General features: G+C 74.0%; 52 protein-coding genes (2 of these 52 cut by a window edge). 37 read left to right on the forward strand and 15 right to left on the reverse strand.

Annotated elements, in window-relative coordinates; translation table 11 throughout:
* Positions 1-332, reverse strand: partial view of a helix-turn-helix transcriptional regulator gene (locus ACFYPS_RS10230; RefSeq protein WP_354965027.1) — the 5' portion only. Its footprint begins 67 nt before the window's first position; only the first 332 of its 399 coding nucleotides appear in the window; it begins with the start codon at positions 330-332; the stop codon falls past the left edge of the window.
* Positions 333-610: 278 nt separating this feature from the next.
* On the opposite strand from ACFYPS_RS10230, the gene metF reads away from it, so the two are divergent.
* Positions 611-1528 (forward strand): methylenetetrahydrofolate reductase [NAD(P)H], encoded by a 918-nt coding sequence (gene metF / locus ACFYPS_RS10235; RefSeq protein WP_354965026.1) that lies wholly within the window; start codon positions 611-613, stop codon positions 1526-1528.
* 44 nt (positions 1529-1572) lie between these two features.
* Entirely contained in the window at positions 1573-2262 is a 690-nt protein-coding gene (locus tag ACFYPS_RS10240; protein WP_354965025.1) for a CDP-alcohol phosphatidyltransferase family protein, read from the forward strand.
* Positions 2263-2271: 9 nt separating this feature from the next.
* Here ACFYPS_RS10240 and ACFYPS_RS10245 read toward each other — a convergent pair whose 3' ends face one another.
* The 6 genes from ACFYPS_RS10245 to ACFYPS_RS10270 all read right to left on the reverse strand — a co-directional run bounded on the left by ACFYPS_RS10245 (position 2272) and on the right by ACFYPS_RS10270 (position 7576).
* The gene (locus tag ACFYPS_RS10245; protein WP_354965024.1) at positions 2272-3759 is read right to left on the reverse strand and encodes a phytoene desaturase family protein; all 1488 of its coding nucleotides are present in this window, start codon (positions 3757-3759) and stop codon (positions 2272-2274) included.
* Positions 3760-3770: 11 nt separating this feature from the next.
* The gene (locus ACFYPS_RS10250) at positions 3771-4898 is read right to left on the reverse strand and encodes a glycosyltransferase family 2 protein (protein ID WP_354965023.1); all 1128 of its coding nucleotides are present in this window, start codon (positions 4896-4898) and stop codon (positions 3771-3773) included.
* Positions 4895-5737, reverse strand: coding sequence for a carotenoid biosynthesis protein (locus tag ACFYPS_RS10255; RefSeq protein WP_354965022.1), 843 nt, complete (start codon positions 5735-5737; stop codon positions 4895-4897). The genes ACFYPS_RS10250 and ACFYPS_RS10255 overlap by 4 nt, the downstream gene beginning before the upstream one ends.
* Complete coding sequence (locus ACFYPS_RS10260; protein WP_354965021.1) at positions 5734-6285, reverse strand: GNAT family N-acetyltransferase; 552 nt, start codon at positions 6283-6285, stop codon at positions 5734-5736. The genes ACFYPS_RS10255 and ACFYPS_RS10260 overlap by 4 nt, the downstream gene beginning before the upstream one ends.
* On the reverse strand, positions 6282-7022 hold the full coding sequence (locus ACFYPS_RS10265) for a monooxygenase (protein WP_354965020.1): 741 nt from the start codon (positions 7020-7022) through the stop codon (positions 6282-6284). The genes ACFYPS_RS10260 and ACFYPS_RS10265 overlap by 4 nt, the downstream gene beginning before the upstream one ends.
* A gap of 65 nt (positions 7023-7087) precedes the next feature.
* Positions 7088-7576, reverse strand: a complete 489-nt coding sequence (locus ACFYPS_RS10270; RefSeq protein ID WP_354965019.1) for a YbaK/EbsC family protein — start codon at positions 7574-7576, stop codon at positions 7088-7090.
* A gap of 443 nt (positions 7577-8019) precedes the next feature.
* Between ACFYPS_RS10270 and ACFYPS_RS10275 the strand changes: the two genes are divergently transcribed.
* The 9 genes from ACFYPS_RS10275 (at position 8020) to ACFYPS_RS10315 (ending at position 18394) form a co-directional block, all read left to right on the forward strand.
* Complete coding sequence (locus ACFYPS_RS10275; protein ID WP_354862373.1) at positions 8020-8469, forward strand: SAV_6107 family HEPN domain-containing protein; 450 nt, start codon at positions 8020-8022, stop codon at positions 8467-8469.
* A gap of 101 nt (positions 8470-8570) precedes the next feature.
* Positions 8571-9290, forward strand: coding sequence for a hypothetical protein (locus ACFYPS_RS10280; protein WP_354965018.1), 720 nt, complete (start codon positions 8571-8573; stop codon positions 9288-9290).
* Positions 9287-10849, forward strand: a complete 1563-nt coding sequence (locus ACFYPS_RS10285; RefSeq protein WP_354965017.1) for a DNA polymerase Y family protein — start codon at positions 9287-9289, stop codon at positions 10847-10849. The genes ACFYPS_RS10280 and ACFYPS_RS10285 overlap by 4 nt, the downstream gene beginning before the upstream one ends.
* A 120-nt stretch (positions 10850-10969) precedes the next feature.
* The gene (locus ACFYPS_RS10290; protein ID WP_354965016.1) at positions 10970-14338 is read left to right on the forward strand and encodes an error-prone DNA polymerase; all 3369 of its coding nucleotides are present in this window, start codon (positions 10970-10972) and stop codon (positions 14336-14338) included.
* A 96-nt stretch (positions 14339-14434) separates the two neighbouring features.
* A complete protein-coding gene (locus tag ACFYPS_RS10295) occupies positions 14435-14608 on the forward strand; it encodes a hypothetical protein (protein WP_354965015.1) in 174 nt (57 codons plus the stop codon).
* A 3-nt stretch (positions 14609-14611) separates the two neighbouring features.
* On the forward strand, positions 14612-15388 hold the full coding sequence (locus tag ACFYPS_RS10300) for a methyltransferase domain-containing protein (protein WP_354965014.1): 777 nt from the start codon (positions 14612-14614) through the stop codon (positions 15386-15388).
* Positions 15385-16557 carry a nucleotide pyrophosphatase/phosphodiesterase family protein gene (locus ACFYPS_RS10305; protein ID WP_354965013.1) on the forward strand — a complete coding sequence of 391 codons (1173 nt, stop codon included), beginning with the start codon at positions 15385-15387 and terminating at the stop codon, positions 16555-16557. The genes ACFYPS_RS10300 and ACFYPS_RS10305 overlap by 4 nt, the downstream gene beginning before the upstream one ends.
* A 62-nt stretch (positions 16558-16619) precedes the next feature.
* A complete protein-coding gene (locus tag ACFYPS_RS10310) occupies positions 16620-17879 on the forward strand; it encodes a DNA polymerase IV (protein ID WP_354965012.1) in 1260 nt (419 codons plus the stop codon).
* A gap of 116 nt (positions 17880-17995) precedes the next feature.
* Entirely contained in the window at positions 17996-18394 is a 399-nt protein-coding gene (locus ACFYPS_RS10315) for a DUF3040 domain-containing protein (protein ID WP_074313058.1), read from the forward strand.
* 226 nt (positions 18395-18620) lie between these two features.
* Here ACFYPS_RS10315 and ACFYPS_RS10320 read toward each other — a convergent pair whose 3' ends face one another.
* The 3 genes from ACFYPS_RS10320 to ACFYPS_RS10330 are packed head-to-tail and all read right to left on the reverse strand — an operon-like array spanning position 18621 to position 23458.
* Positions 18621-21089 (reverse strand): DUF3488 and transglutaminase-like domain-containing protein, encoded by a 2469-nt coding sequence (locus ACFYPS_RS10320; protein ID WP_354965011.1) that lies wholly within the window; start codon positions 21087-21089, stop codon positions 18621-18623.
* A gap of 16 nt (positions 21090-21105) precedes the next feature.
* Positions 21106-22404, reverse strand: a complete 1299-nt coding sequence (locus ACFYPS_RS10325) for a DUF58 domain-containing protein (RefSeq protein WP_354965010.1) — start codon at positions 22402-22404, stop codon at positions 21106-21108.
* Position 22405: 1 nt separating this feature from the next.
* Positions 22406-23458, reverse strand: a complete 1053-nt coding sequence (locus tag ACFYPS_RS10330; RefSeq protein WP_354965009.1) for a MoxR family ATPase — start codon at positions 23456-23458, stop codon at positions 22406-22408.
* Positions 23459-23859: 401 nt separating this feature from the next.
* Between ACFYPS_RS10330 and leuS the strand changes: the two genes are divergently transcribed.
* Positions 23860-26700 carry a leucine--tRNA ligase gene (gene leuS, locus ACFYPS_RS10335; protein ID WP_354965008.1) on the forward strand — a complete coding sequence of 947 codons (2841 nt, stop codon included), beginning with the start codon at positions 23860-23862 and terminating at the stop codon, positions 26698-26700.
* A 137-nt stretch (positions 26701-26837) separates the two neighbouring features.
* Here the strand turns inward: leuS and ACFYPS_RS10340 are convergent, their stop codons facing one another.
* The 4 genes from ACFYPS_RS10340 to ACFYPS_RS10355 are packed head-to-tail and all read right to left on the reverse strand — an operon-like array spanning position 26838 to position 30259.
* The gene (locus tag ACFYPS_RS10340; RefSeq protein ID WP_354965007.1) at positions 26838-27620 is read right to left on the reverse strand and encodes a phosphotransferase; all 783 of its coding nucleotides are present in this window, start codon (positions 27618-27620) and stop codon (positions 26838-26840) included.
* Positions 27617-28306, reverse strand: a complete 690-nt coding sequence (locus tag ACFYPS_RS10345) for a VTT domain-containing protein (RefSeq protein WP_354965006.1) — start codon at positions 28304-28306, stop codon at positions 27617-27619. The genes ACFYPS_RS10340 and ACFYPS_RS10345 overlap by 4 nt, the downstream gene beginning before the upstream one ends.
* Positions 28303-29022 carry a glutamine amidotransferase gene (locus ACFYPS_RS10350; protein WP_354965005.1) on the reverse strand — a complete coding sequence of 240 codons (720 nt, stop codon included), beginning with the start codon at positions 29020-29022 and terminating at the stop codon, positions 28303-28305. Before ACFYPS_RS10350 ends, ACFYPS_RS10345 begins: the two co-directional genes overlap by 4 nt.
* Positions 29012-30259, reverse strand: a complete 1248-nt coding sequence (locus ACFYPS_RS10355) for a MurT ligase domain-containing protein (protein WP_354965125.1) — start codon at positions 30257-30259, stop codon at positions 29012-29014. The genes ACFYPS_RS10350 and ACFYPS_RS10355 overlap by 11 nt, the downstream gene beginning before the upstream one ends.
* 355 nt (positions 30260-30614) lie before the next feature.
* Between ACFYPS_RS10355 and mraZ the strand changes: the two genes are divergently transcribed.
* The 25 genes from mraZ (at position 30615) to ACFYPS_RS10480 (ending at position 57210) form a co-directional block, all read left to right on the forward strand.
* On the forward strand, positions 30615-31046 hold the full coding sequence (gene mraZ, locus ACFYPS_RS10360; RefSeq protein ID WP_074313044.1) for a division/cell wall cluster transcriptional repressor MraZ: 432 nt from the start codon (positions 30615-30617) through the stop codon (positions 31044-31046).
* A 203-nt stretch (positions 31047-31249) separates the two neighbouring features.
* Positions 31250-32362 (forward strand): 16S rRNA (cytosine(1402)-N(4))-methyltransferase RsmH, encoded by a 1113-nt coding sequence (gene rsmH / locus ACFYPS_RS10365; RefSeq protein WP_354965124.1) that lies wholly within the window; start codon positions 31250-31252, stop codon positions 32360-32362.
* Positions 32352-32960, forward strand: coding sequence for a hypothetical protein (locus ACFYPS_RS10370; protein ID WP_354965004.1), 609 nt, complete (start codon positions 32352-32354; stop codon positions 32958-32960). Before rsmH ends, ACFYPS_RS10370 begins: the two co-directional genes overlap by 11 nt.
* Positions 32961-32963: 3 nt before the next feature.
* Positions 32964-35171 carry a penicillin-binding protein 2 gene (locus ACFYPS_RS10375; RefSeq protein ID WP_354965003.1) on the forward strand — a complete coding sequence of 736 codons (2208 nt, stop codon included), beginning with the start codon at positions 32964-32966 and terminating at the stop codon, positions 35169-35171.
* Between the two features lie 52 nt (positions 35172-35223).
* A complete protein-coding gene (locus ACFYPS_RS10380) occupies positions 35224-36786 on the forward strand; it encodes a UDP-N-acetylmuramoyl-L-alanyl-D-glutamate--2,6-diaminopimelate ligase (protein WP_354965002.1) in 1563 nt (520 codons plus the stop codon).
* Positions 36783-38186 (forward strand): UDP-N-acetylmuramoyl-tripeptide--D-alanyl-D-alanine ligase, encoded by a 1404-nt coding sequence (gene murF / locus ACFYPS_RS10385; protein WP_354965001.1) that lies wholly within the window; start codon positions 36783-36785, stop codon positions 38184-38186. The genes ACFYPS_RS10380 and murF overlap by 4 nt, the downstream gene beginning before the upstream one ends.
* On the forward strand, positions 38183-39307 hold the full coding sequence (gene mraY, locus ACFYPS_RS10390) for a phospho-N-acetylmuramoyl-pentapeptide-transferase (protein ID WP_354965000.1): 1125 nt from the start codon (positions 38183-38185) through the stop codon (positions 39305-39307). Before murF ends, mraY begins: the two co-directional genes overlap by 4 nt.
* 320 nt (positions 39308-39627) lie before the next feature.
* On the forward strand, positions 39628-41058 hold the full coding sequence (locus ACFYPS_RS10395; protein WP_387323993.1) for an FtsW/RodA/SpoVE family cell cycle protein: 1431 nt from the start codon (positions 39628-39630) through the stop codon (positions 41056-41058).
* A complete protein-coding gene (murG, locus tag ACFYPS_RS10400; RefSeq protein WP_354964999.1) occupies positions 41058-42164 on the forward strand; it encodes an undecaprenyldiphospho-muramoylpentapeptide beta-N-acetylglucosaminyltransferase in 1107 nt (368 codons plus the stop codon). The genes ACFYPS_RS10395 and murG overlap by 1 nt, the downstream gene beginning before the upstream one ends.
* Complete coding sequence (gene murC / locus ACFYPS_RS10405) at positions 42161-43729, forward strand: UDP-N-acetylmuramate--L-alanine ligase (protein WP_354964998.1); 1569 nt, start codon at positions 42161-42163, stop codon at positions 43727-43729. Before murG ends, murC begins: the two co-directional genes overlap by 4 nt.
* Positions 43726-44544, forward strand: a complete 819-nt coding sequence (locus ACFYPS_RS10410) for an FtsQ-type POTRA domain-containing protein (protein ID WP_354964997.1) — start codon at positions 43726-43728, stop codon at positions 44542-44544. The genes murC and ACFYPS_RS10410 overlap by 4 nt, the downstream gene beginning before the upstream one ends.
* 255 nt (positions 44545-44799) lie before the next feature.
* Entirely contained in the window at positions 44800-45915 is a 1116-nt protein-coding gene (gene ftsZ / locus ACFYPS_RS10415; protein ID WP_089019751.1) for a cell division protein FtsZ, read from the forward strand.
* 9 nt (positions 45916-45924) lie between these two features.
* Complete coding sequence (locus tag ACFYPS_RS10420) at positions 45925-46668, forward strand: YggS family pyridoxal phosphate-dependent enzyme (protein WP_354964996.1); 744 nt, start codon at positions 45925-45927, stop codon at positions 46666-46668.
* Between the two features lie 191 nt (positions 46669-46859).
* Positions 46860-47549, forward strand: coding sequence for a cell division protein SepF (locus ACFYPS_RS10425; protein WP_354964995.1), 690 nt, complete (start codon positions 46860-46862; stop codon positions 47547-47549).
* Positions 47550-47577: 28 nt separating this feature from the next.
* Positions 47578-47883, forward strand: a complete 306-nt coding sequence (locus ACFYPS_RS10430) for a YggT family protein (RefSeq protein WP_354964994.1) — start codon at positions 47578-47580, stop codon at positions 47881-47883.
* Positions 47884-47927: 44 nt separating this feature from the next.
* A complete protein-coding gene (locus ACFYPS_RS10435) occupies positions 47928-48731 on the forward strand; it encodes a DivIVA domain-containing protein (protein WP_210911619.1) in 804 nt (267 codons plus the stop codon).
* Between the two features lie 80 nt (positions 48732-48811).
* Positions 48812-49519, forward strand: a complete 708-nt coding sequence (locus tag ACFYPS_RS10440; protein WP_354964993.1) for a hypothetical protein — start codon at positions 48812-48814, stop codon at positions 49517-49519.
* Between the two features lie 10 nt (positions 49520-49529).
* Positions 49530-49835, forward strand: coding sequence for a DUF167 domain-containing protein (locus tag ACFYPS_RS10445; RefSeq protein WP_354964992.1), 306 nt, complete (start codon positions 49530-49532; stop codon positions 49833-49835).
* A gap of 22 nt (positions 49836-49857) precedes the next feature.
* Complete coding sequence (locus tag ACFYPS_RS10450) at positions 49858-51357, forward strand: potassium/proton antiporter (RefSeq protein WP_354964991.1); 1500 nt, start codon at positions 49858-49860, stop codon at positions 51355-51357.
* Positions 51358-51582: 225 nt separating this feature from the next.
* Complete coding sequence (locus ACFYPS_RS10455; RefSeq protein WP_354964990.1) at positions 51583-52002, forward strand: TraR/DksA C4-type zinc finger protein; 420 nt, start codon at positions 51583-51585, stop codon at positions 52000-52002.
* A gap of 64 nt (positions 52003-52066) precedes the next feature.
* Positions 52067-52681, forward strand: a complete 615-nt coding sequence (gene lspA, locus ACFYPS_RS10460; protein WP_354964989.1) for a signal peptidase II — start codon at positions 52067-52069, stop codon at positions 52679-52681.
* A complete protein-coding gene (locus tag ACFYPS_RS10465) occupies positions 52678-53622 on the forward strand; it encodes an RluA family pseudouridine synthase (protein ID WP_387323885.1) in 945 nt (314 codons plus the stop codon). The genes lspA and ACFYPS_RS10465 overlap by 4 nt, the downstream gene beginning before the upstream one ends.
* 42 nt (positions 53623-53664) lie before the next feature.
* Complete coding sequence (locus ACFYPS_RS10470; RefSeq protein ID WP_354964987.1) at positions 53665-54693, forward strand: hypothetical protein; 1029 nt, start codon at positions 53665-53667, stop codon at positions 54691-54693.
* A 74-nt stretch (positions 54694-54767) separates the two neighbouring features.
* Positions 54768-56327, forward strand: coding sequence for an AAA family ATPase (locus tag ACFYPS_RS10475; protein WP_387323888.1), 1560 nt, complete (start codon positions 54768-54770; stop codon positions 56325-56327).
* A gap of 82 nt (positions 56328-56409) precedes the next feature.
* A complete protein-coding gene (locus ACFYPS_RS10480) occupies positions 56410-57210 on the forward strand; it encodes a DUF2567 domain-containing protein (protein WP_354964985.1) in 801 nt (266 codons plus the stop codon).
* On the opposite strand, the gene ACFYPS_RS10485 is transcribed toward ACFYPS_RS10480, so the two are convergent.
* On the reverse strand, positions 57125-57671 hold the 3' portion of the coding sequence (locus ACFYPS_RS10485) for an LON peptidase substrate-binding domain-containing protein (RefSeq protein ID WP_354964984.1). The gene runs 158 nt beyond the window's last position; the window shows 547 of its 705 coding nt (coding positions 159-705); the start codon falls outside the window, past its right edge; it ends in the stop codon at positions 57125-57127. The two genes, ACFYPS_RS10480 and ACFYPS_RS10485, sit on opposite strands and share 86 nt — an antisense overlap.

Here is a 57671-nt window from a genome sequence, read left to right on the forward strand (position 1 = left end):
CTCCGGCCCGGCCGTCCGCCCGGCCGCGCGCCGGCCCCGCCCCGCCCCGGCCCGGTGGCCCGCGCCGGGCCGGCTCGCTGGGTGACCGCGGCGGCCTCGGCGAGCGTCACCAGCGGCACGTCCAGCACCACGGCGAGCCAACCGAGCCAGAACCCTCCCGGGATGCGCCGTTGCCGTTCCCACCGGGACACCTCGTGCCGGCTCAACGTCGGCACGCCCGCGGCGGCACACAACTCGGCGGCGGTGCGCTGCTGGCTCCAGCCCCGGGCCAGCCGGCACCGGGCGAGCAACGGGCCGAGCTGTGCTGGGCGCGGCGGTGGGGGCGGGGTCATCGGTCCTCCCGGCGGGCGTCGGTGCGGCGACGAGCGCCCGCCCGACCGGACGGGACCGGCGTCACCGCTCGGCTGCTGACCCCCGCGCGTGCCCCTGGGCCGCCCCCGCCGACCCTCCCGCGCCACCCATTACTACCCCGTGGGTACGACGGCTTCCGCCCACCCGGCCGGGGCGCGGGACGGCATCGGGCAGGTGGGCGCGCCCACGCATCCGTCGATCCGTGGGACGCGACGGGAAGCGCCTGGGTGGTGCGGACGCTGCCCGCTAGAGTCGGGTCGTGGCGCTCGGTCTTCCCTCGGTACTCCCCAATCCGCAGCCGGCGATCGGGGAGCTCATCCGTGACCGTCAGCCGACCTTCTCGTTCGAGTTCTTCCCACCCAAGACCGAGGTGGGGGAGCGGCTGCTCTGGCAGGCGATCCGCGAGCTGGAGTCGCTGCGGCCGTCGTTCGTGTCGATCACCTACGGCGCGGGCGGCTCGACCCGGGACACCACCGTGTCGGTCACCGAGCGGATCGCCACCGACACCACCCTGCTGCCGATGGCCCACCTGACCGCGGTCAACCACTCCGTCGCCGAACTGCGGCACGTGATCGGTCGGCTCGCCGGGGTGGGGGTCCGCAACGTGCTGGCGGTGCGCGGCGACCCGCCGGGCAACCCGGGCGGCGAGTGGGTCCGCCACCCCGAGGGCGTGGACTACGCCGAGGACCTGGTGCGCCTCGTGCGGGACGCCGGTGACTTCAGCGTGGGCGTGGCGGCCTTCCCGTACAAGCACCCCCGCTCACCCGACGTGGCCAGCGACACCACGCACTTCGTCCGCAAGTGCCGGGCCGGCGCCGAGTTCGCGATCACACAGATGTTCTTCGAGGCCGACGATTACCTGCGGCTTCGTGACCGGGTGGCGGCCGCCGGCTGCGACACCCCGATCCTCGCCGGGGTGATGCCGGTGACGCAGATCGGCACCATCGAGCGGTCCGTGCAGCTGTCCGGGGCGCCTTTCCCGCCGGCGCTGGCGGCGCGCTTCGAGCGGGTCGCCGACGACCCGGAGGCGGTCCGCCGGCTCGGCATCGAGCAGGCCAGCGAGATGTCCCGCCGGCTGCTGGACGAGGGCGTGCCGGGGATCCACTTCATCACCCTCAACCGGTCCACCGCGACCCGCGAGGTCTGGCAGAACCTCAAGGCCGGCGTGCGGATGTGACCGCGGGGCCCGCGACACCTGATGCCCGGCACGACGGTTGATCCGTGGTGGGCACACAGCTGAACTGGGACCAGTACGCCACGGCGTGGGCGCGGTTGCACGGCGGGTTCGACCCCCGCACAGCCGCGCCGGTGGTGCGCGCCTGGCTGCGGCTCGCGTACCACGTCGGGTACGTGCTGGGCCGGCTGCGGGTCAGCCCCACGGCGGTCACCGTGGCCGGAGTGCTGCTCTGCTTCTGCGTACCGCTGCTGGTGACCCGGCCGGCGGACGGGCCGTTTCTCGGCGCGCTGTTCGTGCTGCTCGCCTCCGTGGCGGACAGCGTGGACGGGGCGGTGGCGGTGGCCACCGGCCGCACCACCCGGCTCGGCTACGTCTACGACTCGGTCGCCGACCGGCTCGGTGAGGTGGCCTGGCTGCTGGCGTTCTGGCTGGTCGGCGCGCCGGGCGCGCTGGTCGTCGCGGGCGGCGCGCTGTCCTGGCTGCACGAGTACACCCGGGCCCGAGCGGTCTCCGCCGGCATGCGTGAGATCGGCGCGGTGACCGTGGGCGAACGCCCCACCCGGGTCTCGGTGGCGCTGGTCGGGTTTTTGGTCGCCGGGCTGGCCGGGCTGATCGAGCCGGACCTGGCCGCCGGCACCATCACCATGGCGACCGCGGTGTGGGTGCTGCTGGCCGGCTTCGGTCTGGGGCAGTTGCTCTCCACCATCCGCCGCGCGCTGCTCGACGCCGGCTGACCCCCGCACCTACCAGGCTGGGCCGATCTCGTCGGCGACGATCTGCGCGGAGAGGGTCACCATCGGCAGCCCACCGCCGGGGTGGCTGGAGCCGCCCACCAGCCACAGCCCGTGCGCGGGACCCCGGTTGGCCGGGCGGAGCAGCCCTCCGGCGGTGCCGTAGATCGAGCCACCCGGCGCGCCGGTCGCCGCGTCCAGGTCGGCCGGGGTACGGACCTCCCGGAACAGCAGCCGGTCGCGGACGTCCACGCCACGTTCGGCCAGCACCGCCAGGATCCGGTCGGCGTACGCGTCGGCCAGCCCTGGGCGTCGCCAGTCGACCGCGCCCGTGGCGGTGCCCTGCCGGGCGGCGTTGACCAGCACGAACCACGCCTCGTGCCCGTCCGGGCGGGCCATCGGGTCGTCGGCCACGGTGACGAACACCGTCGGGTCGGCTGCCGGTCGGGCCCGTACGCCGCGCCCCGGATCGCCGAAGACCGCGTCGAACTCCGCGTCGTAGTCGCGCGGGAAGAAGACGTTGTGGTGTGCCAGCCCGGTGCTGCCGGAGACGCCGAGCAGCAGCACGAAGCCGGCCAGGCTGCGGTCGGCCAGCCCGGCCAGCCGACGCGCGTGCGGCAGCAGGTCGCGGTAGACGGTGAGCGCGTCCACGTTGGCGACCACCACGTCGGCGGGCACCGGCGCGGTGACGCCGGCGAGGCGTACCCCGTGCACCCGGCCGCCGGCGGCGTCGATCCGGGTCACCGTGGCGCCGGTCCGCACGACCACGCCGAGGTCCAGGCAGCGGGTCAGCAGCGCGTCGGCGAGCGTGCCCAACCCGCCGCGCAGGTACCAGCCGCCGAAGGTCAGCTCGGCGTAGGGGACCGCCACCAGGGCCGCCGGCGCCCGGCGGGGGTCGGCGCCGGTGTAGGTGGCGTACCGGTCCAGCAGCATCCGCAGCCGCGGGTCGGACAGGTGCCGGCGGCCCAGCCCGCGCAGGGTGCGGCCCGGGGCGATGGCGGCCAGGTCGCCGACACGCCAGGCCAGTGACGCGAGGTCGCGGGGGGAGTCGACGGTGCGTCGCAGGATGTCCCGCGAGGAGGCGTTCCACACCCGCGCCGCCCGGCGCCACAGCCGTTGCCAGTCGGCCGCCGCCCGGTCACCGAAGGCGGCCCCGATCCGGGCGGCGAACTCGACCGGGTCGGCGCAGGAGTCCAGCGCCGGGCCACCGTCTCCGAAGACGTGCCGGACGATCGGGTCCAGCGGCACCAGGTCCAGGTATTCGTCGAGCTTCGCCCCGGTCGCCTCGAACAGGTCGTGGAAGACCTCGGGCAGGGTGAGCAGGCTCGGCCCGGTGTCGAAGTGGAACGACCCGGCCGGGGTGTCGTGCACGTACCGGCCGAGCTTGCCGCCGACCGTGTCGGCCCGCTCGAGGACGGTCACCTGGTGCCCGGTGGCGGCCAGCCGGGCGGCGGTGGCCAGGCCACCCACCCCGGCGCCGACGACCACGATCCGCGCCATGCCGCGCCCTCCTAGCTGACCGGGCGGCCCCGCCAGGTCAGGCGGCGCTGCTTTCGCAGATGGTACGACCGCGAAGTCAGCCAACCGAGGACCACGACCGACACGGGGTGTGCGAGCGCGTCGGGCCACCACCGGCCGCCGGTAGCTCGGGCGGTGAGCACCCGCCCGGCCACCCCGAGCAGGTAGCCGGCCAGGCCCACGGCGGCCACCACCGGCGCGCCGGCCGCCAGGGCGATCACCGTGACCAGCGGCGGGGCGGTGTAGAGCAGCAGCAGCGACGCCACCACGGCGGCCGCCGCGCCCGGGTGCCCGAACGACGCCCAGAGCGACTTCGAGTACCCGTCGCGCAGCTGCGGCCAGTCGTCGTACATCCGACATGTGGCCAGCCGGGAGCCGTCGGCCAGGGCGATCCGCCCACCGGCCCGCTTGATCGCCCGGGCCAGCTCGACGTCCTCCAGGATCTTGTCGGCGACCGCGGCGTGCCCGCCGGCGGCGGTGTAGCCGGCCCGGTCCAGCACCAGGAACTGCCCGCCCGCCGCGGCCAGCGACGGCCGCGGCGAGCGCTCCATCGCGCGCAGCGGCAGGAAGGTCAGCCAGAGCCACTGCAACAGCGGCTGCACCAGGCGGTCGGCCGCCGTCGTCACCACGATCCGGGGGTACGGCGACAGCAGCGTCGCGCGGGCGGCGCGCAGCTCGGTGACGGCCGCTGCCACGGCGTGCGGGGCGAGCACCACGTCGGCGTCGACGAAGACCAGCGCGGTGGCCGCCGGGTCGGCCCGGGTGGCCAACTGCCAGCAGGCGTGCGGTTTGCCCAGCCAGCCCGGCGGCGGCGCGACCCCGGTGAGCAGGGTGACCCGGGGATCGCCGCCGGCCACCGCGCGGACCACGTCGGCGGTGCCGTCGGTGGAGCCGTCGTCGAGGACCACGATGCGGAGCCCGGGCACACCGCGCTGGGCGAGCAGAGCGCGCAGGCAGGGGGCGACCCGGGCGGCCTCGTCCCGCAGCGGCAGCAGCACGGCCACCGGCTCGCCGACCTCGTCCGGCCGGTCGGTGGGCCGGCGCAGCCAGCGCGAGGCGTTGACCCAGGTGTGCCCGGTCAGCGCGGCGACGGCGAGCAGCAGGGCGAACAGGACGATCATCGGGTCGCGTCAACGCCGGGGCGGTGCGGCTGGTGGCCCTCCCGGTGGATGTCGGGGGCCCGGCGGGCGCGCAGCAGGATCACCGCCAGCGGCACGGCGGTCACCGACATGCCGGCCGCGCCCCAGAGCGCCGAGGCGGGCAGGTCGAGGAAGACCGCGTGGGCCAGGATGCTGGAGAAGTACGTCCACAGGTAGAGCGCGATCATCGGGTGGTCCCGGTGGTCGGTGCGCTCGGCGTCCGGGCCGGCCAGCGGGCGGAGCGCGCTCATCAGCAGCACCGCGAAGAGCAGCCAGCCCAGGTAGTTGCTGACCGGGATGCCGGGCAGGCCGGGCAGCGCCGGGGTGGCGTCCCGCCAGACCCAGTACCCCTCGGCCACCATCTGCGGGTCGAGGAAGAGGTCCCAGGCGGCCAGCCCCAGCGTGGCCAGGGCGATGCGGCGTACCCGCCGCAGGGCCGGCGAGCCGGTGCTGCCGCCGGTCAGCCGGACCGCCGCCAGCCATGCCGGCCAGGCCATCCACGTCCAGGCCAGCGGGATGATCAGCGGCACCCCGGCCAGCTTGGGGCCGAGCTCGCCGGAGTAGTCGTAGCTGCCGAACGGTACGCCTGTGGCCACCCCGATCGCCTCGATCGCGAACCCGCCACCGGTGGCCACGGCGACCAGCGCCACCGCGGCCCGGGGCCCCCGGCTGAGCAGCGCGTGGCCGACCGACAGAAGGCAGCCGAGCACGACGGTGGCCACGGTGAGCCCGGCCCGGGTCGCGCCGGTGGTCAGCGGGTAGCAGATCTGGGCGAGCACCAGGACGGCGAGCAGCGTCCAGGAGATGCCCCGCCGGGTCATGACGCCGGGCGCTCGAGCGGCAGATCCCGGCCGAGCACGCCGAACGGCCGCTCGTCGCCGGGGAAGTGGAAGTCGCGCAGGACGTCGACGAAGCCGAACCGCCGGTACAGCCGCCAGGCCCGCGAGGTCTTCTCGTCGGCCTCCGGGGTGGACAGCAGCGTGGTGTCGCCCTCGGCCATGGTGAGCAGGGCGCGCAGCTGGCCGGCGCCCAGGCCATGCCCCTGCGCCGGCGGCCGGACGTGCAGCTCGACCACCTCGAAGCAGTGGGTGAGCCAACGCTGCCGGGTCGGGGCGTCCAGCGCCCGGTGCACCTGGTCGTGCCACCACTGCCCGGGGCCGCCCAGGTAGCCGTAGCCGAAGCCGGCGAGGTGACCCTCGCTGGTCAGGCTGGCCACGGCCCGGAACCCGGGCCGGCGGACGTGGGTGGCGATGTAGCCGCGCCGGGCCTCCAGCAGATCGGTGCGGTATCCCATCGCCTCGCCGTAGACGGTCACCACGTCGTCCAGCCGCCGGACGAGATCGTCCGGCGTCCAGCGCACCAACCTCATGCCCGTCCACCCTTCGCCGTTCCCGGGTCGCCGTCGGCGACCCACCCGAGCACCGTCCGGTCGCCGACCACGTCGCGCACCTCGAACCGTGCGAACAGCTCCTCGGCGTACCAGCCCGCGGTGGGGGTTCGCATGATCGCCGCCCGGTGCTCCGGGTGACGGTACGCGAACGCCACCAGGTCCGCCGGGTCACGCCACACGCTCACCGTGCCCTGCCAGCCCAGCGGCGCCTCGCCGACACCGAACCGGGCCAGCAGCCCCGGCGCGTCGCGCAGGGCGGCGGCGACCGGGGGGATCGCCCGCCAGAAGGTGGCCGCCCGGCGGGCCCGCAGCCGGGCCCGGGTCAGTGCCAGCACCGGGCCGGTGACCCGGCCGCCCGACGGCTCGCCGAACGGCCGTTGACCGGACCACTCGCCCCGGCTGCTCAGCGGCCGCAGGTCGACCCGGGCGTGGGCGCGGGCGATCCGCCCCCAGGCGCGGCCGACCGGCGAGTCGTCGAAGCCGTCCGCCGCGGCGGGGGAGTCCCAGACGGTCAGCGCCGCCCACCGGGTCAGGTCGGCGTCACCCGGCCCGAAGCCGGTGCCCGTCCCGGTGCCCAGCAGCTTGCCGAACCGGACGCCCGGCAGGGCGCGCAGCCGGCCCGGGTCCATCGCCATCCGGGTCAGCGCCCGGGGCAGCGCGCCGCGGGAGGTCCGCCACACGTGCAGGGTGACCAGATCCGGAACGGCGCTGCTCACGCCACCGCTTCGCGGCGGCGCGAGCGCATGGCTGCTGTGCCTGCTGGTTCGCTCGCTCCGCTCGCTCACGCCACCTCGGCCGGGGCGCCGGCGGTGACCCGCAGCAGCTCGGCGTAGGTGGTCGGGAAGACCGCCTGCGGTACGCCGCCCGCGGCCCAGATCTCCGGGTACGCCTCCAACGCGGTGTCCACCAGGGTGCGCAGCGGTCGGGGGTGCCCGAGCGGGGCGACCCCGCCGATCGGCTGCCCGGTGTGCGTCCGGACGAACTCCGGGGTGGCTCGACGCAGCCGGGTGACCCCGATCGACGCGGCCAGGCCGGCGGTGTCCACCCGGTGCGCGCCGGAGGTGAGCACGAGCAGCGGCGCGTCGTCCGCGTCGAAGATGAGCGAGTTGGCGATCTGGCCGACCTCGACGCCGAGCGCCTCGGCGGCCGCCGAGGCGGTGTGCACCGCGTCGGGCAGCAGGCGGACCGTGCTGGGCTGGCCGGCGCCGTCGAGCGCGCCGGAGCCGTCCAGCGCGTCCTGCACCGCCCGTACGTTCGGGTGTGGCTGCATGTCGCCATTCTTCCCGGTCCGCAGTGCCGGGTTCACCCCGGTGCACCGGGCCGGCGCGTCACACGTTGCATTTTCGTCGGAGGGGAGGTGTACTGTCAGCAGCAGTTAGAACGAGTGTTCGATTGCCTCGAACGCCCGTTCCAACCAGCCGGGGCGCGGTGTTTCGCGGCGCCAGCTCCGGCCGGTGCGGCTCCGCGGGCCGCACCTGGGTTTCCGGGCAGTCGCGAGCCCGGTCCCGACAGGCAGGAGCGTCGCCCGCCGCCCACGACCCCCGGGCGGCGGGCGACGAACCCGCCGGTACGCCGGCCGGGTGTGGTGTGGGGAAGCATCCACACCCGGCCGGCCACACCCGGTGCGTCTTCCTCCGCACCATCCGACCTCGGCATCCCATCGGCGGCACCAGTGCGCCGAGGTAACGCCCCGGCCAGTGGAGGAGACAGTCCATGCCGACCAACCCGGCTCAGGCACCGACGGTGCCGGCGCACGTGCTGCCGCACCGCACCCCCGCCCAGCTCCTCACGTTGGCCCGGCGCGGGCTGGTCGAGGCCGGCCAGACCCGACCCGACGGCCTGCGCTACGCGGCCGCCCACCTGGCGGCGCTGCGTGCGGCCGCCGCACTCCTCGCCGCCCGTGCCCGACCCGCGCCGAGCCGGCGCAACCGGATCACCAGCGTCTGGGTCCTGCTCTGTGCCGTCGCCCCCGAGCTCGACGAGTGGGCCAGGTTCTTCGCCGCCGGCGCCGGCAAGCGGGCCGCCGCCGAGGCCGGCATCCCCCGGGTGGTCAGTGCCCGGGAGGCCGACGACCTGCTCCGCGCGGCCGAACAGTTCGTCACGGTGGTGGAGACCGCGCTCGGCGTGGCTCACCAACCGGCCCTGGACGGCCTCGCCGCATGATCCCGCCGTGACGCCGACCGCCCGGCGGGGGGAGTCGGGCGGCCGGCGTCACGGCGTGCCGGTCCTGATCTGATCCACAGCAACGACGGGGGGTTGGTCCGATGGCGGGCCGCATGGTGGTCGGTTCCGCCGCACTGGCCGATCTGGTACGCCCGGCGAGCGCACCCGACCCGGTCGGCGGCGGCCACCGGGTGCTGCCGGTGGCGCCCGAGCTGACCGGCCTGCTGCCCAACCGGGGCCTGCGTCGGGGCAGCACCATCGCGGTCGCCGTCGGCCAACCCCGGCGCAGCGGGGACACCTCGCTGGTGCTGGCCCTGCTCGCCGAGGCGTCCCGGGCCGGCTCGTGGTGTGCCGTGGTCGGCGTGCCGACGTTCGGCGCGGGCGCGGCCGCCGAGTTGGGCATCGCCCTGGACCGGCTGGCCCTGGTGCCGAATCCCGGCCCCGAGTGGGCCACCGTGGTCGCCGCGCTGATCGACGGGGTGGACGTCGTGGTCACCGCCGTGCCGGCCGCGGTCTCCGCGTCGGTCGCCACCCGGCTGGCCGCCCGGGCCCGGCAGCGCGGCAGCGTGCTCGTCCCGTACGGCCGGTGGGACGGCGCGGACGTGACGTTGCAGGTGGTCCGTGGGGTCTGGGAAGGGCTCGGGTCGGGCCGGGGTCGGCTGCGCCGCCGGGAGGTCACCGTCTCGGCGCGCGGGCGTGGGGCGGCCGCCCGACCCAAGGAGATCAAGGTCTGGCTTCCCGGTGACGAGCTCACCCGGGTGATTCCTCGTACGGTGTCGACCGCGACCCGTCCGGCGCTCACTCTGGTCGGCGCGGGGTGACCGACTCGCCGACACGGACCCTGCTGCTGTGGTGCCCGGACTGGCCGGTGCTCGCCGCCGAGATCGTCGACGGGGTGCCGGCCACCGGCCCGGTCGCCGTGCTGCACGCCAACCGGGTGGTCGCCTGCTCCGAGCGGGCCCGTGCCGAGGGGGTGCGCCGGGGGCTGCGCAAGCGGGAGGCGCAGGGCCGCTGCCCGCAGCTCACCGTCGTGGAGTACGACCCCGGCCGGGACGCCCGGGCGTTCGAGCCGGTGGTCGCCGCGGTGGAGGAGCTGGTCGCCGGCGTCGAGGTGGTCCGCCCCGGAGCCTGCGCGGTGGCCGCCCGGGGCCCGAGCCGTTACCTCGGCGGCGAGGAGGCGGCCGCCGAGCGGATCATCGAGCACATCGCCCAGTCGTGTCTGGTGGAGAGTCAGGTCGGCATCGCCGACGGGGTATTCGCCGCGGGGCTGGCCGCCCGCGCCGGCCGGGTGGTGGCGTCGGGCGGGACACCGGAGTTCCTGGCCGGGCTGCCGGTCGAGGCGCTCGGCCGGTCGGCGCTGGCCGACCTGCTGCGCCGGCTGGGGGTGCGGACCCTCGGCGACTTCGCCGCGTTGCCGGCCGGCGACGTGCTGGCCCGGTTCGGGTTCGACGGCGCACTGGCCCACCGGCTGGCCGCCGGGCGGGACCACCGCCCGCTCGCCGTCCGGCGGCCGCCGGCCGACCTGACGGTGACCGCCGAGCACGACGAGCCGATCGACCGGGTCGACGCGGCGGCGTTCGCCGCCCGCGCGCTGGCCGAGCAGCTGCACGACCGGCTGGCCGGGCACGGGCTGGCCTGCACCCGGCTCGGCATCGAGGCGGTCACCGCGCACGGGCAGGAGCTGCACCGGGTGTGGCGGCACGACGGCCTGCTCACCGCAGCGGCCATCGCCGACCGGGTGCGCTGGCAGCTCGACGGTTGGCTCTCCGGCAGCAACGGCCGGGCCGGTGCCCGAGCGGTCCGGCCGACGGCCGGCATCATCCGGCTGCGGCTGATCCCGGACGGGGTGATCGCCCAGGCCGGCCTGCAGTCCGGCCTCTGGGGGGAGGCCGGCGAGGAGCGGGAGCGGGCGCACCGGGCGTTGAACCGGGTGCAGGGCATCCTCGGCCCGGAAGCGGTGGTCACCGCGGTGCTCGGCGGCGGGCGGTCCCCGGCCGACCAGGTGCGACTGGTGCCGTGGGGCGACGAACGGGTCCCCGCCCGCGCCGGCGCCCCGCCCTGGCCAGGCCAGCTTCCCCCGCCCGCGCCGGCGGTGGTGCTGGCCAGCCCGCTCGCGGCGACCGTGCAGGACGCTGCCGGCGAGCCGGTGGTGGTCAACGCCCGGTTGGCGGTGAGCGCCCCACCCGCACGGCTGCTGGTGGGCACCGGCCGGCCGGCGGAGATCGTCGGCTGGGCCGGGCCGTGGCCGGTGGACGAGCGCTGGTGGGTGCCGGCGGAGGCCCACCGCCGGGCCCGGTTCCAGATCGGCCTCGCCGACGGTACGGCCCTGCTGCTCGCCGTCGAGGCCGGGCAGTGGTTGGTGGAGGCGATCTATGACTGAGCTGGTCCTTGTCCGCTCCAGGCCGGAGGCGGATGCCCCGGTGAGCGATATGACTGTGAGGCATATTTATGACTCTCAGGTATATCGCTCACCGCCCCTCTCGCCGCCGGAGCCAGCCGGATGAGCTTCCACAACCCGAAGATGCCCTGGTCGGAGCTGGAACGGGTGCTCTCCGGCCGGGCCGACGACAAACGGGGGAGCCGGGGCGAGCGGCACCTGCACGTGGTGGACCCGCTCGCCGTGGACGCCGACGGCGGGGACTCCCCGGCCTGGAGCCGCCGGCGCGAGCAGTACCAGCCGCCGGAGCTGGCCCGCCCCGACGGTGTGGTGCCCTACGCGGAGCTGCACGCGCACACCAACTTCAGCTTCCTCGACGGCGCCAGCCATCCGGAGGAGCTGGCCGAGGAGGCGGCCCGGCTGGGGCTCACCGCCCTCGCCGTCACCGATCACGACGGCTTCTACGGTGTGGTCCGCTTCGCCGAGGCGGCCCGCGCGCTGGCCCTGCCGACCATCTTCGGCGCGGAGCTCTCCCTCGGGCTGCCCGGTCCGCAGAACGGTGAGCCCGACCCGCACGGCGCGCACCTGCTGGTGCTCGCGCACGGCCACGAGGGGTACGCCCGGCTGGCCACCACCATCGCCCGCGCCCAGCTGCGCGGCGGGGAGAAGGGCCGCCCGGTCTACGGGGAGCTGGAGGAGGTCGCCGCCGAGCTGCGCGACCACGTGCTGGTGCTGACCGGCTGCCGCAAGGGCCACGTGCCGGCGGCGCTGCTCACCGAGGGGGTGGACGCGGCGGCCCGCGAGCTGGACCGGCTGACCGCGCTCTTCGGCGCGGAGACGGTGGCGGTGGAGCTGACCGACCACGGCCACCCCGTCGACGCCGACCGTAACGACGCGCTCGCCGACCTGGCCGCCGCGGCCGGGCTGCCGACGGTGGCCAGCAACAACGTGCACTACGCCAGCCCCGGCCGGCGGCGGCTGGCCACCACGGTCGCCGCCGTCCGGGCCCGGCGCAGCCTGGACGAGATCGACGGCTGGCTGCCCGCGGCGGCCACCGCCCACCTGCGCAGCGGCGCGGAGATGGCGGCCCGGTTCGCCGCGTACCCGGGCGCGGTGGCCCGGGCCGCCGAGTTCGGCGCCGAGCTGGCCTTCGACCTCCAACTGGTCGCGCCGCAGCTGCCGGCGTACCCGGTGCCGCCGGGGCACACCGAGATGAGCTGGCTGCGCAAGCTGACCGCCGACGGGGCGCGGGAGCGCTACGGTCCGCCGCAGGCGCACCCGACGGCGTACGCGCAGCTCGACCACGAGCTGAACATGATCGAGGAGCTGGGCTTCCCCGGCTACTTCCTGGTGGTCTACGACATCGTCGCGTTCTGCCGTGCGCAGGACATCTACTGCCAGGGCCGGGGTTCGGCGGCCAACTCGGCGGTCTGCTACGCGCTGCGGATCACCAACGTGGACGCCGTCCGGCACCGGTTGCTCTTCGAGCGTTTCCTCGCCCCGGAGCGGGACGGCCCGCCGGACATCGACGTGGACATCGAGTCCGACCGCCGGGAGGAGGTGATCCAGCACGTCTACACCCGCTACGGCCGGGAGCACGCCGCCCAGGTCGCCAACGTCATCTCCTACCGGCCCCGGTCGGCGGTGCGGGACGTGGCCAAGGCGTTCGGCTTCTCACCCGGCCAGCAGGACGCCTGGAGCAAGCAGATCGACCGGTGGGGTTCGGTCGCGACGGTCGACGTCGAGGACATCCCCGAGCAGGTGGTCGAGTACGCCAACGAGTTGCAGACGTTCCCCCGGCACCTGGGCATCCACTCCGGCGGCATGGTGATCTGCGACCGGCCGGTGATCGAGGTCTGCCCGGTGGAGTGGGGGCGGATGCCCGGGCGCAGCGTGCTCCAGTGGGACAAGGACGACTGCGCGGCGGTCGGTCTGGTCAAGTTCGACCTGCTCGGCCTCGGCATGCTCTCCGCGCTGCACTACGGCTACGACATGATCGGCATGAGCCTGGACCTCGGCGACATGACGCTGGACGACCCGGAGGTCTACGACATGCTCTGCCGGGCGGACTCGGTCGGGGTGTTCCAGGTGGAGAGCCGCGCCCAGATGGCCACCCTGCCCCGGCTCAAACCCCGCGAGTTCTACGACCTGGTGGTCGAGGTGGCGCTGATCCGGCCCGGCCCGATCCAGGGCGGCTCGGTGCACCCGTTCATCCGGCGCAAGAACGGCCTGGAGCCGGTGACCTTCGCGCACCCGCTGATGCGCAACGCGTTGGAGAAGACCCTGGGCGTGCCGCTGTTCCAGGAGCAGCTGATGCAGCTCGCCATCGACCTGGCCGGCTTCGACGCGGCCGAGGCCGACCAACTGCGCCGGGCGATGGGCGCCAAACGCTCGGTCGAGCGGATGACCCGCATCGCCGACCGGCTCTACGCCGGGATGGCCGAGCGGGGCATCACCGGCGAGCTGGCCGACGACGTCTACCGCAAGCTCACCGCGTTCGCCAGCTACGGCTTTCCGGAGAGCCACGCGATGAGCTTCGCCTACCTGGTCTACGCCAGCTCCTGGCTCAAGCGCTACCACCCGGCGCCGTTCCTGGCCGCGCTGCTGAACGCCCAGCCGATGGGCTTCTACTCCCCACAGACCCTGGTGGACGACGCTCGCCGGCACGGGGTGGAGGTACGCCGCCCGGACATCAACGCCAGCGGGTCGAAGGCGGTGCTGGAGTCCACCCCGGACACCCGGTGGGGCAGCGGCCCGGGGGAGCCGCCGCACGCCTGGGGGCTGGGCGGCCCGGCGGTCCGGCTCGGGCTGTCCGGCGTGCGGACCCTCGGCGCCGAGGTGGCCGAGCGGATCGAGGCCGAACGGGCGACCGGTGGACCGTACCGGGACATGCCGGACCTGGCCCGGCGGGTCGGTCTCACCGCCGCGCAGCTGGAGGCGCTGGCCACCGCGGACGCGTTCGCCTGTTTCGGGCTGACCCGGCGGGAAGCGCTCTGGGCTGCCGGCGCGGCGGCCCAGGACCGGCCGGGTCGGCTGCCCGGCACGGTGACCGGCGCGGCGGCACCCACCCTGCCCGGGATGGAGGCGGTGGATCGGCTGGTCGCCGACGTGTGGGCCACCGGGCTGTCGCCGGAGAGCCATCCGGCCCGGTTCATCCGGGGTCAGCTCGACGTGCTCGGCGCGGTGCCGATCGCCCGGCTCGGCCGGGTGGAGCCCGGGCAGCGGATCCGGGTCGGCGGCATCGTCACCCACCGGCAGCGCCCGGCGACCGCGGGCGGGGTCACCTTCCTCAACCTGGAGGACGAGACCGGGATGCTCAACGTCACCTGCTCGCCGGGGCTGTGGCAGCGCTACCGGCGGGTGGCCCGGACCAGCGCCGCGCTGGTGGTCCGTGGGCGGCTGGAGCGGAACGAGGGGGTGACCAACCTCGTTGCCGACCGGCTGGACGCCATCGAGCCACCGGTCAGCCCCGCATCCCGTGACTTCCGCTGATTCAGTGATCCACATTACGGTTTCCGGCGCCGCCGAGCGGGAGACTCGTGCCGAGCGGGCAGAGCGGCCCGTGAGCCATGAGGGGAATGAACAGCGATGGGGAATCACACGTACACCGGTGGAATCGCCAACTCCCGGCGGACCCGGCTCGGCGCGGGCTGGATGCCGTCGCACCTCGCCGACCCTCGCGAGTACGAGGTGACCAACGGTCCGGTCGCCAACGAGCGGCGATCCCGCGCGGAGGACGAGGTCGAGGGCGGCGAGTCCTGACCGATGGACCGGGTGACTAGGCTCGACCGGGTGGAGCAGACCCGAGGCCGGTTCACCGGGCCGCCGCTGACCCCCCGTACCGCCGTGATCTGGTCGGTGCTCCGCGCCGAGCTGGACCGGCGCGGCGACGCCGAGCTCACCGTGCTGGACGTGGGCGGCGGCACGGGTGGCTTCGCCGTCCCGCTGGCCCGCGCCGGGCACCGCGTCACCGTGGTCGACGCCAGCCCCGACGCGCTGGCCGCGCTCACCCGCCGGGCCGCCGAGGCCGGGGTGGCCGACCGGATCGCCGCCGTGCAGGGCGATGGGGACGCCCTCGCGGGGCTGGTCGAGCCGGCCGGCGTCGACCTGGTGCTCTGCCACGCCGTGCTGGAGGTCGTCGACGACCCGGCGGCGGTGGTGGCCGCGCTGGCCACCGCGCTGCGCCCGGGCGGCGCGGCCAGCGTGCTGGTGGCCGGCCGGGCCGCCGCCGTGCTGGGCCGGGCGATGAACGGTCACCTGGACGTCGCGGCGGCGCTGGCCGCCGACCCGGCCGGCACCGCCGGACCACGGGACACGCTGCGCCGTCGCTACGACGCCTCGGGCGCCGCCGCGCTGCTCGGCGCCGCCGGGCTGGTGGTCGAGGAGATCCACGGGGTACGCGTGCTGGCCGACCTGCTGCCGGCCGCGGTGGCCGACGGGCAGTCGGCCGCGCTGGTGGAGCTGGAACGGGTGCTCGCCGCCCACCCCCCGTACCGGGATCTGGCCGCCCAGCTGCACCTGTTCGCCCGCCGGCCGGCATGACCGCCCTGCCGGGTGGGGCGCCGGCGCCGCTGGCCGTCCTCGATCCGGGTCACGGCGGGGGGCGCCTCGCTGACGTGCTGCCCAGCGCGCTGGCCGTGTTGGGCGTGCCCGGGTCGGCCGATCCGCTCGGGCTGGTCCCCGCGCTGGCCGGGGTACGCCGGGTCGCCGTGCTGCTGGTCGACGGGCTCGGCTGGTATCAGCTGCCGACCGTCGCCCCGTACGCGCCGATCCTCGCCGGGCTCGCCGCGACGGTGGGCCGGCCGCTCATCGCCGCTTTCCCGTCCACCACCCCGACCAGCCTGGCGACCCTCGGCACCGGCGTCGCCGCGGGCGCGCACGGGGTGCTCGGCTTCACCGTGCGGGTGCCCGGCACCGACCGGGTGCTGACCCACACCGACTGGGCCGCCGACCCGTCGCCGCTGCGCTGGCAGCCGGTGCCCACCCAGCTGGAACGCGCCCGCGCCGCGGGGGTGGCGGTGACCGTGGTGAGCCGGCCGGAGTTCGGCGGCAGCGGGTTGACCCTGGCCGCCAACCGGGGTGGCGACTTCCGGGGTGCAACCGGCGTGGACGCCGTGGCCGCCACCATGCTGGCCGCGCTGGCCGCCGGCCCCGGGCCCACCCTGGTCTCCGGCTACCACCCCGACCTCGATCGGCACGGCCACCTCGGCGGGGTCGACTCGGCGCCCTGGCGGATCGCCGCCAGCGAGGTGGACGCCCTGCTCACCCGGCTGGTCGACGGGCTGCCGCCGGACGCGGCGCTGCTGGTGACCGCCGACCACGGCCAGCTCAACGTGCCCATCACGCACCGCTTCGACCTGGACACCGATCCGCGGCTGCGCGCCGGTGTGCGGCTGGTGGCCGGCGAGGCCCGGGTGCGTTACCTGCATGTCGTACCGGGTGCGCTCGACGACGTGGTGGCCGCCTGGTCGGCGGTGCTCGGTGGCGCGGCGCGGGTCCGCACCCGGGACGAGGTGGTGGCCAGCGGCTGGTTCGGGCCGGTGCCCGAGGAGCACCTGGGTCGCATCGGTGATGTGGTGGTGAGCTGCAACGACACGTACGCGGTCCTGGCGACCCGCACCGAGCCGCCGATGGCGTCCCGGCTGGTGGCGTACCACGGGTCGGACACCGCCGCCGAGCTGACCGTGCCGCTGCTGGTGGTCTGCGGCTGAGCGACGGGTGGCACGCCCCGTCGGTCGCTGGTGATGTCGTACCCCCGGGTTAACCTGCCGGGATGGGCCGCAGCCAATCGTTGCCCCGGGGCGGCGATCCGCGCTTCGGGCCGGACGCCGACGACTCCGGCAGCCCGATCCTGCACGTCGACATGGATGCCTTCTTCGCCGCCGTCGAGGTGCGTCGCCGGCCCGAGTTGCGGGGCCGACCGGTGGTCGTCGGCGGCGTCGGGCCGCGCGGCGTGGTCAGCTCGGCCAGCTACGAGGCCCGCCGCTACGGCGTCCGTAGCGCGATGCCGACCAGCCAGGCCCGGGCCCGCTGCCCGAACGCGGTCTATCTGCCACCGGATTTCACCGCCTACACCCCCGCCTCCCGCGCCGTCATGCAGATCTTCCGGGACGTCACTCCGCTGGTCGAGCCGCTCTCCCTCGACGAGGCGTTCCTCGACGTGACCGGAGCCCGTCGGCTGTTCGGCTCCCCGGCCGCCATCGCCCGGCTGATCCGCCGCCGGGTCGCCGACGAGCAGGGGCTGACCTGCTCGGTCGGGGTGGCGCCGAGCAAGTTCGTCGCCAAGCTGGGTTCCACCCGGGCCAAGCCGGACGGCATGCTGGTCGTGCCCCCGGGGCAGGTGCTCGACTTTCTGCACCCCCTGCCGGTGGACGCGCTCTGGGGGGTGGGGGAGCGCGCCGCCGAGTCGCTGCGCCGGCTCGGCCTGTCCACCGTCGGCGACCTCGCCGAGGCCCCGGTGGGCATGCTCCGCCGGGCGGTCGGTGCGGCATCGGCGGCGCACCTGCACGAGCTGGCCTGGGGGCGGGACCCCCGCCGGGTCAGCCCTGAGCATGTCGACAAGTCGATCGGCGCCGAGGTGACCTTCGACGCCGACGTGGCCGACCCGGTGGAGATCCGCCGCGCCCTGCTCGCGCTCAGCGCGAAGGTCGGCGTCCGGTTGCGCGGCTCCGGGCAGGTGGGGCGCACCGTGACACTCAAGGTGCGGCTGGCCGACTTCCGCACCGTCAACCGCTCCCGCACCCTCGGCGTCCCCACCGACACCGCCCGCGAGATGTTCGACACGGTCTGGGCGCTCTACACCGCGCTGGACCCGGGCGAGCGGATCCGGCTCGTCGGTGTCCGGGTGGAGGGGCTCGCCCCGGCGCTGGGCGCGCCCCGCCAGCTCACCCTCGGCGCGCCCGAGCGTGGCTGGCGTGAGGCGGAAGCTGCCGCGGACGCCGCTGCTGCCCGATTCGGGCGGTCCGTCATAGGTCCGGCCAGTCTCCTGGGCGACCGTGACCCCCGTCGAAACGAAAATCCACCCCACCGGTAGGTCGTCCCGCTTTCCGACGCGCGACCCCCCTCGTAGACTTGCGGGTAAGCAGCCGGTTGGCTGCCACGGTCTGTCGGCCCGAGTGGGCCCGACCAACGTGACCGGGGAGGAGTGCCGTGCCGCTCTCGGAGCACGAGCAGCGGCTGTTCGAGCAGATCGAGCGGTCGCTTGCCGAGGACCCCAAATTCGCCTCGGCCGTGCGCGCCAGCGATCCGCGCTTCCACGCGCGGCGTCGCCTGCTCGTCGCTGCTGGCGTGATAATCGCTGGCTTGGCTCTACTGGTCTATGGCGCGGTGATCAAGACTCCACCGCTGGCGGTGGCGGGCTTTGTCGTCATGCTGGCCTCGGCCGCGTTCGCGGTGCAGTCGCACCGGCGGGCGCAGTCACCCGACCTGCACGTGGTGGGTGGCACGACCAGTCGTCGCCGTCCCCGCGGCGGCCGATCCGGTCGTCGGCCGTCGATCCTGGACCGCATGGAGGACAGGTGGCGGCAGCGCCCGGAGGGGCACCGCTGAGCCGGTCCCGCCGCTGAGGCGGGCCGTACGCCGCGACGAGCGGGTCGCCGGGATCAGTCCCGGCGACCGCTGACGTATCCGTGTGCCCATCGCACCGTAGGCGAAGCCGTGCGGCTTCCGGCGACCACCCGAAATCAAGTGACCATGAGGGCACCGCGGGGCGGAGAGCCCGGATGGCCCGGGACGACGGCCGATGGACCGCCACCCCGAGCCGGACGGACGTCGCTCAGCGGGCCGCCCGGTCGGCCAGCAGCCGACGCGGATTCCAGCGGAGCAGCCGGTACCGGGCCCGCCCGGTCAGCGCCACCATCCGGCCGGAGTTGTCCGCCAGGGCGGTCCGCCAGCGCAGCAGCACCGACGGCGGCAGCACGGTGGCGAGCAGTCGGGTCCGGCGGTTCGCCCGGGCGGCGAGCGCACCGCGGACCGCGCGCAGCGCCGGCACCAGCGGTTCACCGGTCAGCGGATCCCGCGCGTAACGGGCCCGCTCCTCAGCCCGGCCGAGCAGCCGCGCCGCGCCGACCGCCGCGGTGTCATCGCTGAAGGTCTCCCGGACCAGCCGGTCCGCGGTCGCCCGGGGTGTTTCGGTCCGGTCGACCCGGACCTGGAAGTCCACCAGCGTGTCGAGCAGCTCCGCCCAGGCGGCGTGCGCGTCCGCGCGAGCCCGGTTGGCATCCGGCCCGACCACCATCACACGCGTCCCGTCCACCGACGCGGTGTCGTTCGGAGCGGCGGTCATCGCAGCGTCCGCCGCCCGGCCACCCCGCCGTCGGCGCAGCGCCAGCCGGCGCAGTGCCGGCACCGCCAGCAGTGCCAGCAGGGCCAGCAGACCCGCCGTCCACCACGGCCACACCGGCGGCTGATCGGCCGGCGTCTCGCCGGCGACGGAGAGCCCCGAGTCGAGGTCCCGATCGGCGTTGTCCGGACCGGCCGGGCCGCCCGACGCGCCGGGGTCCGCCGTGGCGCCCGAGGTGCCGGGGTCTGGGCTGGATGGTTCTGGCGCGTCGATGTCCGGTGCCCAGGCCGACCGGGTCGAGCCCGGCACACCGTACGACGGCGTGGCGTCGAACGGCACCCAGCCGACCCCGTCGAAGTAGACCTCGGTCCAGGCGTGCAGGTTGAGGTTGGTCAGCGTGTAGGTGTCGCCGTCCCGCTTGCTGCCGTTGGTGAACCCGAACGCCACCCGGGCCGGGATGCCGGCGCTGCGCACCAGCCAGGCCATCGCCGCGGCGTACTGCTGGCAGTAGCCGACCTTGTTGGTCAGGAAGTTGACGATGTCCTCGCCGCTGCTGCCGCTCTCGGTGCTGAGCCGGTAGCTGAACCCGTTGTCCGCCGAGAAGTGCTGGTAGATCGCCAGCACCCGGTCGTAGTCGGTGCGCTTGCCCTGGACCAGGCCCTTGACCAGCTCCTCAACCTCGGGCACCGCCCCGGGAGTGGCGGTCAGCTGCCGGCGTACCGGATGGTCGGCCGGCAGCGGCTGTGCGGCCCGCAGCGCCGCCGGGGTGTACGTCGAGCGGATGTAGTCGAAGGAGTACTTCTTGCCCCGGGAGTTGTCCCGGTTGGAGAAGACGACCTGCTGGTTGGGGTCGTAGAGCCAGTTGCCGTTGAGGTCCTCGGTGCGCACCGGCTCGGCGTACACCGGCATCAGGGACATGCTCAGGCTTTTGGTGACCTCGACGGTCGCCTGGTAGCGGGCCTGCTGGACGCCCGGGCCAACCCGCTCGGTCGGGTCCGGCAGGTCCCGGTTGACCGGCCGGCCAATGGGGTTGCGCGCCTGGAACCCGTTCGTGCGCAGCTCGTCCGCGACGGCGTAGCGCAGGTAGAACGGACTCGGCTCGGACGTGGTCACCTTGACCAGGTCGGCCACCTCGGACTGGTTGAGCTGGCCGGCGAGCGAGGCGAACAGGTCGATCCGGCCCGATGAGCCCGCACCCGCGCGGCCGTTGCCGTTGCCCGTGCCGCCACCGAGCGTGTCGAGCAGCCCGCCCGTCATGCCCGGCACGGCCAGCGGCAGCGCCACGGCGATGGCCACCCCGACCACCGCGAGCCGGCGGCCGGCGGCGGCCAGGGGCGAGGCCTCCCACACGTCGACGTCGCGGCCGTCGCCGGTGAACCGGCGGCCGAACCGGCGGACCCGGTCGACGTTGTCGGTGACCAGCAGCCAGAGGTACCCGGCGGCGCCCACCACGAACGGCACCGGGGGGACGCTGTCGACGTAGACGGCGACCGGCACCGAGTAGATCGCGAGCATCGGCAGCCCGGCCAGGGCGGGCCGGCGCAGACCCACCGCCAGCACATCGACCAGTACGGCCACCCCGCCGACGCCGAGCACGGTGATGAACAGCAGGGGGTCGGTGTCCGGTACCTCCACGCCGTACGAGCGCATGTCCTGCATGGAGCCGGTGAACAGCTCGGCGAAGTACCCGAACGTGCCCGGCGTGGGCAGGAAGGTGAGCAGCTCCCCGCCGCTGGGGAACAGCCAGGTCAGGGCGAGCACCAGGGCGGCCAGCATGCCGAGGACCTGACCCCACAGCGGCGCCCGGACGAGCCGGGTCAGCGCGGCGACCCCGGCCACTATCGCGACCGCGATCGCGGACTGGACGAGCCACGTCCAGCTCTGGAAGATGGCCGACAGCGGGGCGGCGGCGAGAAGGGTGGCGGCGGCCGCCACCGGACCGATGTTCCGACTGGCGATCATGAGGGGAGCCTTCCGTTCATCGCACGCCGCCGGCGACCGTCTCGGCCAGCGCGGCGCGCAGGGCGAACCCCTGCGGGCCCCGGCCGGCCTGCGGCCAGAGCGCCGGCAGTCGGCTGCCGTGGTCGACGCCGACCACCCGCCAGCCGCTGTGCAGCATGGCGAGCGCGGCGGCGCCGTGCACGTGCTCCGCCTCGGCCCGGGCCTTCTCGGGCAGGCTGAGCCAGGTGGAGCTGTTCAGCAGGAAGCCGACGCAGGTGGCGCCGTTGCCCCGCAGCCCGGCCAGCAGCTCGGCCTCGGCCACGCTCACCGCGCCGAACAACCCGATGATCAGACCGCCGTCGGCGCGCTGCCGGACCCGCTGCACCAGGCCGGCCACCTCGGCCCGCTGGTCCAACCGGACCTCGGCGAGGTGGTCGAGCAGGGCACCGTCGCCACCGGCCTCCGAGGCGTCCACGTCGACCCCCGAGCCGGTGACCAGCCGCAGCTTGTAGCCGGCCTGCCGCAGGTGTACCGCGATGCTCGCGGCTGCGGAGACGGCCCACTCGAAGCTCGCCGTCGGCCCGTCGCCGCGGTGGCCGTACGCGCGGGTGTCCAGCACGACCGTGGCCCGGCTCTCCCAGGGCTGCTCCTCGCGGCGCACCATCAGCTCACCGGTGCGGGCGGTGGACTTCCAGTGCACCCGGCGCAGGTCGTCGCCGCGCCGGTACTCCCGGGTCGCCGCGTCGTCCTCGCCGTGCACCGCCACCGAGCGGGCCCGGCTGTCGCCGCTGCCGGCGTACTCACCGGGGAGCCGGACCGACGGCAGCGGAGTGACCTGCGGGATGACCGTCAGGTGGTCGGTGCTGGGGAACGCCCGGCTGAGCTCACAGAGACCGAACGGGTCGGTCATCCGGACCACCAGTGGGCCCACGTCGTAGCGGCCCCGCACGTCGGCCCGCACGGTGTACGCCACCGAGCTGGCCTGGTGCGCGCCCAACCGCTCCAGCACCACCCGGGGCCGGCTGCCCAGGGCGTACGGCAGCCGGTCCTCCAGCAGCAGGGTGCCGGTCGGCAGCCGGGAGAGGTTCTGCAGGCGCAGCACCACCCGGGAGTTGGCCCCGACCGGCACACGGTGCGGATCCAGCGATCGGTTGCAGGCCAGCTTGTAGCGGCTGCGCCCGACGTAGGCGGCGGCCAGCAGCGGCAGGATGCCCAGCAGCACGGCCACCCGGAGCAGATCCTTCTCGCCCAGGATGCCGGCCGAGATCGCCGCCGCGACCGCGGCGGCGAGGAACGAGCGCCCGCGGGTGGTCAGCCCGCGCAGCCCGGCACGCACGTCACGGCCTCCGCGGCTCGTAGGGCGCGCGACCGTTGCCGGTGGCGGGCCGGGTGTCGTAGGGGGAGCGCTGCCGGTCGTGTGGCAACGGCAGTCGGTGCACCAGCTCGGAGACGATCGCGTCGGTGGTGCGGCGGGCGAGCTGGGCGTCGGCGGTCGGGATGATCCGGTGCGCGAGCACCGGCACCGCGAGAGCCTGCAGATCGTCGGGGAGGACGTAGTCGCGCCCCTCGAGGGCGGCGACCGCCCGGGCGGTGCGCAGCAGCTGCAGGGTCGCCCGGGGGGAGGCGCCCAGACGCAGGTCGGGGGCTTCGCGGGTGGCGGTGACCAGGTTGATGGCGTACTGCTTTACCGCGTCCGCGACGTGCACCTTCCGGACCGTGGCGATGAGCTGCCGGACGATGTCCGCGTCGGAGACCGGACGCAGCTCGTTCAGTGGGTCCGTGGCGCCGTGCCCGTCCAGCATCGCCAGCTCGGCGCCGGCGTCCGGGTAGCCCATCGCGATCCGGGCGGTGAACCGGTCGCGCTGCGCCTCGGGCAACGGGTAGGTGCCCTCCATCTCGATCGGGTTCTGGGTGGCGATGACCATGAACGGGGTCTGCAGCTGGTATGTCACCCCGTCGACCGTGACCTGCCGCTCTTCCATGCACTCCAGCAGCGCCGACTGGGTCTTCGGCGAGGCCCGGTTGATCTCGTCGCCGACGACCAGGTTGGCGAAGACGGCACCGGGGCGGAACTCGAAGTCGTGCGTCTCCTGGTTGTAGACGCTGACGCCGGTGACATCGCTCGGCAGCAGGTCGGGGGTGAACTGGATCCGCCGCACCGTGCAGTCGATGGACCGCGCGAGGGCCTTGGCCAGCTTGGTCTTGCCGACGCCGGGGACGTCTTCGATGAGGAGGTGGCCCTCGGCGAGCAGGACGGCCAGGGCCAGCCGCACGGTGGCGGTCTTACCCTCGATGACCTGCTCGATGTTGGCCACGATGGCCTCGCTGGCGGCGCGGAACTCGTCGTGCGGCAGCAAGCCGCCCACCTCGTCCCAGGTCTGTTGTGTCACGGGCCTCCTCCTCGTCGCCGTCACTGCAGCTCTGTATAGAGCACCTGGACCCGCCGTTGGGTTCGCGACGTCGAGCCTCGTTTGCCGCAGAAATCTCACTGGCCTCTCAGGCTAACCATGTTTGTCGTTAACGCCGACCCCCGCAGGTAGTCCGTCGGTTACGCACCGATATTCGCCAACTCGGGCGATCGGACCCGGCTCGTCCCGGGCCACGCCAGCCAGGCCCGGCGGCGAGGTACACTGCCGGGCATGGCCGGAGCTTTCCTGCTTCTTACCGGGCCGTGCTGATGCGCTGAACGCGCGACAGCACGGCGGCCCCTCCTGCGCGAGGGGCTTTTTTGTGCCCGTCGCCGGCCGGCCCGGTGGCGCCGAGACGAAGCGAAGCTGAGCGAGGAGAGACCATGAGTGAGGCAGCCGCACCGGCGGGCGACATCCCCCCGTTCCGGTACACCGCGGCCCTGGCCGACGAGATCGAAAACCGTTGGCAGGACATCTGGGCGCGCGAGGGCACGTTCCACGCCCCGAACCCGACCGGCCCGCTGGCCGACCCGGACCACCCCCGGGCCGGTGCGGAGAAGCTGTACGTGCTGGACATGTTCCCCTACCCCTCCGGCGCCGGCCTGCACGTCGGCCACCCGCTGGGCTACATCGGCACCGACTGCTTCGCCCGCTACCAGCGGATGGCCGGGCGCAACGTGCTGCACGCGATGGGCTTCGACGCGTTCGGCCTGCCCGCTGAGCAGTACGCGGTGCAGACCGGCACGCATCCGCGGACCACCACGGTGGCGAACATCGAGCGGTACAAGGCGCAGCTGCGCCGGCTGGGGCTGGCGCATGACGAGCGTCGCTCGGTGGCCACCATCGACACCGACTTCTACCGCTGGACCCAGTGGATCTTCCTGCAGATCTTCAACTCCTGGTACGACCGGGACGCCGGGCGGGCGCGGCCGATCGCCGAGCTGATCGCCGAGTTCGAGGGCGGTAACCGGCCGACTCCGGACGGCCGGGCCTGGGCCGAGCTGAGCATCGCCGAGCGCCGGCAGGTCGTCGACGACCACCGGCTGGCGTACGTCTCGCAGGCCCCGGTGAACTGGTGCCCGGGGCTGGGCACCGTGCTGGCGAACGAGGAGGTCACCGCCGACGGCCGCTCCGAGCGGGGCAACTTCCCGGTCTTCAAGCGCAACCTGAAGCAGTGGATGATGCGGATCACCGCGTACGGTGACCGGCTGCTGGACGACCTGGGCAGCCTGGACTGGCCCGAGGCGATCAAGCACTCGCAGCGCAACTGGATCGGCCGCTCCACCGGCGCGCACATCGACTTCCCGACCGCCGGCGCGCCCGTGCGCGTGTTCACGACCCGGCCGGACACCATCTTCGGCGCCACCTACATGGTGCTGGCGCCCGAGCATGAACTGGTCGACACGCTGGTGCCGACCGCCTGGCCGGAGGGGACGCGGGACGCCTGGACCGGCGGGCACGCCAGCCCGCGTGCGGCCGTCGAGGCGTACCGCAAGGCGGCGGCGGCCAAGACGGACATCGAGCGGCAGGCCGACACCAAGGAGAAGACCGGCGTCTTCATCGGGGCGTACGCCACCAACCCGGTCACCGACGGGCAGATCCCGATCTTCATCGCCGACTACGTGCTGGTCGGCTACGGCACCGGCGCGATCATGGCGGTGCCCGCACAGGACCAGCGGGACTGGGCGTTCGCCGAGGTCTTCGAGCTGCCCATCGTGCGGACCGTGCAGCCGTCGGAGGGCTTCGACGGTAAGGCGTACACCGGGGACGGTCCGGCGATCAACAGCGCGGCGCCCGAGCGCGGCCTGGACCTGGACGGCCTGGGGGTCGCCGACGCCAAGTCGACGATCATCGCCTGGCTGGAGGCGAACGGGCACGGGGCCGGCGCGGTGACCTACCGGCTGCGCGACTGGCTGTTCTCCCGGCAGCGCTACTGGGGTGAGCCCTTCCCGATCGTCTACGACGAGACCGGCGCGGCGATCGCCCTGCCGGACGAGATGCTGCCGGTCGAGCTGCCGGAGGTGGACGACTTCTCGCCGAAGACGTTCGACCCGAACGACGCCGACTCGAACCCGGAGACGCCGCTGTCGCGTCGCCGCGACTGGGTCGAGGTGGAGCTGGACCTGGGTGACGGGCCGAAGCGCTACACCCGGGAGACCAACGTGATGCCGCAGTGGGCCGGCTCCTGCTGGTACGAGCTGCGCTACCTGGACCCGACCAACAGCGAGCGGTTCGTCGGCGCCGAGAACGAGCGGTACTGGATGGGCTCGCGCGGCGAGGGCGACTGCGGGGGGACCGACCTGTACGTCGGCGGCGCCGAGCACGCCGTGCTGCACCTGCTGTACGCGCGGTTCTGGCACAAGGTGCTGTTCGACCTGGGGCACGTGTCGTCGTTCGAGCCGTTCCGCAAGCTGTTCAACCAGGGCATGATCCAGGCGTACGCGTACACCGACTCGCGCGGCAGCTACGTGCAGGCCGAGGAGGTCATCGAGCGCGACGGCGCCTACTACCTGGACGACGTGGTGGTCAACCGCGAGTACGGCAAGATGGGCAAGTCGCTGAAGAACGTGGTGACCCCCGACGACATGTGCGCCGCGTACGGCGCCGACACGTTCCGGGTGTACGAGATGTCGATGGGCCCGCTGGAGGTGTCCCGCCCGTGGGAGACCCGGGCGGTGGTCGGGTCGTACCGGTTCCTGCAGCGGGTCTGGCGGGCGGTGATCGACGAGGAGACCGGTGCGCTGCGGGTCACCGACGAGCCGGCCGACGAGGCGACCCGCCGGCTGCTGCACAAGGTGATCCACGGGGTCCGCGGCGACATGGACGGCATCCGGTTCAACACCGCGATCGCGAAGCTGATCGAGCTGACCAACGGGCTGACCCGGCTGTCGGCGACGCCGCGCGAGGTGGCCGAGCCGCTGGTGCTGATGGTGGCGCCGTTCGCCCCGCACGTCGCCGAGGAGCTGTGGCGTCGGCTGGGCCACGACACGTCGCTGACGTATGTGGACTTCCCGACGGCCGACCCGGCGCTGCTGGTGGTGGACACGGTCACCTATCCGGTGCAGATCAACGGCAAGGTGCGTGGCCGTATCGAGGTTCCGGCCGACTCGTCCGAGGAGACCGTCCGCGCGGCCGCGCTGGAGGCGGTGGCCGCCGCCCTGGCCGGTAAGGAACCTCGCAAGGTCATCGTCGTCCCGGGCCGGGTGGTCTCGGTCGTCGCCTGACACTGTGACGAGCGTTATGACTCAGAGGTATAAATATGCCTCTGAGTCATAACGCTCTCCGGCGCGCACGCGCCGCCGGGCGCGGCACGCCGCCTCCGCGGGCGCGGCAGGCCGGTTATTCGACGTGCGGCACCGCCTCAGGCGGTCAACGCCGTGACCACGGCGGGGCGGTGGGTGAGCAGCCAGTCCTGCCAGCGGCGTACCCCCTCGACCGCGCCCAGGTCGCGCAGTCGGCGCATGGCCGGCTCGTCGCGGTCGGCGCCGGCGTCGATGGTCCGCCAGGTGCTCTCGATCTGGTCGAGCATCAGGCCCACCAGCTCGTGGCGAGGCAGTGCCGGACGGACGGGCGCGCCGCACGCCGCGTCGTAGGCGTCGCAGAGCACGCGGCACCGCCGGCCCAGCTCGGTCGGATCGGCGCCCTCGCCCAACGCCGCCCAGTGCCAGCCGGCGAACGCCACGTCCTCGATCCTTCGGCCCGGCCGGGCCAGGTCCCAGTCGAGGAAGGTCACCGGCAGCGGTCCGGCCGGGGAGTCCCGGTACACCGTGTTCTTCGGGGACAGGTCGCGGTGGCACACCGTCTCGGCGTCGCCGGCCAGCGCGGTGCCCGCACACGCGTCGTGCAGCCGCCGGATCAGCTCGGCCAGCCGCACCAGCGCCGGGTCGGCGAAGAAGGTGGGATCCTCCCGGTCCCGCCACGGCACCCGACCCGCGACGTAGCTGAGGATCTGCCGGCCGTGGGCGTCGACGCCCAGGTAGTGGGGCGCGAGGTCCGCGTCCACCCCGGCCAGGTGGCGCAGCAGCGCGCCGACGAAGTCCAGGTTGGCCGGCGGCGTACGCCGTACCGTGTCACCGACCCGGACCACCTCGGCCACGAAGCCGCCCGCGAGCCGCTGCTCGCCGGGCCCGTCGGTCCGGCTCACGGTCGGCTCACCACCGGCCGGCGCCGCCGCTCGGCGCGCCACCACCGGGAGATCAGCACCACGCTGGCGATCAGGCCGAGGCTGGCCGGGGCGGCGGCGTACCAGTTGATGTGGCCGGGGGAGCTGACCGCCGCGCCGATCGCGGCGTAACCGAAGGCGGTCGGGGCGGAGGCGATCACGCTGCCGGCCAGGAACGGCAGCATCCGGGCTCCGGTGGTGCCGTAGCCGTAACTGACCAGCCCGAAGCCGGCGATCGGCAGCAGCCGGACGGTGATCACGCCGAGCACGCTCTGTCGGGCGAACCAGCCGTCGAGGCGGGCCAGCCGGCCGCGGACCCGCTCGGCGACGAACTCCCGGCCGAGCAGCCGACCGACCGTGAACCCGACCGCCGCCGCCACCAGCGCGGCGCCCAGGGCGTACGCGGCGCCCTCCAGCGGACCGAAGATGGCGCCGGCGGCGAGCGTGATGAACGTCCGGGGGACCAACGCGACCAGCAGCAGCGCGCCGCCGAGGACCGCCGCCACCGGGGCGAGGTCGCCGAGCCGGTCAGCCAGCTGCGGCAGCCGCGCCGGATCCGGCCGGGGCGCCAGGAGCAACAGCAGCGCGCAGACGCCGATCAGCAGCACGAGCAGGGCGAACCGGACGGCCGACGGCTGCCGGAGCAGCCGCCGGACGGCCCGGATCATGCCCGGGCGGCGGCCACTGCGGCGCGGCGCTCGTTCCGGAGCCGGTCCGACCAGGTGTCGTCCAGCGGCGGGAGCTGGTGCGCGCCGGTGGCCCAGCGCAGCAGCAGGTCGGCCAGGGCCGGGTTGCGGGCCAGTGCGGGCCCGTGCGAATACGTGCCGAGCAGCTTGCCGCGCCAGGCGCCCTCGGTGCTGCCGTCGTTGCCGACCCCGGCGGTCACCCGGGCCAGCGGCGCGACCTCCGGGCCGAGGTGGGTGCGGCCGCCGTGGTTCTCGAAGCCGGTCAGCGCGGGCAGGCCCAGCCGCGGATCGATCTCGCCGGCCAGCTCGCCGACGGCCCGGCTCGGGCCCCGGTCGGACTGCAGGTCGAGCAGCTCAAGGCCGCGGCACTGCACACCCTTGGCGAAGAACGACATGCCGAGCAGCTGGTAGCCGGCGCAGACGCCGAACACCACCGAGCCCTGGGCGACCGCCCGGTGCAGACCGCCGTCGGCGATCAGCCGCTGCGCGCCCAGCGCCTGCGGACCGTCCTCGCCGCCGCCGACCAGGTAGATGTCGGCGGTCGCGGGCAGCCGCTGGTCGGAGCGGACCTCCATGACCTCGACCGGCATGCCGCGCTGGCGCGCCCGTTGGGCGAGGATCAGGGCGTTGCCCCGGTCGCCGTAGGTGGAGAGCAGGTCGGGGTAGATCCAGACGATGCGCAGGCTCTCAGTTGACACGGTCCAACTCCGCTCGGATGTCCTGGAACGCGGTGTAGTTCGCGATGACCTCCAGCCGCCCGGGCGGGACCGACCGGATCGCGTCGTCGAAGGTGCGCACGTGCTGGAACGGCACGTCGTTGACGTTCAGCCGGACCGCCAGGTCGTACGCCCGGTCGCCGGTGATCAGCACCTGCCGGCCGCGCAGCGGGGCGAAGTCGACGTCGAAGAGCCAGGAGGTGTCCAGCCCGTCGGGGTCGCGCGCGTTGATGGAGAGCAGGGTGGGCGCCTCGTCGGCCATGTCGAAGGCCTCCAGCCAGCTGGCCGGGTTCTTGGCCAGCAGCAGCCGGATGTTGCGCCCGTCCTTGTCCACCTGCGCGTAGCGGCCGGCGACCGACGTGACGATGCCGAGTCGGGACACCGCGTCGACCGGGCGGACGCCGAACTCGGCGGCCACGGCCAGCGCGGTCGCCGCGTTGCCGAGGTTGACCTTGCCGGGCAGTTGGAGGGAGACCTTGTGCCAGGCGCCGGTGGGGTCGAGCACGCCCTCGTCCTCGACGACCCACTGCGGCTCCGGCCGGCGCAGTGCGCAGCCGGTGCACCACCACTGGTCGCCGGAGCGCTGGATGGTGGAGCCGCACTCGGGGCAGACCCAGGAGTCGTCGTGCCAGCGCTGGCCGGCGCTGAACCAGGTCACGTGCGGCGGGTTGATGCCGCGGGCGGGGTCGGCCGGCGGGGTGGCGGCCCAGACGACCATCGGGTCGTCGGCGTTGGCCACCACCCGCACGTCGGTGTGCCGGACCAGCGCCGCGCGCCAGAGCTGCGCCATCATGGCGACCTCCTTGGCCCGGTCGAGCTGGTCGCGGGAGAGGTTCAGCAGCGCGACCACGTGCGGCTCGGTCGCCTCCAGCACCTGGGCGAGGTAGTGCTCGTCGACCTCCAGCACCGCGTACGGGGTGCTGCCGGCCTTGGCGAGCGCCGAGGTGTGCCCGCTGGGCATGTTGGCGCCGAACGAGTTGGTGGCGACCCGGCCGAGCACGCCGACCGCGGCGGCGGCCAGCCGGGTGGTGGTGGTCTTGCCGTTGGTGCCGGAAACGAGCGCGATCGCGCGCCCGGCCGACAGGTGGGCCAGCAGGTCCGGGTCGATCTTCAGCCCGATCCACCCGCCGATCACCGAACCGTCGCCACGGCCGGCCGCCCGGGAGAGCGCCGCGGCGGTCCGTGACACGGAGCTGGCCACCTTGGCCCGTAGGGGCATTTTCGCGTCCGTCACGCGAGCGAGGTTACCGGACCACCCACCCCACCAGATCGCCGCCGACGGCGAACCGTTCGGTTGTGGTGCGGACTCGGGTGGCCGAGTCGGCTTCCACCGGACGGAGTCGATCAATGTCGGAAAGCGGACCACGCCGGGCGGCGGTCCGGGCCCTCCACTCCGCCCCACCCCCTGTGACGTGCGGTTTTGCCCACGGATAGGGCGCGCCACGCGGTCGATTCTGGTTGCAGGTGGAGGGAAGTGGAGTAGAGTGGGGCCCAATGGTGAGGCCGGGAGGGCTCACCGGCCCGGGGGGTCAGCGGCGCCGCGAACGCCGCTTAAGGGCGAGGGGGTAGGGCCGGTGTTTCTCGGCACCCACACTCCGCGCCTGGACGACAAAGGCCGGTTGATCCTTCCGGCCAAGTTCCGGGACGAGCTGGCGGGGGGTGTCGTGATCACCAAAGGGCAGGAGCGCTGCCTCTACGTCTTTCCGACGCCCGAGTTCCAGCGGATCGCGGAGCAGTTGCGCGCGCAACCGATGACGCACAAGGCGGCCCGGGCCTACAGCCGGGTCTTCTTCGCCAGCGCGCACGACGAGGTGCCGGACAAGCAGGGCCGGGTCACGATCCCAGCCCACCTGCGGGCGTACGCCGCACTCGACCGCGACCTGGTCGTGATCGGCGCGAGCACGCGGGTGGAGATCTGGGACCGGGTCGCCTGGGAGACCTACCTCGCCGAGAGTGAAGACGACTTCGCCGACATCGAGGAGGGGGTGCTGCCCGGCGGTCTGTAGGGCGGGACGGCGCCCGACGTACTGCGAGATCTCCAGCCGCTTTCGAGTTCCTGGCATCCCTTCCCCGGTGCCAGGCGCACGATCCAGTCATCGGGCCGAGCCCGGTGCCCGGCGGGAGCGGATGGGGATCTGGCGGTACGACGGCGGCGCCGTCCGACGGCAGGCGCATGAACGAACGGACGTTTCAACCAGTGGGGGTCATCATGGGGGAGCTGCGCGGCACGCACGTGCCGGTGCTGCTCGAGCGGTGTCTCGAGCTGCTGGCCCCCGCGCTGGGTCGGGGCGGCCGGACGGTGCACGTCGACGCGACGCTCGGCCTGGCCGGGCATGCGGAGGCGGTGCTGGAGGCGCACCCGGAGACGGTCCTGATCGGGCTCGACCGGGACACCGAGGCGCTCGCCCACGCACGGGTCCGGCTGGCCCGTTTCGCCGACCGGGTGCACCTGGAGCACGCCGTCTACGACGAGCTGCCCGAGGTGCTGGACCGGCTGGGCTATCCGGGCATCGACGGGATCCTGTTCGACCTGGGTGTCTCGTCGCTGCAACTAGACGCGCCCGACCGCGGGTTCGCGTACGCCCAGGACGCTCCGCTGGACATGCGGATGGACCAGACCCGGGGGGTGACCGCCGAGGAGGTGGTCAACACCTACGGCCATCCGGACCTGGCCCGGGTGCTGCGGGTCTACGGCGAGGAGAAGTTCGCCGGCCGGATCGCCTCGGCGATCATCCGGGAGCGGGAACGCGCCCGGATCACCTCGTCCGCGCGGTTGGCGGAGCTGGTCAGGGACTCCATTCCGGCACCAGCCCGACGAACGGGCGGACACCCGGCAAAGAGAACGTTTCAGGCTTTGCGGATCGAGGTAAACAAGGAGCTGGCAGCGCTGGAGTCAGCGCTGCCGTCCGCGCTCGACGCACTGACCGTGGGCGGTCGCATGGTGGTCCTGTCCTACCACTCGCTGGAGGACCGGCTCACCAAGGTGGCGCTCGCGGACCGGGTCCGCAGTAAGGGCCCGATCGACCTCCCGGTCGAACTGCCCGGGTCCGGTCCGACGTTCCGGCTGCTCAGCCGGGGCGCCGAACTGCCCGGGGAGGCGGAGGTCGCCGCGAACCCGCGAGCCGCCTCGGTGCGGTTGCGGGCCGCGGAGCGACTCGACCCGAACGCGACACAGCAGGGGCGGACCGACCGCGAACGGTCCCGCCGACGGGTGAAGGCGATGCACCAACCGGGGACGGGGTCCGCGGGATCCGTGGGGGATCCAGGGACGCCGGGGGACGACAGAGGGACGGATGTAGAGGGGGAGGGACATGAACATTGACAAGCGCGAGCGTCGGGACGTCACCGGCGCCGGGCAGCGCACACCGCGGTCGGGGGGCCGGACCGCGGCGGAGCGGGCGCCGCGCGGGGGCAACGGTACGCCACGCATCGATCGAGTGAACCGGCAGGGGGAGGCTCGCGCCCGGGGGGCGCGCGAGTTCCCGACCCAGGGCACCGCCGCGCTGCGCCCGGCCGCGAAGGCCGGCGTAGCCGCCACCGCCCGCCCGCCCCGGCTGCGGGTGGCGCCACCGCCTCCGGTGTCGGTGCCGCGCGCGCCGTTCGCGGCGCTGATCGTGGTCCTGGTGGTCGGCGGGGTGCTGGGCATCCTGGCGGTCAACACCAAGATCAACGAGAATGCGTTCCGGCTGGAGAAGCTGCAGGAGCAGCAGGCCCGGCTGGACCTGGAGAAGCAGCAGCTGGACAAGCAGATCGCCGAGGCCAAGGCGCCGGGCAACCTGACTGCCCAGGCGCGACGGCTGGGCCTGGTGGACGCCGGCGAGCCGGCGTACATCCGGCTGCCGGACGGCCGGACCATCGGCGTACCGAAGCCGGCGACCGGCGAGCCGTCGGTGACCAGCCAGCAGGGCTCTGGAGGCTGACCCGTGCCACCGAGGTCGGACGAGCCGCGCCGGGATCCCAAGGGGTCCCGGCGCGGCTCTTCACCTGACGCCGGCCCCAGGGACGGGGAGCCGCGCGCCAGCGAGCCGGGCATGGGGGGCATCTCCGGCGCCCGGGCGTACACCCCGAGGGGTCGGACCATCCGCGAGGAGCGCGGCACGCCGCCGCGCAGCGGGGGCGCCGAGCAGCGGCGTACGCCGCGCAGCACCCGGTCCGGCGACCCGTTCCGGCCGGCGTTGCAGGTGCTCGACGGAGGCCGGGCCGCCGCCCGTTCCGGCCGGCGGGACGCCCCGGCAGCGGGACGCGGCGGGGTCGTGCGCACCGTCGCGCCCCGTACCCCCCGTGGCCCGGCCGGCGACGAGCCGCCGCCGCGCCGACGGACCACGCCGCGCGCGCCGCGCCGCGCCGACCGCCCGGCGGCCCGGCGGCCGTCCCGCAAGCCGCCGCGACCGCCGAAGCTGGCCGACCCGCGGCTGCGGCTGCGACTCGGCACCGCCCTGACCCTGGCGCTGTTCGCCGCCATCGGGATCCGGCTGATCTTCCTTCAGGCGGTGGACACCCCGGCGTACGCCGGCGGCGGCGTCGCCGACCGGACCCGCACGGTCGAGCTGCCCGCGCCGCGCGGCGCGATCTACGACCGCACCGGCGAGCCACTGGCGCACAGCGTCGAGGCGCGGTACGTGTTCGCCGACCCGACCGAGATCGAGGACTCCGCCGCCACCGCGAAGGCGCTCTCCCCGCTGCTCGGCATCCCGGCGTCGAGGCTCACCGAGCTGATGAAGCCCCGCAAGCTGGAGAACGGCAACCCGTCCCGGTTCGAGTACCTGGCCCGGGGGGTGGAGATCCCGAACGCCAAGCAGGTGCTGGCGCTCGAGCTGCCCGGCATCGGGGTGCACCGCGACGAGCGCCGCGAGGTGCCCGGCGATGACCTGGCGGCCAACCTGATCGGCTTCACCAGCCAGGACATGGTCGGGCTGGAGGGGCTGGAGGCCCGCTACGACGAGCTGCTCGCCGGGCAGGACGGCAAGCGGGTGTACGAGGCCGGCCTCGGTGACCTCGCCGCGCCGATCCCGGGCGGCTACAGCCGGACCACGCCGGCCAAGCCGGGCAGCTCGATAGCCCTCACCACCGACCGTGACCTGCAGTTCCGCACGCAGCAGATCCTCAGTGCGGGGATGGGGCAGCAGCGCGGCGCCACGGCCGCGGCGGTGATCATCGACGTGCCCACCGGCGAGGTGCTGGCCCAGGCCAGCCACCCCACCTACAACGCGGCGAAGCCGATCCCGAGCGATCCGGTCGCCCGGGAGGACGCGGCGACCAGCTTCGTGGTCGACCCCGGCTCGGTGCACAAGGCGATCACGTTCGGCGCGGCGTTGCAGGAGGGGGTGATCACCCCGGACACCACGCTGCCGATCGCGAACAGCATCAAGAAGGGCGACACCTGGTTCTCCGACACGCACTTCGCCAACGGCCGGCGGATGAGCGTGCCCGGGATGCTCGCCTACTCGTCGAACGTCGGCACCATCACCATCGCCGACAAGCTCGGCCGGGACCGGTTGATCGACTACCAGAAGCGGTTCGGGCTTGGCCAGCCCACCGGTGAGGGGGTGCCCGGCGAGGCCAGCGGCCGGCTGCTGCCGGCCGACGAGTGGAGCGGGTCGTCGGCCGGGTCGGTGCCGATCGGGCACAGCGTCGACGCCACGCCGCTGCAGATGGCCGCCGCGTACGCCGCCATCGCCAACGACGGCACGTACGTCCAGCCGCACCTTGTCAAGGAGACGATCGGCCCGGACGGCAAGCGCACTCCCGCGCCGGCCCCGGTGACCCGCTCGGTGCTCAGCCCGCAGAACGCGGCGGCGCTGCGCACCATGCTGGAGGCGGTCACCACGGTCGACGGCGCCACCGGCGTGGGCGCGGCGGTGCCCGGCTATCGGATCGCCGGCAAGACCGGCACCGGCTGGCGGCTGGTGGACGGCAAGAAGCAGCCCGGCGAGGTGTCCTCGTTCATCGGCATGGCTCCCGCGGAGAAGCCCCGGTACGTGATCGCCGTCTTCGTGTACGCGCCCGCCGGTGGGGGTGCCGCCATCGCCGTGCCGGCGTTCCGCGACATGATGCAGTTCACGCTGCGTCACTACCGCGTACCGCCGTCCACCGGCGGCTCGGCGCCCAAGTTCGTGGTCTATCCGCGCTGAGCAGCGACGGCGAGACATCATCGGTGAGTGCCGAAGAACCACCGGGGCGGCTGTGCGGCCGGAACCGTGCGACCGGGTAGGGTCTGACGCCGTGCCCGGCAATCCACGTCCACGTACCGTGACCGGAGTCCGGCTCGGTGATCTCGCCGTCCGGCTCGCCGTCGACCTGCCGGCGGACGCCGCCGGGGTGGTCGTCACCGGGGCGACCCACGCCAGCCAGGAGGTCCGCCCCGGCGACCTGTACGCGGCGCTGCCCGGCGCCCGCCGGCACGGCGCGGAGTTCGCCGCCGGCGCCGCCGCGGCGGGCGCGGTGGCTCTGCTGACCGACCCGGCCGGCGCCGAGCTGGCGGCGGAGACCGGCCTGCCCGCTCTCGTGGTGCCCGACCCCCGCGCGGTGCTCGGCGAGCTGGCCTCGGCCGTCTACGGCGACCCGACCGCGGAGCTGACCGTGATCGGCGTGACCGGCACCGCCGGAAAGACGTCCACGGCATACCTGATCGAGTCGGGGCTGCGCGCCGCCGGGCACACCACCGGGTTGATCGGCACCGTCGAGACCCGGCTCGGTGACCTGGTGATCGACAGCGTTCGCACCACCCCCGAGGCGACCGACCTGCACGCCATGCTGGCCACCGCCCGCGAGCGGGGGGTCACCGCGGTGGTCATGGAGGTCTCCAGCCACGCGCTGGCCATGGGCCGGGTGGGCGGTGTCCGGTTCGCCGTCGGCGGTTACACCAACTTCGGCTCCGACCACCTGGACTTCCACGCCGACAGCGCCGACTACTTCGCCGCCAAGGCGCAGCTCTTCGACGGCCGGTGCGCGGTCGAGGTGCTCAACCACGACGACCCGGCGCTGAAGCCGCTGTACCGGCCGGCCACGATCAGCTACTCGGCCGCCGGCGACCCGGCCGCGACCTGGTGGGCCGACGGCGTGGATGGCGAGGGGTACGCCCAGCGGTTCACCGCGCACGGCCCGGACGGTGTGGTCCTGCCCGCCGGGGTGGCGCTGCCCGGGCGGCACAACGTCGCCAACGCGCTGCTGGCCATCGCCGCGCTGGTCGGCGCCGGGGTCGACCCGGCGATCGCGGCCGCCGGCGTGGCCGCCTGCGGCGGTGTGCCCGGCCGGCTGGAGCTCGTCGACGTCGCCGGGCCGGTGCGCGGGGTCGTCGACTACGCGCACAAGTCGGACGCGATCGTGGCCGCGCTGGCCGCGCTGCGTGAGTTGAGCGCCGGCCGGCTGATCTGCGTGATCGGTGCCGGCGGAGACCGGGACCGGGGCAAGCGGCCGGTGATGGGGGCCGCCGCCGCGGAGGGGGCCGACGTGGTGCTGGTGACCGACGACAACCCGCGCACCGAGGATCCGGCGGAGATCCGCGCCGAGGTGCTCGCCGGGGCGTACCGGGCCGGCACGGCCGCCCGGATCATCGAGGTGGCCGGTCGCCGGGCCGCGATCGACGAGGCCGTCCGGCTGGCCGCGCCGGGCGACGTGATCGCGCTGCTCGGCAAGGGTCACGAGCGAGGCCAGGAGGTGGCGGGCGAGGTGCTCCCGTTCGACGACAGCATCGAGTTGGCCGACGCGCTGCGGGCCCGCTTCGGGGACCTGGCGGGTCAGCGGTGATCGCACTGAGCCTGGCCGAGGTGGCCGCGGCGGTCGAGGGGCGGCTGGTCGCCGCCGACCCGGCCGCCACCGTCACCGGGCCGGTCGAGTTCGACTCGCGCAAGGTGGGGCCCGGGGCGCTCTTCGTGGCCTTCCCGGGTGAGAAGGTCGACGGGCACGACTACGCGGCCGGGGCGATCTCGGCCGGCGCGGTGGCCGTGCTCGGCACCCGCGAGGTGCCCGGTGTGCCGATGGTGCTGGTCGCCGACGCGTTGACCGCGATGGGCCGGCTGGCCCGCGCGGTGGTGGACCGGCTGCCCGGGCTGACCGTGATCGGCCTGACCGGCTCCTCCGGCAAGACCACCACCAAGGACCTGATCGGCCAGCTCACCGCCCGGCTCGGGGCCACGGTGGCGCCGCCCGGCTCGTTCAACAACGAGCTGGGGCACCCGCACACCGCGTTGCGCGCCGGGCCGGACACCCGCTACCTGGTGCTGGAGAAGGGCTCGCGCGGGGTGGGGCACGTGCGCTACCTGTGCGAGATCGTCCCGCCGCGGATCTCCGTGGTGCTCAACGTCGGGACGTCGCACATCGGTGAGTTCGGCTCGCAGGAGACCATCGCCGTGGCCAAGGGGGAGCTGGTCGAGGCGCTGCCGCCGGAAGGGCTGGCGGTGCTCAACGCCGACGACCCGCGGGTGGACGCGATGGCCAGCCGCACCCGGGCCCGGGTGGTCCGCTACGGGGAGGCCCCGGACGCCGACGTGCGGGCCGAGGACGTCACGCTGGACGACCGGGGGCGCGCGTCGTACACCCTGGTCGTCCCGGAGGGGAGCGCGCCGGTGCGCCTCGGGCTGACCGGCCGCCACCAGGTCTCCAACACCCTCGCCGCCGCGGCGGTCGCCCGGGAGCTGGGCATGCCGCTGGCCGAGCTGGCCACGGCGCTCGGCGAGTTGGGGTTGGTCTCCACCCGGCGGATGGACGTCTTCGACCGCCCCGACGGGGTGACCGTGATCGACGACTCGTACAACGCCAACCCGGCCTCGATGTCGGCGGCGCTGAAGGCGCTCGCCACGCTCGGCCGGGATCGGCGTACGGTCGCGGTGCTCGGCTACATGGCCGAGCTGGGGCCGTTCGAGCGGGACGGCCACGCCGAGCTCGGCCAACTCGCGGCCGAGCTGGGTGTCGACCGGCTGCTCGTGGTGGGCGAGCCGGCTGCGCCGATCCATGAGGGCGCGACAGCGGTAGGGAACTGGGGAGGAGAGTCGGTGCTGCTCACCGATCAGGCGGCGGCCGTCGAGGTGCTGCGGGGCGAGCTACGGCCGGGCGATGTCGTCCTGGTCAAGGGCTCCCGGTACCGGACGTGGGAGGTGGCCGACGCACTGCGCGCCGACGGCACCCCCGGAAACGGAGCTACCGCGTGAGGGCGGTCATCGTCGCCGTCGGGGTGGCCTTCATCGTCTCGCTCTTCTGCACCCCGATCGCGATCAAGGTGTTCGCCCGGCTCAAGGCCGGCCAGCCGATCCGGGCCGAGGGCCCGGCCATGCACCAGACCAAGAAGGGCACGCCGACGATGGGCGGCGTGGTCTTCATCCTGGCCACGGTGATCGCGTACGTGGCCGGGCACCTGGCCCTGACCACCCTGCCGGACGCGCAGATCGCCCAGGTCGAGCCGACCATCACCGCGCTGGTGCTGCTGGGACTGATGGTGTTCTCCGGCGCGGTGGGCTTCCTCGACGACTTCCTCAAGGTGCGCAAGCGCAACAGCGCCGGGCTGAACAAGCGTGGCAAACTGCTCGGCCAGATCCTGGTCGGCGCGGTCTTCGGCGTGGTGGCGCTTTACTTCCCGAGCACGATGACCGACGCGTCGGGCGCGGTGACGAACACCGAGACGGTGGGCAGCACCACGCTGAGCTTCATCCGGGACATCGACGCCCTGGAGGTCAGCAAGATCGGCGCGGTGATCATCTTCATCTTCGTGGTGATGGGCGCGACGAACGGGGTGAACCTCACCGACGGCCTGGACGGTCTGGCCACCGGCGCCTCGGTGATGGTGCTCGCCGCGTACGCGTTGATCGCGTTCTGGCAGTACCGGCACTGGTGCGCCGACCCGAGCTACACCCAGTCGTACTGCTACGCGGTCCGCGACCCGTTGGAGATCGCGCTGATAGCCGGCGCCGCCGCGGGGGCCTGTGTCGGCTTCCTCTGGTGGAACACGTCCCCGGCGCGGATCTTCATGGGTGACACCGGTGCACTGGGGCTGGGCGGCCTGATCGCCGGCATGGCGATGTCCACCCGGACGATCCTGCTGCTGCCGATCATCGGTGGGCTCTTCGTGATCATCACGATGTCCTTGGTGATCCAGATCATCTCCTTCCGGACCACCGGTAAGCGCGTCTTCCGGATGTCGCCGTTGCACCACCACTTCGAGCTGGCCGGCTGGAGCGAGGTCAACATCGTGGTCCGGTTCTGGATCATCGCCGGCATCGGGGTGGCCATCGCGCTGGGCCTGTTCTACAGCGAGTTCCTCGCCAACATGACCTGACCGGCGCGCGCCGGCCACCCCACCTCGGCCCCCGGTTCCGCCCACGGCGGACCGCCGGGGGCCGAGGCGTGTCCGCCCGACACGCCGGGGGCGCCGGTGTGGGCGTGCCCGGCGCACGAAGCGGTGATGATGTCCCGGTGGGGGAGGAACCAGGCACCGAGGACAGGACAGCCGGCCGGCCGCGGCGGTCACCGGGTGCGTCGCGTACCGCGGCGCCACGTGGCCCGGACGACAAGCGCGGCCCGGACGACAAGCGCGGCGCCGAGCCGGGCGGGGGGCCGCGCGCGCCGGACCCGGTCGCTGCCGCGCCGCTGCGCGGGCTGGACGCGGCCGATGGGCTCGCGGCGCTGCGAGGCCTGCTGGACCGGCCGCTGGCCTCCTACTACCTGCTGCTGTCCAGCGCCGGCCTGCTGCTGCTGATCGGGCTGACCATGGTCTTCTCGGCGACCAGCGTGAAGGACTACGCCGAGGACGGCAACGCCTCGGCCTCGGTGACCAAGCAGGCCATCTTCGCGGTGATCGGCATCGGGGTGTTCTGGGCCTGCCAACGGTTGCCCGCCAGCACCTACCGATCCCTGGGTCGGCCATTGCTGATCACCTCGGTCGCACTGCTGCTGGTGCTGAACCTGCTGGTCGCCTACGCCCGGCTCACCGGTCAGCGGTCGGCCGGGTTCGGGCCGGTCGAGGCGCGACTGAACTGGCTGTTCGTCGGCGGGATCCAGCTCCAGCCGTCCGAGCTGGCCAAGTTCGCGATGGTGCTCTGGGGTGCGTACCTGGTCGCCCGCAAGGGTGCCGCGCTGGGTTGGTGGCGCGAGCTGGCCACCCCGCTCTTCCCGGTGGTCGGCCTGCTCTTCGTCCTGGTCGGTTACAACGACACGGGCACCATGCTCTGTCTGCTGGCCCTGGTGGTGGGTCTGCTCTGGGCCGCCGGCGTCCGGATGCGGGTCTTCGGCGTGCTGACGGTGGTCGGTCTGCTCGGCGTCGGCCTGCTCATCGCGGTGGCATCGCTGGGCGCCGGCTCCGGCGAGCAGGGCGAGGAGAACTACCGCTTCGCCCGGCTGGCCATGTTCTTCAACCCGCCGGACCCGGAGAAGTGCAAGCTCGACGGCTGCCTCCAGTTCTACCAGGGTCGACTGGCCATCGAGCACGGCGGCTGGTTCGGCGTCGGGCTGGGCAAGAGCAGCCTCAAGTGGGACTGGCTGCCCGAGGCGCACAACGACTTCATCTTCGCGATCATCGCCGAGGAGTTGGGCGTGATCGGCTGCGTGGTGGTGCTCAGCCTGTTCGCGGTGCTCGCGTACACCGGGCTGCGGATCGCCCGGCGGGTCGACGACCCGTTCCGCCGGCTCGCCGCCGCCGCGGTGACCACCTGGCTGGTGAGCCAGGCCGTGATCAATATCGGTGGGGTGGTCGGGCTGCTGCCGATCACCGGCCTGCCGCTGCCGTTCATCTCCGACGGCGGAAGTGCCCTGGTCGTGACGTTGGCGGCGATCGGCATGCTGGCGTCCTTCGCGCGCGCCGAACCCGATGCGGCCAGAGCACTGCATGCCCGTCCGCCGGCCCGGTGGGTCCGACTACTCTGGGCCCCGTTGCCGCCGCTTCCCGGTCGGCGTCGCCGGCCGGCGACGCCGTCGGCTGGCCGAGGGTCCGTGCCCCGGTCCCGCGAACGGCGACAGGACGACCAGGCCGCACCGCGCGGGGTCCGGCAGGACCGGCGCCGCGGGGGTACGGCGAGCGAGAGGAGACGCTGATGGGTCCGCTGCGTTCGGTGGTGCTCGCGGGAGGTGGCACCGGGGGGCACGTCTACCCGCTGCTCGCCTTCGCCGACTGCCTGCGCCGACACGACCCGGGCGTCCGGATCACCTGCCTCGGCACACCACGCGGCATGGAGAACGAGCTGATCCCGCCGCACGGCTACGACCTGCGGCAGATCCCGGCGTACCAGCTGCCCCGGTCGGTCAACATGAACCTGGTCCGCACCCCGGGCCGGATGTGGACCGCGGCGCGCGCCGCGGGCAAGGTGATCGACGAGGTGCGCGCCGACGTGGTGGTCGGCTTCGGCGGGTACGTCTCGGTGCCGGCCTACCTCGCCGCCTGGCGCCGGGAGCTGCCCATGGTGATCCACGAGGTGAACGTGCCGGCGGGTGTGGCCAACCGGCTGGGCATGAAGTTCACCAAGAACGTCGCGGTCGGGTTCCCGCACCAACCGGTCCAGGCCGAGGCGCTGCGCGACGCCACCGTGGTCGGCGTGCCACTGCGCCGCAACATCGCCACACTGGACCGGTACGCGCTGCGCAACGCCGCCCGCGCGCACTTCGGGCTCCGCCCCGACCTGCCGGTGCTCTTCGTCGCCGGCGGTTCGTCGGGCGCCCGCTCGATCAACCTGGCGGTCTCCGGGGCGGCCAAGGAACTGGCCCGCAACGGCGTGCAGGTGCTGCACGTGATGGGCGCCCGCAACGAGCCGGTGCCGATCCCCACCGACCTGCCGGTGCCGTACGTGACGCTGCCGTACCTGTCGGAGATGGAGCTGGGCTACGCCGCCGCCGACCTGATGCTGGGCCGGGGCGGGGCGATGACCTGCGCCGAGGTGGCCGCGATCGGGTTGCCCACGATCTACGTGCCGTACCCGCACAGCAACCAGGAGCAGAAGCGCAACGCGCTGCCCGTGGTGGAGGCCGGCGGTGGGCTGCTGGTCGACGACACGGAGCTGACCCCGGCCTGGCTGGAGCGCACCGTCATCCCGCTGATCCGTGACCCGCAGCGGCTGTACGCGATGGGCGCCGCGGCGGCCGCCTACGGGCGGCGCGACGGTGACGAGGCGCTGCGTTCGTTCGTCATCCAGGCGGTGGCCCGATGACCGCGCAGTTCACCCCGGCCGGCACGCTGACCGCCGAGGACCTGGGCGCGGTTCACCTGATCGGAGTGGGTGGGGTGGGCATGCTCGGCGTGGCCCGGCTGCTGCTCACCCGGGGCATCCGGGTGTCCGGCAGCGACCTGCGTGAGTGGCCCTCGCTGGCGGGGCTGCGGGCGCTCGGCGGCACCATCTACCTCAGCCACGAGGCGACCAACCTCGATGGCGTGGACACCGTCGTCTACTCCTCGGCCATCTCGCAGGACCACCTGGAGCTGGTCGAGGCCCGCCGTCGCGGTCTGCGGGTGCTGCACCGCTCGGAGGCCCTCGCGGCGGCCATGACGGGCCGCCGCGCGATCGCGGTGGCCGGCACCCACGGCAAGACCACCACCACCTCGATGGTGACCATGGTGCTCCAGCAGGCCGGGGTGGACCCGTCGTTCGTGATCGGCGGGGAGATCTCCGAGGTCGGCTCGGGCGCCCACCACGGCACCGGTGAGCACTTCGTGGTCGAGGCCGACGAGAGCGACCGCTCGTTCCTCATCTACCGCCCGTACGTCTCGATCATCACCAACGTCGAGGCGGACCACCTGAACACCTACGGCGACTACGCGACGCTGGAGGCGGCGTTCGTCGAGTTCGCCCGGCTCACCGACCCGGACGGGTTCATCATCACCTGCGCCGACGACCCGGGCGGGCGGCGGCTGGCGGAGACCCTGCGCGCCGAGGGGCGGCGGGTGCACACGTACGGCGAGGCGGCCGACGCCGACCTGCGACTGACCGAGATCGTCTCGTCCGCGCGCGGGGTGCGCTACCTGGCCGCGATCGACGGCCGGTCGCTGGGCGAGTTCCGGTTGCCGGTGCCGGGGCGGCACATGGGGCTGAACAGCGCCTCCGCGGTGCTGGCCGCGTACCTGCTGGATCTGCCGCTGCCGGCGGCGGAGGCGGCGCTGGCGGTCTTCCCCGGCGTGCGGCGGCGCTTCGAGCGCAAGGGTGTCGCGGACGGCGTGCTGGTCTACGACGAGTACGCCTACCACCCGACCTCGATGACGCTGGCGTTGCAGACGCTGCGTGAGGTGGCCGGGGAGGGGCGGCTGATCGTGGTCTTCCAGCCGTACCGGCTGTACCGCACCCGCGACTCCCAGGCGGAGATCGCCGAGGCGCTGGCCATCGCCGACGAGGTGGTGCTGCTGGAGGTCTTCGGGCCGGGCGAGCTGCGCCAGCCCGGTGAGGGCTCGGCGGCGCTGATCGAGGCGGTGGCGCTGCCCGCCGACCGGAAGGTCTTCGTCGACTCCTGGGAGGAGGCGCCGGTCGAGGTGATCCGCCGGGCCCGCGAGGGCGACGTGGTGGTGACCATGGGCGCCCCGCCGATTTCGCTGATGGGTGACGAGCTGCTGGCCGGCCTGCTCGCGCGCGCCGGCTCCGCGCCGACCGCGACCGTCGACCCGGTGGCCCCCGCCCCCGCCCCCGCGGTCGGTGGTCCGGTGCCCGGCGGGGCGACCGCCGGTGGCGACGGAGCGGCCCTCGGTGGCACCGCCGCACCGGACGGCGCGGCGCCCACGGCCGGATGAGCCCCGGCCCGGCCCGAGGGCGGACAAGCGCCGCCGACGGCGGCGCTGCGCGACGCGGTCCGGTCCGGCGCTGGCAGCTGGTCCGGGCCGGCCGTGACGCGGTCCCACCGTCGACCCGCCGGTTCATGGCCCGGGCCCGCCAGCGCCGGATGCGCGCGGCGCTGCCGTGGGCGGTGGCCGCCGGGGTGCTCGCGCTGGCCGGGCTGGTCGCCTGGACGGTGCTCGGCACCGGGCTGTTCGGGGTCCGCGAGGTGAAGGTGGAGGGTGCCGGCCTGGTCACCCCGGTGCAGGTGCGCGATGCGGTCGGGGTGCCGGACGGGGTGCCGCTGGCCCGGGTGGACCTGGCCGCCGCCGCCCGGCGGGTCGGTGCGTTGGCGCCGGTGGAGCGGGCCACGGTGTCGCGGGACTGGCCGGGCGCGCTGGTGGTCCGGGTGACCGAGCGGACTCCGGTGGCGGCGGTGCCGCAGGGGGAGGCGTTCGCCCTGGTCGACGGGGCCGGGGTGGCGTTCCGGACGGTCGCCCGACGCCCCGCCGAGCTGCCGTTGGTGAAGGTGGCTCGACCGGCCGCCGACGATCCGGGCACCCGGGCCGCGCTCGAGGTGCTCGTCGCGCTGACCCCGCAGCTGCGTGGCGAGCTGGTGGACGTGACCGTGGAGGGGTTGGCTCGAATCAGCCTGCGGTTGCGCGGTGACCGGACGGTGGTGTGGGGCGACGCGACCCGGAGCACGGACAAGGCCCGGGTGGCCACCGCGCTGCTCGGCGAGGACACCGACCGGATCGACGTGAGCGCACCGGATGTGGTGACCTTCCGCTGACCGAGGGGCTTGCCGCGAGGTGCGGAAAGGTGACTCGTTGCGCTCCGGGCGGCGACACGCCGGTCGGGTCCTTGGCTCATCGCGCGGCGGCGCTTACGTTGCCCCGAAGAGGATCAGTGGTTGACATAACTGTAAGCCTCTAGTAGAGGGTGATGGTTCAGCTCTGATCCTCGCTGGTGACAGCTGTCGTCGGCCGCTGGTCTGGCCACGCCGTACCCGGTCGGCCGAAGCCAATCTCGAAGGAAAGGACCGGAGATGACACCTCCGCACAACTACCTGGCGGTCATCAAGGTCGTCGGCATCGGGGGCGGCGGCGTCAACGCCGTCAACCGGATGATCGAGGTTGGGCTCAAGGGCGTCGAGTTCATCGCGATCAACACGGATGCCCAGGCGCTGCTGATGAGTGACGCGGACGTCAAGCTGGACGTCGGCCGGGAGCTGACCCGGGGGCTGGGCGCCGGCGCCAACCCGGACGTCGGCAAGAACGCCGCCGAGGACCACCGGGACGAGATCGAGGAGGTGCTCAAGGGCGCCGACATGGTCTTCGTGACCTGCGGTGAGGGCGGCGGCACCGGCACCGGTGGCGCGCCCGTGGTGGCGAACATCGCCCGCAAGCTCGGCGCGCTGACCATCGGTGTGGTGACCCGGCCGTTCTCCTTCGAGGGTAAGCGCCGTCAGGTGCAGGCCGAGTCCGGAATAGACGAACTCCGCAACCAGTGCGACACCCTGATCGTCATCCCCAACGACCGCCTGCTGGCGCTGGGCGACCGCGGCATCAGCATGATGGACGCGTTCCGCACCGCCGACCAGGTGCTGCTTTCCGGTGTGCAGGGCATCACCGACCTGATCACCACCCCGGGTCTGATCAACCTGGACTTCGCCGACGTCAAGAGCGTGATGAGCGGTGCCGGCAGCGCGTTGATGGGCATCGGCAGCGCCCGCGGCGAGAACCGCGCGGTCGAGGCGGCCGAGGCGGCCATCTCCAGCCCGCTGCTCGAGCAGAGCATGGACGGCGCCCGCGGCGTGCTGCTCTCCATCGCCGGCGGCTCCGACCTGGGCCTGTTCGAGATCAACGACGCGGCCCAGCTGGTCACCGACGCGGCCCACCCGGACGCCAACATCATCTTCGGCGCCGTGATCGACGACGCGCTCGGTGACGAGGTGCGGGTGACGGTCATCGCGGCGGGCTTCGACGGGGGAGCGCCGGCGTACAAGGCGGCCGAGCCGGCCCGCAAGACCAACACCAACCAGCCGGCGGCGCAGAGCGCCCCGGTCCCGGCACCGGCCACCATGCCGGCGCCGACCCAGTCGCCGCGCCGGGTGCTCTTCGACGACGTGGACGTGCCCGACTTCCTCAAGAACGGGTCCTGAGCACCGCCGATGACCGACAGCTCAGCCACGGTACGACCGGACCGGCGCGCCGAACTCGCGGCCGGCCTGGCCCAGGTCCGGGCCCGCATCGCCGACGCCTGCGCCAGCGCCGGCCGGGATCGTGCCGACGTCACGATGATCGCGGTCACCAAGACCTACCCGGCCAGCGACGTGCTGGCGCTGGCCGGGCTCGGGGTGACCGACGTGGGAGAGAACCGCGACCAGGAGGCGGCCGGCAAGGCCGCCGAGGTCGCCGCGGCCGGGGTGAGCCCGCGCTGGCACTTCATCGGCCAGTTGCAGCGCAACAAGGCCCGCTCGGTGGTCCGGTACGCCGACGTGGTGCACTCCGTCGACAGTGTCCGGCTGGCCCGGGCGCTGGCCACCGCGGCGGCCGGGCGGGAGCGACCGCTGGCCGCCCTGATCCAGGTGAGCATCGACGGCGACCCGGCCCGGGGCGGCGCGTTGCCGGGCTCGGCCGACCCGGGCGTCGGGTTGGAGCCGGTGGCCGAGGCGGTCGTCGACTCGCCGACGATGCGGTTGGCCGGCCTGATGGCGGTGGCGCCACTGGGTTGGGCGCCGGAGCGGGCCTTCGCCCGGCTGGCCGAGGTGGCCGAGGCGTTTCGCTTGGTCCATCCGGGAGCGGTCGCGTTGTCCGCCGGAATGAGCGGCGACCTGGAAATCGCGATCCAATACGGCGCGACACATGTCCGCGTCGGTAGCGCGTTGCTCGGAATGCGCCCCACGCTGCGGTAGCCTGACCGCGAGAGAAGCAAATTACATCAGTGTTGTTTCAGGAACGGCGTCTCCCAGTCGGGGGTCGTGGCGCGCGACGCGAATCGCGCGCCAGGGGGATTGCCGTTCCGGTCCGATGGGCATGTTTGTCCACTCGCGACGGGCGACATGGCACGGGGGCGCGTGCCGCACGGCGGACGGAAGGGCGCGGGATGGGTGCACTGCGCAAGGCGGGGGTCTGGCTCGGTCTGGTCGAAGAGGACGATGAGCGGGCCTACGACGACGGTGGCTACGACAAGGGTGGCTACCGCGACTCGCGTTACCGGCAGAGCCGGTACGCCGAGGAGTTCGCCGACGAGGACGACGAGGACACCGAGGAGCCGCCGGCTCCCCGGCCGCGGGCCGGCGAGCGGAGTCGGCTCTCCGAGCGTTCGAACGGGCGGGTCGGTGACTCCGACCGGGGCGACGGCGAGCGTCCGGAGCGGGTCGAGCGGTCCAGCGTCCGGTCGATCACCAGGTCCTCGGCTGGCGAGACCTCCGGCGCGCTGACGTACCACACCCGGGACAACCTTGCCCTCGCGCCGCAGGTCACGGCACGGGAGCGGGCGCCCGAGGAGGAGCAGCGTTACCAGATCACCACGCTGCACCCGACCACGTACCGGGAGGCGCGCACCATCGGTGAGCACTTCCGCGACGGGGTTCCGGTGATCATCAACCTCACCGAGATGGATGAGGCCGATGCCCGCCGTCTGGTTGACTTCGCCGCCGGGCTGGCGTTCGGGCTGCGCGGTACGATCGAGCGCGTGACCAATCGGGTGTTCCTGCTCTCACCGGCCAATGTCCAGGTCACCGCGGAGGACAAGGCCAAGATCGCTGAGGGCGGCTTTTTCAGTCTGAGTTGATCGCCCGACCCGAGGGACGTCGCTGACCGTGTTGTCGATCTTGCTGCAAGTGTTGTACCTGATCCTTTATGTCTTCCTGCTCCTTCTTCTGTCCCGGTTTGTGCTGAGCGCCGTCCTGCAGTACGGCCGCCGGTGGCAGCCGGGGCGCAGAGCATCGGCGGGACTGGAATCCGTGTGGAGCGTCACTGATCCCCCTCTCAACGCGTTGAGGCGTGTGATCCCTCCGCTGCGAATTGGTACCGTGAGCATTGACCTGGCCTCCCTTGTGCTCCTGGTTATCCTGTTCGTGCTGATGGAGTTCGTGTTAGGGCCGTCGATCAGGGCATCTGCCTGATGACCGACGCGCTTTCGCGGCCGCAACTGACCCGAGGAGTTTCGATGCCGCTGACCCCGGCCGACGTACACAACGTCGCCTTCAAAAAGCCGCCGATCGGCAAGCGGGGGTATGACGAGGAGGAGGTCGACGCTTTCCTGGACGAGGTTGAGCGCGAGCTCGCCCGTCTCATCGAGGAGAACAACGAGCTGCGCGCCCAGGTGGAGCGCGGCGGCCGTGGCGGTGCCCCCGCCGGCCCCGGCGGCGACGCCCGACTCGCGGCGGAGCTCAACGACGTCAAGGCACAGCTGGACCGGGTGCAGCGCGACAAGGCAGCGGCCGAGCAGGCCGCCCGCGCCATGCAGTCCGAGCTGGAGCAGGTCCGCGCGACCGGCGGCCCGGGTGCGGTCACCGGTGACGGTGAGCAGCAGGCCCTGCGGGTGCTGATGATGGCCCAGCGCACCGCCGACGACCACGTGTCCGACGCGCGTCGCGAGGCCGACCAGCTCCTGTCCGAGGCCCGCGGCAAGGCCGAGGAGGTGACCCGCGAGGCTCGCGCGAAGGCCGACGCCCTGGAGCGGGACGCCCGCCAGCGGCACCAGGAGGCCATGGGCGGCCTGGACGCCAAGCGCACGGCGCTGCAGAAGCACATCGAGGAGCTCAAGCAGTTCGAGCGCGAGTACCGCACCCGGCTCAAGGCGTACCTGGAGAGCCAGCTGCGTGACCTCGACGGTCGCGGCCAGGGCCTCGAAGCCGAGATGACCCGCTCCGAGGCAGGCCGGGTCGCCGGCGGCAACGGGCTGGCCGCCGCGGGTCTCGCCGGTTCGTACGGCGGCGGGCGCTCCGGCGCCCTCGAAGCCGGACGCTGAGCACCGGCCGGCGATCGCTGTCCGCAGATGGTGACGGTCGCCGGCCCCGCCTGGACGGTACGACGCGGCGGGGGTGAGCCGTGATAGTCGCGAGTCTCCTGCTCATCCTCGTCGCGGTGGTGCTACTGGTGCTCGGCCTGGCCGGTGGTTCCAGCATTATGTTGATCATCTCCATCGCGGCCAGTCTGCTGGCCGCCGTGGCGTTGGTGGTGGGCGCCCGCCAGGCAGCCGCCAACCGCGTCATGGCGGAGCCCGGCCGGACCGGCCGGCGGAGCCCCGGAGCACCCCGCACGGCCAACCAGGCCGGGCCGGGAGTCGCGTACGGGCCGCCGCTGGTCGAGCCGGAAGTGCCAATCCAGCACATGCCCACGACGGTCGGTACCGGCGGCACCGGGTGGCGGCAACCACCCGAGCCGCCGGCCGACCAGGGGCCACCGTTCGCGACCGCCGACCACGCTTCCAACGCCTCGTCCGCCAGTCAGGCGTCGCCCTTCCCGGCGCCGGCCGACGAGGCGTCCGGCGTCGATGCGCCAACGGCCGATGGCATGAGGGACGAGGAGCCGGCCGCGCAGCCGGTCACCCCCGCCGAGGCGGCCCGGGTGGCCCGGCTGCCCGACCCCGTCCAGGTGGTGGACGGTCGCCCCCGCTACCACCTCGCCAGTTGCCCGCACCTCGTCGGCCGGGCGTCGGAGACGCTCCCGGTCGCCGAGGCCGTCGAGCTCGGCTTCACCCCGTGCGCGCAGTGTGCGCCGGCCACCGCCCTGCTCGCCGACGCCCGACCGATCTGAAGCGGCACCGGTGCCCGCGCAGGACACGCTCACCGTGGCGGTGCGGGTGAAGCCCGGCTCCTCCCGGGACCGGGTCGGGGGCCGGTTCGACGGCCCGCACGGCCCGGCCCTGGTGATCGCGGTGCACGCCCCGGCCGTGGACGGTCGGGCCACCGAGGCCGCCCGCCGGGCGTTGGCCGGCGCGTTGGGCGTCCGGCCGGCTTCGGTGTCACTGCGTACCGGCGCGGCCAGCCGGGACAAGCTGTTCCTCGTCGACCGTCCCGGCCCGGAGCTGTCCGGGGTGCTGCGCCGGCTGCGCGACGGATCCGTGGGGTGAGGAACGTCCGGGCCAGGCAACCGTGACGCCCGGGCTGGATATCGCGCTGCTGCTCGGCGCGGGGGTGCTGCTCGTGGCGGTCGGCGCGGTCCGGCTCTCCACCCGGCTCGGGGTGCCCAGCCTCCTGGTCTACCTGGCGCTGGGCGTGGCGATCGGCGAGGCCGGGCTGGGCATCCGCTTCGACGACGTCGAGCTGACCCGGACCCTCGGCTTCTGCGCGCTGATCGTGATCATCGCGGAGGGTGGCCTGACCGCCCGGTGGAGCACGTTGCGGCCGGTCCTCGGGCTGTCCGCAGCACTGTCCACGGTGGGTGTGGTGGTCAGCATCGTGCTGGTCGGCGTCGCCCTGCACCTGCTGCTCGGGCTGGACTGGCGGCTGGCGCTGCTCTACGGCGCGGTGCTCTCCTCCACCGACGCGGCCGCCGTCTTCGCGACCCTGCGCCGGCTGCGCCTGCCGCCCCGGCTGGTGGCGACGCTGGAGGCCGAGTCGGGCATGAACGACGCCCCGGTGGTGCTGCTGGTGGTGCTGCTGTCCCACCGGGGCTTGTCGCACCCGTGGTGGTACGAGGCCGCCCTGGTCACCTACGAGCTGGGTGTCGGGGCCGCGGTGGGGGTCTGCGCCGGTGTCGCCGGCACCTGGGCGCTGCGCCGGGCGGCGCTGCCCTCGGCCGGGCTGTATCCGATCGCCGCGGTGGGGATCACGGTGTTGGCGTACGCCGCGGGAGCGGTGCTGCACGCCTCGGGGTTCCTCGCCGTCTACGTAGCCGGGGTGCTGCTGGGCAACGCCCGGCTGCCGCACCGGCAGGCGATCCTCGGCTTCGCCGATGGGCTGGCCTGGCTCGCCCAGATCGGTCTGTTCGTGCTGCTCGGGCTGCTGGCCTCGCCGGGCCGGCTGGACGCGGCGGTGCTGCCGGCGGTGGTCGCCGGGCTGGCGCTGGTGCTGCTGGCCCGGCCGCTGTCGGTGGTCGTGTCGGCGCTGCCGTTCCGGGTCGGCCTGCGCGAGCAGGCGTTCCTGTCCTGGGCGGGGCTGCGCGGGGCGGTGCCGATCGTGCTGGCCACCATTCCGCTCTCCGAGCGGGTGCCCGGCGCGGAGCGCCTCTTCGACGCGGTCTTCGTGCTGGTGGTGATCTTCACGCTGGTGCAGACCGGGACGCTCGGGCCGCTCTCCCGCCGGCTGCGGATCACCGCGCCGGCCGAGGCCACCGAGATCCACGTGGAGACCGCCCCGCTGGAGCGGATGCGGGCCGATCTGCTCCAGTTGGAGGTGCCGACGGGCTCGCGGTTGGCCGGCGTGCACGTCGACGAGTTGCGGCTGCCGCTGGGTGCCTCGGTCACCCTGGTGCTGCGGGACGGGGTGGGTTTCGTGCCCGGTCCGGACACCCGGCTGAAGACCGGCGACAGCCTGTTGATCGTCGCCACCGGCGGGGTACGCGACGCCGCCGAGCGCCGGTTGCGGGCCGTCAGCAGGCGGGGTCGGCTGGCCCGGTGGTTTGGTGAGTACGGCGATGAGGCGGACCTTTGATCTGCTAGCGTTCCTTTTGCCCCAGTTAGGCAGGGCTCGGGGCTCTTAAGCGGTGCGACGGTGCGGCACGTTGTCGGACGCCTGTACGTTCCGTATTCTTGCCAACCTCCGGAGTGCGCGGCCATCGTCGCCGCGCGCCCCTTTTCGTACATAGGGGACGCCCTGGTCGGCGCCCCCTGACCAGGTGCCGCGGTCCACGCGGTTCCGCGGCCGAGGGAGCGACCCATGGCGAAGCCAGCCGACACCAGGACCGCCGGCCGCAAGCCGGTGGCCAAGGCCACCCGCAGCGCGGCGGAGACCGAGAAGATCCGGGCGGCGTTGGCGGCGCGGCGGGACGAGCTTCGCGCCGAGTACGATCAGACGCTGAGTGAGATCACCGAGCTGCAGCGCGATCGGCTGACCGACTTGGCCGGGGACGACCAGGCCGACACCGGCACCAAGACGCTCGAGCGGGAGCAGGAGATCTCTCTCGCCAACAGCATCCTGGAAAGGATCACGCAGGTTGAGCGCGCCCTGGAGCGCCTCGACGAGGGTGGTTACGGCTGGTGCGAGCGGTGCGGCAACCCGATTCCGGTCGAGCGCCTCGCCGCTTTCCCGTCGGCCACCCTGTGTGTGACGTGCAAGCAGCTGGAGGAGCGGCGCTGAGGTCCGCTCCCCGGCGGCGATGAGACGGTGAGCGATCACCGCCGAGACTGTCGATGGGGAGCGCATGACCGCAGTACCGTCCGCCGAACCCGGCCGTACCGACCCGGGCGGCGACAAACCCCGGCCGAGGGCCGTCGCGATCCTCGCCGGGGTCGCCCTGGTGGCCCTGCTGGCCGACCTGGTCACCAAGCACCTCGCGCTGGCCACGCTGACCGACCGGGAGCCGGTCCGGCTGCTCGGCGGGGTGGTCTATTTCAGTCTGACCCGCAACAGCGGTGCGGCGTGGAGCATCGGCGCGGACCACACCTGGGTCTTCCCGCTGATCACCATCGGGGTGGTCGGTTGGATCGTCTGGATGGCGCTGCGGCTGCGGTCGCTGCCCTGGGCGATCTCCCTCGGGCTGGTGCTCGGCGGCGCGCTGGGCAACCTCGTCGACCGGATCTTCCGGGCGCCCTCCCCGTTCCACGGGCACGTGGTCGACATGGTCAGCCTCTTCGACCCGTACGGCCAGGTCTGGCCGGTGTTCAACCTTGCCGACAGCTCGCTGGTCTGCGGTGTGCTGCTGGCCGTGCTGCTGGAGTTGACCGGCCGCCAGCGTGACGGCCGACGGGTCGGCCGCGACGGCGACCCCGCCGACGCGAGCGCCACCCAGGACGCCGACCAGCGGGAGCGGGCGTGACCTCCGCGTTCGCCGCCGGCGGCGACCACCGTTCACTGCCCGTGCCGGACGGGCTCGACGGGATGCGCCTGGACCAGGCGGTGTCCCGGCTGTTCGGGCTCTCCCGTACCGCCGCCGCGGCCCTGGTCGATGCCGGGGACGCGCTGGTCGACGGCACCGCCCGGGTCAACTCGCACAAGGTCAAGGCCGGCTCCTGGCTGGACGTCACGCTTCCCGCGCCGGTCGCCCCGCCGATCGTGGTGCCGCAGGCGGTGCCGGGCCTGCGGGTCGTGTACGCCGACGACGACATCGTGGTGGTGGACAAACCGGTCGGCGTGGCCGCGCACCCGAGCCCGGGCTGGACCGGCCCGACGGTGATCGGCGCCCTCGCCGCGATCGGGCACCGCATCTCCACCAGCGGCGCCGCCGAACGGCAGGGCGTCGTGCACCGGCTGGACGTGGGCACCACCGGGATCATGGTGGTGGCCAAGAGCGAGCAGGCGTACACCGCGTTGAAGCGGGCCTTCAAGTACCGCGAGGTGGACAAGGGCTACCACGCGGTGGTGCAGGGGCACCTGGACCCGCTGCGCGGCACCGTCGACGCGCCGATCGACCGGCACCCCACCCACGACTACCGCTGGGCCGTGGTCTCCGGCGGCAAGCCGAGCATCACCCACTACGACACGCTGGAGGCGTTCCCGGCGGCCAGCCTGGTCGACGTCCGCCTGGAGACTGGCCGCACCCACCAGATCCGGGTGCACTTCTCAACCCTGCGGCACCCCTGTGTGGGCGACCTCACCTACGGCGCCGATCCCACCCTGTCGGCCCGGCTTGGGCTGGCCCGACAGTGGCTGCACGCCCGCGAGTTGAGCTTTCTGCACCCCCGAACGGGGGACGAGGTCCGGTTCGTCAGCGACTACCCTGACGACCTGGACCGCGCGCTTCAGATCCTGCGTGACTGAGCGGCGACCGCCCGACACCGATCCGACGAGGGGATCCCGCCCGTGCGCGCCGGCGACCTGCTGCGGCAGCTGGACCAACGGCTGCTGCCGCCGCTGACCCGGGCCGTGGCCCGGCTGGGCGACCGGTCGGCGCGGTCCGGGGTGCTCACCTGGGCCGCGCTGCTCTCCTCGGCGGCGGTGTTGGGCACCGCGGTCTGGGCCGTCGACGACGCTCCGGTCGGCGACCGGACCGTGGGCGAGGTGACCCGGGTCGGGGTGGTCGACGGCGACTCCGTCCCCGGCTACCTGCGGTCCGCCGCGGCCGACCTGGCCGCGCTGCCCACGGCGGCCCCGGCCACCGGGGAGGGGACCTACGCCCTGGTCACGCTGGATGCGTACCTGCCGCCGCAGCGACTGGCGGCGGTGCTCGGCGACGTGTCGGTCTCGACGGTGTTCGGGCGGGTCCCGCTGCCCGGCCGGCAGACCGAGATCGTCAAGATTCCCGCGCTGCGGGTGCCGGACGACGTGGTCGCCGGAATGGCGCAGGTGGCCGCCCGCAAGGACGCCGAAGCCGCGGACTACCGGGCGAAGGCCGCCGCGGTGAGCGGCGACGGCGCGGACGTGCGGGAGCTGCGCGAGCGGTACGCCAGCGGTGCGGCCGTGGCGGCGGCCGAGGCGGCCGGGTACCGGACCGGCTGCGCCTGCGTGTACGCGGCGGTGGTGCGGGCGGCGCCGGTGGCGCTGCGCGGTGTGGCGACCCGGCCGGACGTGCGGGCGGTCGACCCCGCCCCCGAGGTGTACCGGCTGGACCGCACGGTCTTCACGCCGCCACTGCCCGAGCAGCAGGACGTGGTCCGCCCGCCGGCCGACACCGGGCCGAGCGCGGAGCCGACCCCGGAGGTGCCGGTTGAGTCGCCGCCGGTCGCGCCGGTGCCCTCGGCAACGATGGGCGAATCGTCGGAACCCGCACCGGTCGTGACGATCCCATCACCCGAACCGTCGACGACCGGTCCCACCGAGTCGGCCCCGCCGAGCGTCACCACCTCGCCGGACGCCACCGGCACCGGGCCACCGACGCCCTCCCCGTCGTGATCTGCGCCGGGTGGTGTGCGTGCCGTGGTGTGGTCCGAATAGGGTTTCCTTCGTAGCCTGTCAGACGGAGATCGATGGCGCTGGGAGGGCGGGCCGTGGAGGGCAGTGAGACCGGCTGGGGCCGGCCGGCCGAACCAGCGCCGAGGTGGCGGGCGCTGCTGGACCGCGCCCGGCACGGCGCCCGCGCCCCCGAGCAGACCGAACCGGAGCGGCGAGCCGACGAACCGCCGCCGGATCCGTTGCCGCGGCGCGCGGCCCCCGACGGCTACGCCGGGCGGGCGTCGGCCATCGGGCATCCGGCCGAGCTGTCGTACGGCGCGGACCCGGGTTACCGGGCCGAGGCGACCTACCGGGTCGACCCCGCCTATCGGGCCGAGCCGGCGTACCGGCCGGAGCCGGACCACCGGGGCGAGCCGGGTTACCGGGCCGAGCCGGCGTATCGGGCCGAGCCGGCCTACCGCGCCGAGCCCGCGTACCCCGCTGAGCCGGCGTACCGTCCGGAGCCGGGCTATCGGGCGGAGCCGGCGTACCGGCCCGAGCCCGAGCCGCCGTCCCGCCAGGCCGAGCCGGTCGAGTCGCGTTACGCGATGCTGGACAACGGTTACCGGCACGGCAACCCGCCGGTGGAGTCCCGGTACGCGCTGCTGGAGACCGGTTACCAGCCGGAGACCGGCTACCCCGTGCCCCCGCCGTCCCCGTCCGCCCCGCCGGTCACGCCGCCGCCGGCCCCGCCGGTCGTCCCACCGCCCGCTCCGCCGATCAGCTCGGCCATCGCCGAGCGCGGCTACCCGCCGCGTATCGAATGGCGTCCGCAGGGCGTCGACCAGGAGTTGGAGCGGGCCACCGGGGTGCTCCGCCGCGACCTCGGCACTCCGCGGGTGTTCGCGTTCGCCAACCCCAAGGGCGGGGTGCACAAGACCACCGCGACGGTGCTCGCCGCGGCCACGGTCGGCAGCGTGCGGGGGCGGGGCGTGCTGGCCTGGGACGACAACGAGCTGCGCGGCACCCTCGGGCTGCGCGCCGGCAGCGCCCGGCACGCCCGGACCATCCGCCACCTGATCACTGAGCTGGCCCAGATCGAGATCCTGGAGGGCTCGACCCTGCTGGAGCGGCTGGACGACTTCCTGCGGCACGCCTCCGACGGCTCGTACGACGTGCTCGCCGGCGAGGAGAGCCCGCGCTTCGCCCAACGGCTGGACCAGTTCACCGTTCGGCGGGTGCTGGAGCTGCTGCGGCGTACCCACGACGTGGTCTGCGTGGACACCGGCAACAACGTGGAGAGCGCCAACTGGCGCACCGTGATGCAGGCCGCCGACCAGTTGGTGGTGACCACCGTGCCGCGTGAGGACGCGGCGTTCAGCGCCGACTGGATGCTCGACCTGCTGCACGAGGAGGGCATGGGAGAGCTGGCCGACAACGCGATCACGCTCATCTCCTGCCCCACGCCGGGCCGCTCCGCCCTGCAGGACGACCTGGAACGGCACTTCGCCACCCGTACCCGCGCGGTGGCCGTGGTGCCCTACGACCCGGCGCTCGAGACCGGGTCGTCGATCGAGTATCACCAGCTCCAGTCGGAGACCAGGCAGGCGTGGCTGCGCGCCGCCTCGGTCATGGTGGAGCCGTTCGCCCGCTGACCGGAGGCGGTGCGGTCACGTCATCGGGCGGGAGCGCGGATGACCGTGCACGGCCCGGGCGGCGAGCTGAGAGGATCATCGGGTGAACCCCGACAGCCCCGAATCCGACCGGCCCACGCCGCCCGGCGTCGAGTCGTCCGCGCCATCGACACCGGCCGACCCGGTAACGGACCAGCGTGCCGGCGGGGGGCCACCGGACGTGGACGCGGATTTCGGCGCCGTCCCGGCCGATCCGCCGCGCAGGCCGGCGCGGACCGGGGTGACGGTGGCCGGTGTCGTGCTCGCGCTGGCCGTGCTGGGTGCGCCGCTCGGGCTGCTCTGGGCCGCGCTCGCGCCCGACACCCCGGTGCTCAAGACCGCTGAGGGCGCGATCTACGCCGAGCCGCAGCCGGAGCAGCCGATCGCCGCGGACGGCTGGTTCAGCCTGCTCGGGCTCGCCTTCGGGGTGCTCGCGGCGCTCGGCCTGTGGTTCGTGCTGCGCCGCCGGCGCGGCCCCGTCGGGCTGATCGCCGCCGTGCTGGGCGCGCTGGCCGCCGCGCCGGTGGCCTGGCAGGTGGGTCGGCGGATCGGCCTGGCGACCTTCGACCGGCTGCTGGACACCGCCCCGGCCGGCCAGGCCTTCACCAAACCCGCCGACCTGCGGGCCGGCGGCGTCGACTGGTTGCTCGGCGTGCTGCCGGTGCCGCACGGCAACCTGCTGCTGCCGGCGTTCGGTGCCGCGATCACGTACACCCTGCTGGCCGGCTGGTCGCGCTGGCCGTCGCTGCGCCCGGAGCCGGAGCCCGACCCGACCGCGTTCAGTTGGGTGTCGGCGGGGACGCCAGCTCCGCCAGCGGCACCGGAACCGCCCGCACCTGACGCAGCAGAGCCGCCTCGCGGTTGAGCAGCCGCAGCTCGGCGCGGAGCCGGGCGGCGGTGTCGTCGATCGCCAGGAGCCGCTGCCGGTCGTCCACGGTCAGCGCCGCGGTCGCCGCCACGAGGTGGGAGAGCACGGTCGGGTCCTCGGGGAGCTGCTCGGAGATCTCCTCCGGGTCGGACCGGACCAGGCCCAGGTATTGCCGGAACACGGCGATCACCCGGGCGGCCAGCAGGTCGGCCACCTCGTCCGGCCCGGCCGGCTCGGGCAGCCACTCGACCTCGGCGGTCAGGTACGGCGCGGAGCTCTCGTCGACCTCGGCGATCCGGAACCGGCGCCGCCCGACCGTGACGATGTCGAAGCCCCCGTCGGCCAGCTCGGTCACCTGGCGCAGCTCGGCGGTGCAGCCGACCTCGTGCAGGGTGACCTCGCCGCCGGCGGGTGTGGGCCGGGCGCCGGGACCGGCCGGCGCCACCTCCCAGCCGGCC

Origin of the sequence: Micromonospora sp. NPDC005087, from assembly GCF_042872965.1 — a bacterium.
Classification (GTDB): Bacteria; Actinomycetota; Actinomycetes; order Mycobacteriales; family Micromonosporaceae; genus Micromonospora.

What these genes read in the sequence shown, in the direction of transcription:
- ACFYPS_RS10245 (WP_354965024.1), bottom strand. Translation starts at nt 3,759, where the DNA reads ATGGCGCGGATCGTGGTCGTCGGCGCCGGGGTGGGTGGCCTGGCCACC.
- ACFYPS_RS10250 (WP_354965023.1), bottom strand. Translation starts at nt 4,898, where the DNA reads ATGATCGTCCTGTTCGCCCTGCTGCTCGCCGTCGCCGCGCTGACCGGG.
- ACFYPS_RS10255 (WP_354965022.1), bottom strand. Translation starts at nt 5,737, where the DNA reads ATGACCCGGCGGGGCATCTCCTGGACGCTGCTCGCCGTCCTGGTGCTC.
- ACFYPS_RS10260 (WP_354965021.1), bottom strand. Translation starts at nt 6,285, where the DNA reads ATGAGGTTGGTGCGCTGGACGCCGGACGATCTCGTCCGGCGGCTGGAC.
- ACFYPS_RS10270 (WP_354965019.1), bottom strand. Translation starts at nt 7,576, where the DNA reads ATGCAGCCACACCCGAACGTACGGGCGGTGCAGGACGCGCTGGACGGC.
- ACFYPS_RS10275 (WP_354862373.1), top strand. Translation starts at nt 8,020, where the DNA reads ATGCCGACCAACCCGGCTCAGGCACCGACGGTGCCGGCGCACGTGCTG.
- ACFYPS_RS10280 (WP_354965018.1), top strand. Translation starts at nt 8,571, where the DNA reads ATGGCGGGCCGCATGGTGGTCGGTTCCGCCGCACTGGCCGATCTGGTA.
- ACFYPS_RS10290 (WP_354965016.1), top strand. Translation starts at nt 10,970, where the DNA reads ATGAGCTTCCACAACCCGAAGATGCCCTGGTCGGAGCTGGAACGGGTG.
- ACFYPS_RS10295 (WP_354965015.1), top strand. Translation starts at nt 14,435, where the DNA reads ATGGGGAATCACACGTACACCGGTGGAATCGCCAACTCCCGGCGGACC.
- ACFYPS_RS10300 (WP_354965014.1), top strand. Translation starts at nt 14,612, where the DNA reads ATGGACCGGGTGACTAGGCTCGACCGGGTGGAGCAGACCCGAGGCCGG.
- ACFYPS_RS10305 (WP_354965013.1), top strand. Translation starts at nt 15,385, where the DNA reads ATGACCGCCCTGCCGGGTGGGGCGCCGGCGCCGCTGGCCGTCCTCGAT.
- ACFYPS_RS10310 (WP_354965012.1), top strand. Translation starts at nt 16,620, where the DNA reads ATGGGCCGCAGCCAATCGTTGCCCCGGGGCGGCGATCCGCGCTTCGGG.
- ACFYPS_RS10320 (WP_354965011.1), bottom strand. Translation starts at nt 21,089, where the DNA reads ATGATCGCCAGTCGGAACATCGGTCCGGTGGCGGCCGCCGCCACCCTT.
- leuS (WP_354965008.1), top strand. Translation starts at nt 23,860, where the DNA reads ATGAGTGAGGCAGCCGCACCGGCGGGCGACATCCCCCCGTTCCGGTAC.
- ACFYPS_RS10345 (WP_354965006.1), bottom strand. Translation starts at nt 28,306, where the DNA reads ATGATCCGGGCCGTCCGGCGGCTGCTCCGGCAGCCGTCGGCCGTCCGG.
- ACFYPS_RS10355 (WP_354965125.1), bottom strand. Translation starts at nt 30,259, where the DNA reads ATGCCCCTACGGGCCAAGGTGGCCAGCTCCGTGTCACGGACCGCCGCG.
- rsmH (WP_354965124.1), top strand. Translation starts at nt 31,250, where the DNA reads ATGGGGGAGCTGCGCGGCACGCACGTGCCGGTGCTGCTCGAGCGGTGT.
- ACFYPS_RS10370 (WP_354965004.1), top strand. Translation starts at nt 32,352, where the DNA reads ATGAACATTGACAAGCGCGAGCGTCGGGACGTCACCGGCGCCGGGCAG.
- murG (WP_354964999.1), top strand. Translation starts at nt 41,058, where the DNA reads ATGGGTCCGCTGCGTTCGGTGGTGCTCGCGGGAGGTGGCACCGGGGGG.
- murC (WP_354964998.1), top strand. Translation starts at nt 42,161, where the DNA reads ATGACCGCGCAGTTCACCCCGGCCGGCACGCTGACCGCCGAGGACCTG.
- ACFYPS_RS10410 (WP_354964997.1), top strand. Translation starts at nt 43,726, where the DNA reads ATGAGCCCCGGCCCGGCCCGAGGGCGGACAAGCGCCGCCGACGGCGGC.
- ftsZ (WP_089019751.1), top strand. Translation starts at nt 44,800, where the DNA reads ATGACACCTCCGCACAACTACCTGGCGGTCATCAAGGTCGTCGGCATC.
- ACFYPS_RS10420 (WP_354964996.1), top strand. Translation starts at nt 45,925, where the DNA reads ATGACCGACAGCTCAGCCACGGTACGACCGGACCGGCGCGCCGAACTC.
- ACFYPS_RS10425 (WP_354964995.1), top strand. Translation starts at nt 46,860, where the DNA reads ATGGGTGCACTGCGCAAGGCGGGGGTCTGGCTCGGTCTGGTCGAAGAG.
- ACFYPS_RS10435 (WP_210911619.1), top strand. Translation starts at nt 47,928, where the DNA reads ATGCCGCTGACCCCGGCCGACGTACACAACGTCGCCTTCAAAAAGCCG.
- ACFYPS_RS10455 (WP_354964990.1), top strand. Translation starts at nt 51,583, where the DNA reads ATGGCGAAGCCAGCCGACACCAGGACCGCCGGCCGCAAGCCGGTGGCC.
- lspA (WP_354964989.1), top strand. Translation starts at nt 52,067, where the DNA reads ATGACCGCAGTACCGTCCGCCGAACCCGGCCGTACCGACCCGGGCGGC.
- ACFYPS_RS10475 (WP_387323888.1), top strand. Translation starts at nt 54,768, where the DNA reads ATGGCGCTGGGAGGGCGGGCCGTGGAGGGCAGTGAGACCGGCTGGGGC.